The organism is Rheinheimera sp. EpRS3 (assembly GCF_001513785.1).
Taxonomy (GTDB): Bacteria; Pseudomonadota; Gammaproteobacteria; order Enterobacterales; family Alteromonadaceae; genus Alishewanella.
Map to the genome: position 1 here is coordinate 634,388 of NZ_LNQS01000008.1, position 57,671 is coordinate 692,058.

42 protein-coding genes, 1 tRNA gene and 1 pseudogene (2 of these 44 running past the window's edge) are annotated in these 57,671 nt (G+C 50.2%); 14 read left to right on the plus strand and 30 right to left on the minus strand.

Features of this window, described 5'->3' with window-relative positions; genetic code table 11:
- From AR688_RS11500 to pepA, 10 genes are all read right to left on the minus strand, one after another.
- Positions 1-2,180, minus strand: the 5' portion of a protein-coding gene (locus tag AR688_RS11500) for an efflux RND transporter permease subunit (protein WP_068233553.1). Its footprint begins 919 nt before the window's first position; only the first 2,180 of its 3,099 coding nucleotides appear in the window; it begins with the start codon at positions 2,178-2,180; the stop codon falls past the left edge of the window.
- Positions 2,181-2,349: 169 nt separating this feature from the next.
- A complete protein-coding gene (locus AR688_RS11505) occupies positions 2,350-4,107 on the minus strand; it encodes a TIGR03545 family protein (protein ID WP_156420284.1) in 1,758 nt (585 codons plus the stop codon).
- 10 nt (positions 4,108-4,117) lie between these two features.
- The gene (locus AR688_RS11510) at positions 4,118-4,609 is read right to left on the minus strand and encodes a TIGR03546 family protein (protein WP_068233554.1); all 492 of its coding nucleotides are present in this window, start codon (positions 4,607-4,609) and stop codon (positions 4,118-4,120) included.
- Between the two features lie 212 nt (positions 4,610-4,821).
- Positions 4,822-6,306, minus strand: a complete 1,485-nt coding sequence (locus AR688_RS11515; protein WP_197412206.1) for a Na+/H+ antiporter NhaC family protein — start codon at positions 6,304-6,306, stop codon at positions 4,822-4,824.
- A gap of 255 nt (positions 6,307-6,561) precedes the next feature.
- Positions 6,562-7,134: a LemA family protein gene (locus AR688_RS11520; RefSeq protein WP_068233555.1), complete on the minus strand. Its 573-nt coding sequence runs from the start codon at positions 7,132-7,134 to the stop codon at positions 6,562-6,564.
- Complete coding sequence (locus AR688_RS11525; protein WP_068233558.1) at positions 7,131-8,174, minus strand: hypothetical protein; 1,044 nt, start codon at positions 8,172-8,174, stop codon at positions 7,131-7,133. The genes AR688_RS11520 and AR688_RS11525 overlap by 4 nt, the downstream gene beginning before the upstream one ends.
- Before the next feature lie 135 nt (positions 8,175-8,309).
- The gene (locus AR688_RS11530; protein ID WP_068233561.1) at positions 8,310-9,536 is read right to left on the minus strand and encodes a serine hydrolase domain-containing protein; all 1,227 of its coding nucleotides are present in this window, start codon (positions 9,534-9,536) and stop codon (positions 8,310-8,312) included.
- 240 nt (positions 9,537-9,776) lie between these two features.
- Positions 9,777-12,632: a valine--tRNA ligase gene (locus tag AR688_RS11535; protein ID WP_068233564.1), complete on the minus strand. Its 2,856-nt coding sequence runs from the start codon at positions 12,630-12,632 to the stop codon at positions 9,777-9,779.
- A gap of 14 nt (positions 12,633-12,646) precedes the next feature.
- Positions 12,647-13,105 carry a DNA polymerase III subunit chi gene (locus AR688_RS11540; RefSeq protein ID WP_068233567.1) on the minus strand — a complete coding sequence of 153 codons (459 nt, stop codon included), beginning with the start codon at positions 13,103-13,105 and terminating at the stop codon, positions 12,647-12,649.
- Complete coding sequence (gene pepA / locus AR688_RS11545; protein ID WP_068233569.1) at positions 13,105-14,613, minus strand: leucyl aminopeptidase; 1,509 nt, start codon at positions 14,611-14,613, stop codon at positions 13,105-13,107. Before pepA ends, AR688_RS11540 begins: the two co-directional genes overlap by 1 nt.
- Positions 14,614-14,796: 183 nt before the next feature.
- Between pepA and lptF the strand changes: the two genes are divergently transcribed.
- Both lptF and lptG read left to right on the plus strand, forming a co-directional pair.
- Positions 14,797-15,900 carry an LPS export ABC transporter permease LptF gene (gene lptF / locus AR688_RS11550; protein ID WP_068233570.1) on the plus strand — a complete coding sequence of 368 codons (1,104 nt, stop codon included), beginning with the start codon at positions 14,797-14,799 and terminating at the stop codon, positions 15,898-15,900.
- A gap of 1 nt (position 15,901) precedes the next feature.
- Positions 15,902-16,969 (plus strand): LPS export ABC transporter permease LptG, encoded by a 1,068-nt coding sequence (gene lptG / locus AR688_RS11555; RefSeq protein WP_068233571.1) that lies wholly within the window; start codon positions 15,902-15,904, stop codon positions 16,967-16,969.
- A 115-nt stretch (positions 16,970-17,084) separates the two neighbouring features.
- On the opposite strand, the gene AR688_RS11560 is transcribed toward lptG, so the two are convergent.
- Positions 17,085-17,582 (minus strand): RDD family protein, encoded by a 498-nt coding sequence (locus AR688_RS11560; protein ID WP_068234162.1) that lies wholly within the window; start codon positions 17,580-17,582, stop codon positions 17,085-17,087.
- 160 nt (positions 17,583-17,742) lie between these two features.
- Here AR688_RS11560 and AR688_RS11565 point away from each other — a divergent pair.
- From AR688_RS11565 to AR688_RS11580, 4 genes are all read left to right on the plus strand, one after another.
- Positions 17,743-17,829, plus strand: a tRNA-Leu gene (locus AR688_RS11565).
- Positions 17,830-17,962: 133 nt separating this feature from the next.
- The gene (locus tag AR688_RS11570; RefSeq protein ID WP_156420285.1) at positions 17,963-18,724 is read left to right on the plus strand and encodes a substrate-binding periplasmic protein; all 762 of its coding nucleotides are present in this window, start codon (positions 17,963-17,965) and stop codon (positions 18,722-18,724) included.
- Positions 18,725-18,824: 100 nt separating this feature from the next.
- A complete protein-coding gene (locus AR688_RS19915) occupies positions 18,825-20,222 on the plus strand; it encodes an Mbeg1-like protein (RefSeq protein ID WP_068233572.1) in 1,398 nt (465 codons plus the stop codon).
- Positions 20,223-20,233: 11 nt separating this feature from the next.
- Positions 20,234-21,058, plus strand: a complete 825-nt coding sequence (locus AR688_RS11580; RefSeq protein ID WP_068233577.1) for an ankyrin repeat domain-containing protein — start codon at positions 20,234-20,236, stop codon at positions 21,056-21,058.
- Between the two features lie 23 nt (positions 21,059-21,081).
- On the opposite strand, the gene AR688_RS11585 is transcribed toward AR688_RS11580, so the two are convergent.
- The 5 genes from AR688_RS11585 to AR688_RS11605 form a co-directional block, all read right to left on the minus strand.
- Positions 21,082-22,119, minus strand: a complete 1,038-nt coding sequence (locus AR688_RS11585) for an ABC transporter ATP-binding protein (RefSeq protein ID WP_068233580.1) — start codon at positions 22,117-22,119, stop codon at positions 21,082-21,084.
- The gene (locus AR688_RS11590) at positions 22,119-23,759 is read right to left on the minus strand and encodes an ABC transporter permease (protein ID WP_068233583.1); all 1,641 of its coding nucleotides are present in this window, start codon (positions 23,757-23,759) and stop codon (positions 22,119-22,121) included. The genes AR688_RS11585 and AR688_RS11590 overlap by 1 nt, the downstream gene beginning before the upstream one ends.
- A gap of 38 nt (positions 23,760-23,797) precedes the next feature.
- Positions 23,798-24,820, minus strand: coding sequence for a Fe(3+) ABC transporter substrate-binding protein (locus AR688_RS11595; protein WP_068233591.1), 1,023 nt, complete (start codon positions 24,818-24,820; stop codon positions 23,798-23,800).
- Between the two features lie 154 nt (positions 24,821-24,974).
- On the minus strand, positions 24,975-26,321 hold the full coding sequence (locus tag AR688_RS11600) for a 5-methyltetrahydrofolate--homocysteine methyltransferase (RefSeq protein ID WP_068233593.1): 1,347 nt from the start codon (positions 26,319-26,321) through the stop codon (positions 24,975-24,977).
- 68 nt (positions 26,322-26,389) lie between these two features.
- Positions 26,390-28,798 carry a TonB-dependent receptor gene (locus AR688_RS11605; protein ID WP_068233594.1) on the minus strand — a complete coding sequence of 803 codons (2,409 nt, stop codon included), beginning with the start codon at positions 28,796-28,798 and terminating at the stop codon, positions 26,390-26,392.
- Between the two features lie 180 nt (positions 28,799-28,978).
- Between AR688_RS11605 and AR688_RS11610 the strand changes: the two genes are divergently transcribed.
- Both AR688_RS11610 and zigA read left to right on the plus strand, forming a co-directional pair.
- Positions 28,979-29,359: a MerC domain-containing protein gene (locus tag AR688_RS11610; protein WP_068233597.1), complete on the plus strand. Its 381-nt coding sequence runs from the start codon at positions 28,979-28,981 to the stop codon at positions 29,357-29,359.
- Complete coding sequence (gene zigA / locus AR688_RS11615; protein ID WP_068233600.1) at positions 29,346-30,566, plus strand: zinc metallochaperone GTPase ZigA; 1,221 nt, start codon at positions 29,346-29,348, stop codon at positions 30,564-30,566. Before AR688_RS11610 ends, zigA begins: the two co-directional genes overlap by 14 nt.
- A gap of 69 nt (positions 30,567-30,635) precedes the next feature.
- On the opposite strand, the gene rraB is transcribed toward zigA, so the two are convergent.
- The 11 genes and pseudogenes from rraB to nudF form a co-directional block, all read right to left on the minus strand.
- Positions 30,636-31,019 (minus strand): ribonuclease E inhibitor RraB, encoded by a 384-nt coding sequence (gene rraB, locus AR688_RS11620; RefSeq protein ID WP_068233603.1) that lies wholly within the window; start codon positions 31,017-31,019, stop codon positions 30,636-30,638.
- 160 nt (positions 31,020-31,179) lie between these two features.
- Positions 31,180-34,980: a beta-propeller fold lactonase family protein gene (locus AR688_RS20475; protein ID WP_269433699.1), complete on the minus strand. Its 3,801-nt coding sequence runs from the start codon at positions 34,978-34,980 to the stop codon at positions 31,180-31,182.
- Positions 34,981-35,124: 144 nt separating this feature from the next.
- Positions 35,125-35,520 (minus strand): annotated as a pseudogene (locus AR688_RS20720) (beta-propeller fold lactonase family protein); the annotation flags it as partial.
- Positions 35,521-36,036: 516 nt separating this feature from the next.
- The gene (locus AR688_RS11630) at positions 36,037-36,804 is read right to left on the minus strand and encodes a 1-acylglycerol-3-phosphate O-acyltransferase (protein WP_231732046.1); all 768 of its coding nucleotides are present in this window, start codon (positions 36,802-36,804) and stop codon (positions 36,037-36,039) included.
- A gap of 39 nt (positions 36,805-36,843) precedes the next feature.
- Complete coding sequence (gene parC / locus AR688_RS11635) at positions 36,844-39,132, minus strand: DNA topoisomerase IV subunit A (RefSeq protein ID WP_068233607.1); 2,289 nt, start codon at positions 39,130-39,132, stop codon at positions 36,844-36,846.
- A 3-nt stretch (positions 39,133-39,135) separates the two neighbouring features.
- Positions 39,136-40,542, minus strand: coding sequence for a tetratricopeptide repeat protein (locus AR688_RS11640; RefSeq protein WP_156420286.1), 1,407 nt, complete (start codon positions 40,540-40,542; stop codon positions 39,136-39,138).
- 31 nt (positions 40,543-40,573) lie between these two features.
- On the minus strand, positions 40,574-42,469 hold the full coding sequence (gene parE / locus AR688_RS11645; RefSeq protein ID WP_068233611.1) for a DNA topoisomerase IV subunit B: 1,896 nt from the start codon (positions 42,467-42,469) through the stop codon (positions 40,574-40,576).
- Between the two features lie 35 nt (positions 42,470-42,504).
- Entirely contained in the window at positions 42,505-43,077 is a 573-nt protein-coding gene (locus AR688_RS11650; RefSeq protein WP_068233613.1) for a YqiA/YcfP family alpha/beta fold hydrolase, read from the minus strand.
- A 2-nt stretch (positions 43,078-43,079) separates the two neighbouring features.
- Positions 43,080-43,853 carry a metallophosphoesterase family protein gene (locus AR688_RS11655; RefSeq protein ID WP_068233615.1) on the minus strand — a complete coding sequence of 258 codons (774 nt, stop codon included), beginning with the start codon at positions 43,851-43,853 and terminating at the stop codon, positions 43,080-43,082.
- Positions 43,853-44,293 (minus strand): DUF1249 domain-containing protein, encoded by a 441-nt coding sequence (locus AR688_RS11660; RefSeq protein ID WP_197412208.1) that lies wholly within the window; start codon positions 44,291-44,293, stop codon positions 43,853-43,855. Before AR688_RS11660 ends, AR688_RS11655 begins: the two co-directional genes overlap by 1 nt.
- A 1-nt stretch (position 44,294) precedes the next feature.
- Entirely contained in the window at positions 44,295-44,930 is a 636-nt protein-coding gene (gene nudF / locus AR688_RS11665; RefSeq protein WP_068233618.1) for an ADP-ribose diphosphatase, read from the minus strand.
- Between the two features lie 119 nt (positions 44,931-45,049).
- Here nudF and tolC point away from each other — a divergent pair, with 119 nt between their 5' ends.
- The 3 genes from tolC to AR688_RS11680 all read left to right on the plus strand — a co-directional run bounded on the left by tolC (position 45,050) and on the right by AR688_RS11680 (position 48,044).
- Positions 45,050-46,414 carry an outer membrane channel protein TolC gene (gene tolC / locus AR688_RS11670; RefSeq protein WP_068233621.1) on the plus strand — a complete coding sequence of 455 codons (1,365 nt, stop codon included), beginning with the start codon at positions 45,050-45,052 and terminating at the stop codon, positions 46,412-46,414.
- 106 nt (positions 46,415-46,520) lie between these two features.
- Entirely contained in the window at positions 46,521-47,453 is a 933-nt protein-coding gene (gene lpxL, locus AR688_RS11675) for an LpxL/LpxP family Kdo(2)-lipid IV(A) lauroyl/palmitoleoyl acyltransferase (RefSeq protein WP_068233622.1), read from the plus strand.
- 3 nt (positions 47,454-47,456) lie between these two features.
- Positions 47,457-48,044 (plus strand): TcpQ domain-containing protein, encoded by a 588-nt coding sequence (locus tag AR688_RS11680; RefSeq protein WP_068233623.1) that lies wholly within the window; start codon positions 47,457-47,459, stop codon positions 48,042-48,044.
- On the opposite strand, the gene glnE is transcribed toward AR688_RS11680, so the two are convergent.
- Together glnE and AR688_RS11690 are read right to left on the minus strand one after the other, a co-directional pair.
- Complete coding sequence (gene glnE / locus AR688_RS11685) at positions 48,031-50,841, minus strand: bifunctional [glutamate--ammonia ligase]-adenylyl-L-tyrosine phosphorylase/[glutamate--ammonia-ligase] adenylyltransferase (RefSeq protein WP_068233624.1); 2,811 nt, start codon at positions 50,839-50,841, stop codon at positions 48,031-48,033. The two genes, AR688_RS11680 and glnE, sit on opposite strands and share 14 nt — an antisense overlap.
- Positions 50,842-50,853: 12 nt before the next feature.
- Positions 50,854-51,756 carry a CYTH domain-containing protein gene (locus AR688_RS11690; RefSeq protein ID WP_068233626.1) on the minus strand — a complete coding sequence of 301 codons (903 nt, stop codon included), beginning with the start codon at positions 51,754-51,756 and terminating at the stop codon, positions 50,854-50,856.
- A gap of 134 nt (positions 51,757-51,890) precedes the next feature.
- Between AR688_RS11690 and AR688_RS11695 the strand changes: the two genes are divergently transcribed.
- Positions 51,891-52,490, plus strand: a complete 600-nt coding sequence (locus tag AR688_RS11695; RefSeq protein ID WP_068233629.1) for a TIGR04211 family SH3 domain-containing protein — start codon at positions 51,891-51,893, stop codon at positions 52,488-52,490.
- Between the two features lie 11 nt (positions 52,491-52,501).
- Here the strand turns inward: AR688_RS11695 and AR688_RS11700 are convergent, their stop codons facing one another.
- Positions 52,502-53,008 (minus strand): Lrp/AsnC ligand binding domain-containing protein, encoded by a 507-nt coding sequence (locus AR688_RS11700; protein ID WP_068234177.1) that lies wholly within the window; start codon positions 53,006-53,008, stop codon positions 52,502-52,504.
- Positions 53,009-53,140: 132 nt separating this feature from the next.
- Between AR688_RS11700 and putA the strand changes: the two genes are divergently transcribed.
- Positions 53,141-56,917: a bifunctional proline dehydrogenase/L-glutamate gamma-semialdehyde dehydrogenase PutA gene (gene putA, locus AR688_RS11705; RefSeq protein ID WP_068233631.1), complete on the plus strand. Its 3,777-nt coding sequence runs from the start codon at positions 53,141-53,143 to the stop codon at positions 56,915-56,917.
- Positions 56,918-57,088: 171 nt separating this feature from the next.
- Positions 57,089-57,671, plus strand: the 5' portion of a protein-coding gene (locus AR688_RS11710) for an HD-GYP domain-containing protein (protein ID WP_068233633.1). It continues 545 nt past the right edge of the window; 583 of the gene's 1,128 nt are visible here — the first part of the coding sequence; the start codon lies at positions 57,089-57,091; its stop codon lies off the right edge, out of view.

The following is a 57,671-nucleotide window of genomic DNA, read 5'->3' on the forward strand; positions in this document are numbered from 1 at the left end:
ACATAGTTAGCCACATCGGCGCGGTTCAGGCCAGCCTGGCTGATGGCTCTGTCGTTGGGTAGCAATTGCAGTTCTGGCTCAGCCATGTCGAGCGCAGGTATCGGCTGGGCACTGCCGCCGGGCAGGTGTTGCTGTACCGCTGCCACACCAATACGCGCTACCTGCAGCAGTGCCGTTAAATCCGGCCCTTGCAGGTTCAGCTCTACACTGCGGCCATCGCCACCGCCAGATACGTTAATCATTGAGCCGCGAAATAAAAATACCTGGGTATCTGGTATGCCGGCAAAAACGTCGTTACGTACTACGTCCATTAACTGCTCTACCTGAGTCGGGTCGGCCGCATAAACAAAACCACCACTGGCATTGGGGCCAAAAGTATAAAAGTTATAGCTTTTAATGCCCGGTAACTTGCCGCCACTGTAATGAGGCTCCAGCCGCTGGATCACGCGGTTAGCCAGCTCCTGCTCCAGAAAATCAATATTACCGCCCGGCGGCAGGCTGAATGAATAAAAGAAGCCGTCTGTCGGCGCCCGTGGCATAAAGTCGGTGCGCGGCATCAGCAGCAGTGTCAGCAGCACTGATCCCAGCGTCAGCCCTGTTAGCCAGCTTAAGCGCTTAACGCTGTTATTGGTCAGGCGCATAATCATCTGGCTTAAGCGCTGCCAGTACTGTGCAAATGGGTCAGTGCTGACGCTGTGGCCCAGCCAGTAGCGGCTGGCCAGCGGAATAACGGTAGTGGCGGCAATAAAGCTGCTGCATACCGCCACCGATAACGTTAGCGCCAAATCAGAAAACAGCTGGCCTTCAATGCCGGCCATAAACAGAATTGGCAGAAAAATAGCTACTGTTGTTGCAGTAGAGGCCAGCAAAGCACCACTAACCTGGGCCGCGCCGCGCAAAGCGGCCTTTTTGTCGTCCAGCCCTTCGCTTTTTAGCCGCAGAATATTTTCCTGCACTATGATGGCTGCATCCAGCACCAGGCCGACAGCAAATGCCAGCCCCGCCAGTGAAATAACATTCAGGCTGCGGCCAAGCAGCTGCAGCGCCAGCAGCGCAATAGCCAGCGACAGTGGAATACTCAGCGCAATAATGGCAGTGGCGCGCCAACCGCGCATAAATAACCACAGTAAACTCAGCGCCAGCAGCACACCTAAGCCCAGGTTACTTTTTACCAGCGCCAGCGCATTACGTATGTGAACGGAGGCATCAAAGCTTAAATCCATTACCAGGCCGACTTTCAGCAACGGTCCTTCATTCAGCTCACGCAGCGCCAGGTTAATGTCGTCAAGTAACGCCACTGTATTAGCATCGTTATTGCGCGCTATCGTAATGTAATAGGCATGAACGCCATTACGCAGCGTAAAGCCGGTACGGTCACTAAAACCGGTTGTTACGCTAGCCACATCACGCAGGTAAATTGGCCGCTCGCCACTGTAGCTGATGATCATATCCAGCAGCGATGCCGGGTTAAACTGGCCAGCAAACCGCACGGTATATTGGCGCCGGCCAACATCGGCAAAACCGCCTGAGGCATCGGTAGCGGCGCGAATTTGCGCTGCCATATTATTGATATTCAGCCCCAGCGCCGCAGCGCGGTGCGGATCAAAGGTAATACGCAGCTCTCGCGGACGCTGGCTGTTTAAATTAACCTGGCCTACCCCCTGAATACGGCTTAGCCGCGGGTAAACCACGTCTTCAATCAGTTGCTGGTACTGCGCTACATCACGCACATTGTTACCCGGTAACGGCCGGATCAACAGTGATGCGGCGTTCGGCGTATTCTGGCCACCACCGGCGACGACAGTAGGCTCAAGCGCATCAAGCGGCAGTGCCGGTGCCTGGTTCAGGTTGTTAATAACATCCAGTGTTGCCTGCTGCATGTTAGCGCCAACATCAAATGTCAGTGTAATAGAACCAAAACCACGCTGAATATTGGTTTCTACCTTGATAACGCCGCGTGTATTTTTTATGGCGTTTTCAATTGGTTCAATAATAACGGCTTCGACTTCCTGCGGTGCTGCCGAACGCCAACCGGTAAAAACAGAAATTTGTGGTTGTTCAATGTCAGGCGTGATCTGGATTGGCAGCTTTAGCAAGCTGATCACGCCAAACAATAAGATAAGCACAGCCAGCACTACAATACTGGCCGGATTTTTTAATGCCGCGCGGGTTAAATTCATATAGGGCTATTCCATGCACTGAAGTAGCAGAAATCTATCCTGAGGCAGGAAAAAAGCTATGCAGATAGGTTAAGCGGGGGCAATTTTGCGCCAGGCGGGGCGCTATTAATAAAGACTTACAGGCTGTAACAACCAGTTACAGCCTGTAGTGCCGTTTAATTAGTGGCGTTTAATTACCGCCGCCGAATTTATCCAGCAGTTTGTCTTTTAACTTATCTTTGGCCTGATCTTTTACATCCGCCATTTTAGCGCTAAGCATATTTTCAATGCTGCCGCTGATGTCGGCCACTTCACCATCTTGCTGGGTTAACAGTGCTGCCCAGTCCTGCTGGCCAGCCAGGCCGGTTTGCAGCTGGCTGTTTAGCTTTGCCTGTAACTCAGCTTGGTACGCCGCCACTTTTTGCTTGGCCTCGCCCAGCAGCGCATCGCCGAGTATTTTGTCTAACGATGAGCGGATACTTACCTCTGGCGCACTGATAAGGCCAGTGGTGGCGATATTAAGCGGAATTTGCTGTTGCTGGTTAAGTAAGTTGGCCAGTTGCTGCAGGTACTTATTGCCGGTGCTGTTAAAGTTAGCGGCGTTTAATACCACGCTGGCTTGCTGGGTTATTTGGTTATCGGTCAGGTTTAACTTACCGCTGGAGCTGATTAAACCGGCGGCCAGATCCAGTGAGGTATCGCCTTTACCTAAGGTGAGCGGTTGCAGGTTTAAGCCGTCCAGTTGCCAGTTAAGGTTAGTCACCATTTGCTGCAGCACAGCAAAATCGCCGCTTAGCTTAAACGCTGCCAGTTGTGGCAGTTGTTTTACATCCAGTGAAAACTTGGTGGCGCTGTTAATCAGCGCATGCTGGGCGGTAATATCCTGCAGCGCTATGGTGGCCTCGCCGCCGCCAATCAGCCAGTTAACCCTGGCAGTTTTTACCCAGAAATCCGGATAAGGCTGGCCCGGTAACGGCAGAATACGGTTCGGTAACACCACTTCAGGTTCAGCTGTTTCACTACCCTGCCCTGCTGATATGCCACCTTCCGGTATATAAGGCTTGGCCAGTTCATACACCGTTTGTAGCTGCGCTACGCGCTCGCCCCAGACATCGCCGAGCAAAATCTGGCTGATACCGGCCAGGCCGCCATCGCTCAGGTTAGCCAGCTGCTGCACTTTAGCGTAATCGGCCAAGCTCGCGGCTTTTAGCTCTTCTACCGCGCGCTGCAGGCTGTCTTTACTCTGCGTTAATTGCTGCTTTACCTGCTCTACTTTGGCTTTTTCGCTGTTAAGTTTGTCTTTTAACTGCTGTAGCTGCTGGGCTTTTGCGGCTAAATCGGCAGCGTTGCTGATTTTACTGTCGGTTAAGGCTTTAATATCAGTTTGGTACTGCGCCAGCGAGTCTTTAGTAGGCAGCTGGGTTTTCAGTGTTTTTAGTTGCTGCTGCTCAGTAGCCGCCAGTTGTTTTAGTGCTTCGGCTTTGGCCGGGGTTTGCAGGTTGGCACGGGCGATAAGCTCATCGGCGTCTGGCAGGTCTACCTGCAGCAGCTCGGCTATATCAACTTTTTCACCTTCAACGCCAGGCACGCGGTAAACCTCGCCTTCGCTGCTACGCTCGGCGCCATACTGCAGGCCATCGACTGTCAGCTCATCAATAACGTAATAGCCTAACAGCGCCGGCCACACTTCCAGTGCGGCGCGGGCATGGCCAAAACTTAAACTGTTGTGGGTGGGCTTAGCGGCGTCGGTTATTTGCAGGTCATTAATACGCAGCGCCAACGGCGCCAGCTCAAGCGATACCTTGCTGATATTGACCTCAGCACCGACAACTTTTTCCAGGCTGTATACCATACCCAGGCGAATCGCCGGGCCGGCGACCAGATAAACCAACGCCAGCAGAGCGGCAAAGAAAACAATAAACACTAACCAACCGGATTTACGGATCATGCTCAGCTCCTTAATTCAATTTTTCGTACAGCGCAAACAGCTTGCTGGCTTTTAACATTTGGGTGAGCTTCCATTTTTCGACACTGCTCATCACACGGCTGCGGTATTGCATCACCAGCACTTTGCTGAGCCAGGCTACCGGCACTACTAACACGGCACCCAGCACAAAAGCGCCCAGCGTTAGGGTGTGATGTAAATGCAGCAGTTGCAGCGTTTCGGTATTGGCCAGTAGTTTAAGCAGGGTGTCGTTTTGCGCGTACTGCCAGGTCAGGTTTTCCAGCGGAGTAGCAAACAGCAGCATTAAGCCTTCGGTTAGGCCCCATACCACAATAAAAGTAGACAGGTTAATGGTTAGCAGACACACAATAAGCACGATAAGCAGTGTCAGTAAACCCAGCGGCAATATGCCGGCAAACAGGCCCAGCGCAATGGCCCAGCCAATTTGCCAGGGCGAGGCTTGTGAGTTCAGTACTTTTAGAATTTTAGCCAGCATGGTAAGCATAAACACTCCGGTAAACAGGCTGTATCAAGTTATGATATGAGGTTGTTATATAAGGTAACAGTGTCAGGGCATTTTGTCAGGCGTAAAAAAGTGACTAAGTGTTTAAGTGACAAAAGTGTTGAAGTGGTGCCGCTTTAATACATCAGCGATAAAAAAGGCGCTAAGCCTTTACAGCCAGCGCCCCGTATTAAACAGGCAGCTTAAACAGGCGGTTACGCCAGGGCAATGAAGCCAAAAAATGCCAGTACCGCTGCAGCAAACGCATACGGGAACTGGGTTAATGCATGGCTCATCAGGTTACAGCCCGAACCCTGTGCTGCCAGTACGGTAGAGTCACTGTAAAAGCAGGCCTGGCTGCCAAATGAGCTGGCCGATAACAGCGCACCTATTACCAACGGAATATTGGCTTCAACGGCAAACGCCAGTGGCATAACAATAGGAATAGACACCGCAAAAATACCCCAGGACGAACCGGTAGCAAACGCCAGCACTGCCATAGATAAAAACACCAGCGCCGGTAGCATTTGGGCACTCATATAAGGCGCCAGGTTATCAATAATAAACTGTGGCAGGCCTAACTGATCGCAGACATCTTTAAAAACAAAAGCGGCGATAACGGTGCAAATAGCAGGCAACATGGTTTTAAAACCATGGATCATTACGTCCATCATTTCAGAAATATTCATCAGGCGCTGCACTAAATACAGCGGTAATGTCAGCAGGAAAGTCATTAACAGGCCTTTCCATACGTCAATTTCAAACCAGATGGTAAAACCAACCAGCATAATCATTGGCAGCAAAAAGTTATGTAACTTGCCGGTTTTGCGGTTGCTTTGCTCAAACTCTTCATCAAACGACTGCACGGCAAAATCATCAGCCGAGTGGGTATCCTGTGCGGTAGTGGCCGAATGAGGCGCATCTTCTGCCGCGATCAATGATTGCTGTGCTGCCAGCTCGGCTTTTTTCATCGGGCCAAATAGCGGCACTACGCCAAGAATAACCAGAATAACCATAATCATCGCCAGCCAGGCGTACAACATATAAGGAATGGCAGAAATATAGGTTTGAATACCGCTGGCGTCACCTGCCGGTGTTACATCATTAGCGACCAGCAAACCGCCGAAGAACACCGCCCAGGTTGAAATGGGAATAAGCACACAAATGGGTGCGGCGGTAGAGTCGACAATATAGGCCAGCATCTCGCGTGATACTTTGTATTTGTCGGTAATGCGCTTCATGGTTTCACCCACTGTCAGCGCATTTAAGTAGTCATCAACAAAAATAACAATACCCAAAAAGCAGGTCATCAGCATGGAAGACTTACGCCCGGTAGCCACACGCTGCGCGGCGCGGCCAAAAGCAAAAGCCCCGCCAGTGTGCACCAGCAAAGCGATAAGTGAGCCAAAACCACCACACACCAGAATTAACCAGCCAATGGTTTCGTCCTGCATTACCCGCAGTGAAGTGTCGGCCATATTGCCTAAAGCACCTGCGGGCGATAGCAGCAACATACCGGCAATTGCCCCCATGATCAGCGCCAATATCGGCCGTTTCAGCCAGATAGCAATAGCCAGCACTACAACAGGGGGTATTAAACTTATGATGGAAGGTTCGATAGTGATAACGTCGGCGGCCGCTTCGGCCGCCGCAGCAACAGGTTCGGCGAGGCTCTCAACCAGGGTATCTGCTGACATCATTTATTATTCTCAAAGTTAACTCCGGCTAGCCGGATAAAAGTTAAGTGAACCGTTGCAGCAGATAACCAAACTCAACGGAGCGTTTGCTTGCTATATCAGCCGTGCTGCGCTGAAAAAGTGAGCGCTAAACATCAGACTTTACTGCATAAATACGCAGTGCAAGCGTATAGTCAGCCAGTTGCCGAAATACCGCGCAATCATAGCAAAAAAATTTCTTCTGGCAATCGGATCTTTGTGCAGCTTTGCCCGCTGTGGTTACTGTTTCTTCAAGCTATATTCAAAGCCCTGTTCTGCTTCTGAATCGGTAAAGGTCTGGATTTTTTGTTTGCGGTTAAACTGCTGGTTAACCAGCGAGTTGGGAAAGGTTTCAATACCGTTATTAAAATCTTCCACGTTTTGGTTAAAAATACGGATAGCCGCGCCGATATTTTCCTGCTGATTGCTGATTTCCCGCATTAGATTATTAAAGCTTTCGGATGCTTTCAGCTCAGGATAGTTTTCTACCGCTACCTGTAAGCCTTTAATAAGATTCGTGGTTTTCTGTTCAGCTTGTGCCAGGCCGGCAGTGTCTACGTTATCTGCTGACAGGCTGTGTAAGGCGCTGCGCAACTCAGTGATCTGTGTCATTACCCCCGCTTCGTATAACTGATATTGCTCGGTCAGTTGTTCCAGTGCCGGGATAATTTTGTTTTTCTGCCGTTCCTGCGTAATAACATTGGCCCAGGCCCGCTCTACCGCGTTAAGGCGGGTAATAATGCCGTTGTAAATGACGATAATAATAATCGCCAGTAAAGCAGCAATAACGGCAACAGTAATAAAAGTGGTCATAGTCTGGCATCCTGTAAAGAAATAGCTGCATGATTGGCAAGATGATGAATAAAATGCAACGCCTGATGCAATTTGTCCAGCGGTGTGTGGGCTGCAATTTCCTGGCGGAATAGCTCGGGCTGCTGCAACGAGTATTGCCGCTTGGCCAGCAGCAGGTTGTTGTCATTAAATGACAGACATAAACCGGCATCGGGCTGCAGTTCAACATTAGGCCGTTGTAATATCGGATACAGATCTTCAAAAGCAACCACTACTGCAGGTTTCATCAGCCGGGCTGCCTGCATTTCATCTGTACTTTGCACCCGGTAGTGATTATTAAAACGGTTAGATGCCGGACGATAAGTGGCCGGTAGTTTGTGATCCGGCGCATGGCTGTAAACTAATACAGCCGGGCTTTTAAACTGCGGAACACAGATACCATAGCGGTGATAGTGGTCGTATACCGTTCTGGTACGGATACGGGTTCCGCCTTTACCGTCACTTTCGGTATAGGTTTCTCTGCGTTTATCCACATAATGAAAATGATAAAAATAGTAGCTGAAACTGCTGTTATCGCTTGCTGAATGTCCCTGATAAAGCTGCTCTATTTTCCGGCTGTAATTGCCCCGTTTAAATTCTAAAAAGGCCGCCAGTAGCTGATTGGCCACATCTTTTGCTGCCAGTGGTTTAATCTGGTTATCGAACAAGACGTTTTTAGTAAAAATATCATTGGATAACCGGCTTACACTGCGGTTACGCGACAGGGCAAACAATAACAGCCCGGCCGCGGCAGTCATTAACAAGGCAAAACCCGTCCAGCCCGATGGCCGGATATACAGATAATACTGATGCTGAAAAAGCAGTAACAAAGCGCCGGCCAGCGCCAATACTGCCGCCAGAGCGTATTGCAGCCGGTTACGGTACACCAGTGGCGCATTAAAACGCGCGGCCAGTTCCGTGATCTCCAGCAAGTCCTGCACGGTGGTAGCAGTACGGCTGCGCTGTGTCAGCTCAGCCATTAACTGTTTTAATCTGCTGTTATGTGTTGCCGCAACGGCCATAAGCATTCCGTCTATCTGTTTTACGCTACCGGCACTATAACAGAAATAAAAACCGGAACAATATCAAGGTATTGATTCAGCTTTAACGGCATATTGCTTTTAAAAACTGCTGTTTATTCTGCACGCGTTGAGAACCTACAGCTGAACTAACTTTGTGGCAATCTGCTTCATGGCAGCAGCTGCTTTGTCGTCCACGCCTCGGTTCATCAGGATAATAAAGCCATCTTTGCTACTGCGGTCAAAATAAAGCGCGGTAAAGACACCTAAGTCTGAACCCATATGGCCTGTTAAGCCCATTTCGTTGTCTCGCCAGAAAAAACGTTGATTAGCAGAAACTGACTCTGGCAGTTGTAAGCTAAACATTTCGTTATACATTGTGTCCGACAATAAAGGACGACCAGCACTATCCTGATTGTTCAGTATGGCAACCAGAAACTGACTCAGTTCGCTGATGCTACTGCGAACACCTCCGTTCGGGTATTGTGGATTACCGAAATGCGGGTAAGGTTTGAAGCTTTTGTACTTTGCAGGCGGATCAATATAACGGCCAATCAGGTAGTTTAGGCTTGGCGACTCCGTATCAGCGCAAAGAAACAAATAAGGTACACATTGTTCTACTTCATAAGGTACTGCCACAGTTTCCAGAGCCACATCATGCAGCAACCAGCTGGTATGGGGCATTGCCAAAGCCGGAAACAAATTATCTTTGCTGTACTGTGCAAGCGACATGCTTGTTGTTGCTTCGACCAGATAGCCGGCAAGCCCCGCAGCCAAATTACTGTACTGGCGTTTTTCACCGGGTAACTGCAGCAAAAAGTGTTCACCTTGCCGGTAATTATCGCCATCAGCTGACAGCAGGCTGGTTAGATGTTGCCCTAAGGAGATATCTGGATCCCGATTTTCTGCATAACTGTTGATGTCATAAAAATCTGCAATGCCAGATGAATGGCTGGCCAGATGGCGCAAGGTTATTTTTTCGTCAGCAGTATGGGGATTATCGACCCTGAATGGCAGATAGTTATTAATATCTTGCGCTAAATCGAGCTTACCCTGATCCACCAGTTGCAACAGCACAAGGCCCATAATGGGTTTACTGATCGATGCCAGATTAAATAAGGTGCCTTTGGTTACCGGCGCGCCGGTTTCAATATTGGCTTTGCCATAAGTTTGCAGCAATACTGTCTGACCGTTTTTAATCCGCGCAATCGCAAGGCCGGGTATAGCAGCCTCTTCCATCAGAGCAGGCAAGTACAGCTCCAGCTCAGCTATATTCTGGCTAACGTTTTGCTGCTTTGGCAGTACAAACCATAGTGCGGCTATGGCAAAGAACAGCACTAAAACAAATCCACAGAATTTTTTCATTCACATCAATCCTTTAGTTATAGAAATTAGGGATTTGCAAATAATACGCCATAGCGATAATTCATATAACGCTTTGAAATTAATCTGGTTTATATTTTTATATTGGTGAGATAAGCAGCGACTTTCACTATCAGTTAGTGAAAATGCATACAATGCAGGCTGATTTCACCTGCTGGCAATACAACGCGAATAAAAAAGGCGGCCATCAGGCCGCCTTAGCACTACACAAACTCGCTTGGTTTAAAGCGCAGCAATCTCGGCTTGTTGGGCTTGCAGCTTAATCACGGCCTGCTCCAGCTCGGCTTGCTTGGCGCGCTCTTTCTCCAATACCGCTTCCGGGGCTTTGGCAACAAAACCTTCGTTGCTAAGCTTGCCTGCTACGCGGGCCAGTTCCTGCTGGGTTTTCTCCAGCTGCTTGGCAATGCGGCTTAACTCAGCGTCTTTATCAATTAAACCGGCCATCGGAATGAGTAAATCCATGCTGCCGATTAACTGCGTGGCACAGGTTGGCGCTGGCGCATCAGCTGACAGTACAGTGATTTGCTCCAGCTTGGCCAGGTTCATCAGGAAGCTCTCATTTTCGCTTAAGCGGCGCTGCTCTTCGCTGTTTACATTGCGCAGTAATATGCTCAGCGGCTTACCAGGCGCAATATTCATCTCACCGCGCACGTTACGAATGGCAGTGATCACCGCTTTTAACCATTCCAAATCAGCAGTGGCGGTAGCATCAACCAGGCTGTCATCCACTTGCGGGTAAGCTTGCAACATAATGCTGTCCGCTGTGACGTTGGCTAATGGTTTTACCGACTGCCAAATGGTTTCGGTAATAAACGGCATTATCGGGTGCATTAAGCGCAGCAGGCTTTCCAGCACGGTAACTAAGGTATGCCGCGTGGCGCGTTGCTGGGCTTCATTGCCTTTAAACAGCACCGGTTTGGTCAGCTCTAAATACCAGTCACAGAACTGGTTCCAGGTAAATTCGTACAACGCAGTGGCGGCTAAATCAAAGCGGTAGGTATCAAAATACTGCCGCACTTGCTTAACGGTTTGCTGGTACTGCGCCAATATCCACTTATCGGCCAGCGATAACTGCATATCACCGCCGTTAAAGCCACAGTCCTGGCCTTCGGTGTTCATCAGCACATAGCGGCTGGCGTTCCACAGTTTATTGCAGAAGTTACGGTAGCCCTCTAAACGCTTCATATCCCAGTTAATATCACGGCCGGTAGATGCCAGCGCCGCTAAGGTAAAGCGCAGCGCGTCGGTACCGCTGGCGCTGATACCTTCAGGGAATTGCTTGCGGGTGCGCTCGGCAATTTTCTCGGCATCTTTGGGCTGCATCATATTACTGGTGCGTTTGGCCAGTAACTCGTCCAGCGTAATGCCGTCGATCATATCCAGCGGATCAACCACGTTGCCCTTGGATTTCGACATCTTATCGCCGTTTTCATCGCGGATAAGCCCGGTAACATAGACGGTTTTAAACGGTACCTGCGGCTTACCGTCTTTATCTTTAATAAAGTGCATGGTCATCATGATCATTCTGGCCACCCAGAAGAAAATAATGTCAAAGCCGGTAACCAGCACATTGGTAGGGTGGAAGGTGCGCAGCGCTTCGGTATCGTCCGGCCAACCCAGGGTAGAGAAAGTCCACAGCGCCGAGCTGAACCAGGTATCTAGTACATCATCATCCTGCTTTAGCGTAACGCTGTCGGCTAACTGGTGCTTAGCGCGCACTTCAGCTTCATTGCGGCCAACATAGACTTTACCGTTTTGGTCATACCAGGCCGGAATACGGTGGCCCCACCATAGCTGGCGCGAGATACACCAGTCCTGAATATCGCGCATCCAGCTGTAATACATGTTTTCGTATTGCTTGGGCACAAATTCAATCTGGCCGCTTTCTACCGCTTCAGTCGCGGTTTTCGCCAGTGGTGCAACCCGCACATACCACTGATCAGTTAGCAGCGGTTCAATTACCACGCCGCTACGGTCACCGTAAGGCAGGGTGTTGTTATGATCTTCTACTTTTTCCAGCAAACCAGCGGCGTCAAAGGCAGCGACTATAGCTTTGCGCGCGGCATAGCGGTCCAGCCCCTGATACTCTGTAGGAATAACACCAACCAGCGCCGGGTTTAACTCGCCATTGCAGTGGAAGCCTTCACCTTCGCTGCGGATAGTGGCATCCGGTGTCATCACGTTAATCATTGGCAGCTGGTGGCGCTTGCCCACTTCGTAGTCGTTAAAATCGTGTGCCGGGGTAATTTTGACGCAGCCGGTGCCTTTTTCCATATCGGCGTGCTCATCGGCAACGATAGGAATGCGGCGGTTTACCAATGGCAGCAGGATTTCTTTGCCAATCAGTGCCTGATAACGCTCATCTTCCGGGTTTACCGCTACGCCGGTATCACCGAGCATGGTTTCCGGCCGTGTAGTCGCCACGACCAGGTAATTTTTACCATCGGCCGTTACAGCGCCGTCGGCCAGCGGATAGCGCAAGTGCCACATCTGGCCTTTTTGCTCTTTGTTTTCTACTTCCAGATCAGAGATGGCGGTGTGCAGTTTCGGATCCCAGTTTACCAGGCGTTTGCCGCGGTAAATCAGCTCGTCGTCATACAGGCGCACGAACACTTCCTGTACCGCGTTGGATAAGCCTTCATCCATGGTAAAGCGTTCGCGCTGCCAGTCTACCGAGTTACCTAAACGGCGCATTTGCGAAGTAATAGTGCCGCCGGACTCTTCCTTCCACTGCCAGACTTTTTCAATAAACGCATCGCGGCCCAGTTGGTGACGGCCAGGTAAGCCTTCTGCCGCCAGTTTACGCTCTACCACCATTTGGGTAGCAATACCGGCGTGGTCGGTACCTACCTGCCACAGGGTATTTTTACCCTGCATGCGCTGGTAACGGGTAAGGGCGTCCATAATGGTTTGCTGAAAGGCATGGCCCATATGCAGGCTGCCGGTAACATTTGGCGGCGGGATCATAATGCAGTAGTTACCGTTGCTCTCATCGCCGTGTGGCGCAAAGTAGCCTTTAGCCTGCCAGGCGTTATACATCGCCTGCTCTATTTCACTGGGATTAAATGTCTTTTCCATGATAGTACCTGTGCTCAGGGGGCATTAACGGTTTGCGGGTTAACGCCCAACTGACGATATTGCTTAAAACGCTCCCGCGCCTGCGCTTTTAATTGCTCGGCGGCGGGAACAAATTCGATGATTTGGCTGAAGCGGTTGGCAAAAGCCGGGATCTCAGTGGCTAAATTAATCAGCACCTGGCGGTTTTGCCGTGGCGCCTGCCAGCTTATTTCTACCGGTGCGCCGTATTTAGGGCCTTCGCCGCTTAAGTTATGCGGCACAAAACGTTCTGCATCAAACTGCCACAGCAATTCGTCAAACGCTTCGGCCTGTTGCTGGTCGGCAGTATAAACGAAAACCCGCTGCTTGGCGCGGTACAGATCGGCACAAAGCTGGCAGGCTAAAGCAAAATGAGCTGGCGTGGTGCTCAGCTCATTTTGTATCGCTTGATCTTCTGCCGGCATGTCGTTTAGCAGATAAAAGCTAACTTGCATTAATGATCCTGCTGCTGGCCAACCCGGTTAATTAAAAACTGCGTTAGCAAAGGCACTGGCCGGCCGGTGCTACCTTTATCTTTGCCGCCACTGCGCCAGGCGGTACCGGCAATATCCAGGTGCGCCCAGTTATATTTGCGGGTAAAGCGCGATAAAAAGCAGGCGGCAGTAATAGTACCGGCGGCGCGGCCACCTAAGTTACTGAAATCGGCAAAGGGGCTTTCCAGTTGGTCCTGATAATCATCCCACAGCGGCAGGCGCCAGGCACGATCACCACTTTGCTCTGACGCATTTAAAATTTCATGCGCCAACGGGTTATGGTTACTCAGTAAGCCGGTAGCATGTTTACCCAGCGCGATAACGCAGGCGCCGGTTAACGTAGCAACGTCTATTACCAGCTCGGGGTCAAAACGCTCAACATAGGTTAACGCATCGCACAACACTAAGCGGCCTTCAGCATCGGTGTTTAATACTTCCACCGTTTGGCCCGACATAGTGGTTAAAATATCACCCGGCCGGTAGGCGTTAGCATCCGGCATGTTCTCGGCGCCAGCCAGTACCGCAACAATATTAATTGGCAGGTTTAAATTGACTACTGCATGCATGGTGCCCAGCACAGAGGCGGCGCCACACATATCGTATTTCATTTCGTCCATACCATCGCCCGGCTTTAAGCTGATACCGCCGGAGTCGAAAGTTAAGCCTTTACCTACCAGTACTACCGGCGCGCTGTCGTTACCGGCGCCGTTGTACTTGATCACTGCCATGCGCGGGCCGTTGACTGAACCTCGGCCAACCGCCAGGTAAGAATTCATACCATGCGCGGCCAGCTCTTCCGGGCCTAACACATCAACACTGATTTTGGCTGAGCTTTCGGCCAGCAACAGCGCCTGATCGGCCAGATATTGCGGCGTGCAGATATTCGGCGGCATATTGCCAACGTCTTTACACTGCTTAATACCGGCAGCGATGGCTAAGCCATGCTCTACCGCTTTTTCGCCAATGGTCAGGTCGCGCCGGGTGGGGACATTAAATACAATTTTGCGCAGTGGGCGGCGGGTTTCATCTTTTTTGCTTTTTAAGCGGTCAAATACGTACAGGCAGTCTTGCGTGGTTTCTACCGCATGGCGCACTTTCCAGTAGGTGTCGCGGCCTTTTACGTGCAATTCAGACAAAAAGCATACCGCTTCCATTGAACCGGTTTCGTTTAAGGTGCTGATGGTTTTGGCAATAATCTGCCGGTACTGGCGCTCGTCCAGCTCACGCTCTTTGCCGCAGCCTACCAATAATACACGTTCGCTCAGTACGTTAGGCACATGGTGCAGTAACAACATCTGGCCGGGCTTGCCTTCCAAATCACCACGGCGCAGCAAGTTGCTGATATATCCTTCACTGATTTTATCCAGTTGTTCTGCTACGGCGGAAAGACGGCGCGGCTCGTACACGCCAACCACAATGCATGCACTGCGTTGTTTTTCCGGACTTCCGCTTTTTACGCTGAACTCCATACTAACTCCTGATTCTAATAGACTGTGCTAACATAACCTGCACATATATGGCCGAATTCTACCGTGAATTTATAAAAAAGCTCGGTTTTCTAAGCCGTTTGGTCGATAATAATTGCTATAAATATCAAGTTTACTGAAAAATCGCCAGGGTTCCAGCAAAAAGGCAGGTTTTTAGGGGGCGTTTTGATCATTTTTCGTTACCTGTTAGCTGAGGTATTTAAGTCACAGCTGGCGGTATTTGTCATTCTGATGACCATTATCATTAGCCAGCGCTTTGTCAAAATTCTGGCCGATGCATCTGAAGGTGAACTTCCCGGGCAACTGGTTATGAGTATAGTTGCGCTGAAATTACCGCAACTGGCCGTTATCATTCTACCGCTTAGTGCCTTTGTTGGTATTTTGGTGGCTTATGGCCGCGTATATGCCGACAGTGAAATGACAGTGCTACACTCCACCGGCGTTAGCGAATGGTATGTTACCCGCCTTACGTTATTACTTTCTCTGATGCTGGCGGTAGTGGCAGGCAGTATTACTTTATACCTTAGCCCCTGGGCAACCGAGCAGGAATACCGCCTGCTGGAAAAAGCCGATGCCAATGCCGGGTTAATTTCTTTGGTTCCGGGGCGGTTTCAGCATACCTCAAACGAAAATGCGGTGATTTTTGTCCAGAGTATCAGCCGTGATAATGGCGAGTTACAAAAAGTGTTTGTGGCACAAAATAATGCCCGCGAAGACCAGGGTGGCCACTCTATCGTGTATGCCATGTCGGGTAATGTTAAGGAAGATATTAGTGGCGCCCAGATGATGCAGCTTGAACAAGGCCGCCGCTATGCCGGTGATGTTAAGTCTCCCGCCTTTGAAATTACCGAGTTTGGCCGTTACCAGATCCAGATCCGTGAGCAGGAAGTAGAGCAACGCCGGCGTAAGCTTGGCAGCCTGCCCACTGCCGAACTTTATGGCATGGACAGCAACGAAGCGATCGCCGAATGGCACTGGCGTATTGCCATACCGTTATCTATTCCGTTACTGGCGTTAATCGCCGTGCCGTTAAGCCGGGTTAATCCACGTCAGGGTAAGTTTGGCCGCTTATTGCCCGCCTTGTTACTGTATTTGGGCTATTACTCGTTACTCATTATTGCCCGCTCTGCTCTGGAAGACGGCAAAATTCCGCCAGCGCTGGGTATGTGGTGGTTGCACCTGAGTGCCTTACTGGTGGGAGTGGTATTAATTATGCGCCATCGTGCCAGCGCACAACGTTTTCAGGCCTGGTTAGCGGGTAGAACTTAACATGCTGAAAATTCTTGATATCTATATCGGCCGCACCATTTTAACTACCTCAATGCTAACGTTAAGTGTATTGCTGGTTATTTCGGCCATGTTTAAGTTTATCGATCAGATGCGCTCAATAGGCCGGGGTTACTACGATATGGTGCACGCCGCCCTGTTTACGCTGTTCAGCGTGCCCGGCGACTTAGTCACCTTTTTCCCAATGGCGGCACTAATAGGTGGTTTAATTGGGCTTGGTATGCTGGCCAGCAATAGCGAGCTGGTGGTTATGCAGGCCTCTGGTTTGTCGCGCTTTAATATTATCAGCTCGGTAATGAAAACCTCTGTCATCATGATGCTTATTGTTATGGCGGTTGCCGAATGGGGAGCCCCGGTAAGCGATCGTGCGGCACGCGAGCTCCGCACCAAAGCGATTTCAGACGGTAACCTGTTCGCTGCGCAGCAGGGAATATGGGCCAAAGACGGCGATCAGTTCGTTAATATCGGCAAAGTTGATGATTTAGGCAACCTGACTGATGTGATTATTTATCAGTTTGATACCGATCTGAAACTGGTGTCTATTGTCAGTGCAGATAGCGCGATATACCGCAATGATGCCTGGCAGCTACAACAAGTCGTACGGCAGGATTTTACTGACGACAGAATATTAAAACAGTTATCCGCACAGCAAAGCTGGCGCTCATCATTAACACCCGACAAACTGGGCGTGGTGACCATAAAACCGGAAATGTTGTCACTAACCGGTCTGAAAGATTACGTAGACTACCTGCAACAAAATTCACAGGAATCCAGCCGTTATGAGCTGGCATTCTGGCGTAAAGCACTGCAACCGCTGACAATAATCGCCATGCTGTTAATGGCACTGTCGTTTATTTTCGGCCCGTTAAGAAGCGTAACCATGGCAGCAAGAGTATTGATGGGTATTCTTACCGGCTTTGCCTTTTATATGAGCAACGAAGTATTCGGCCCGGTAGCTTTGGTGTATCAGCTACCGCCACTGGCAGGTGCCATGGTGCCCAGCCTGCTGTTTATTGGGCTATCGGTGTATTTTATGCGGAAGAAAGTCTGACGCGCAGAAATAAACCAGATTGTGCTAAGCCAACCGTTGAAGGCATGGATGCCTGAATCGAGCCTATAGGGACATATTTACGGCGTGTTGGCGTGTACAATCTGGTTGTTATGTTTTACCTCGCTGCCTTATGCAGGTTTAGCTGTTTGCTTTGCTCTTTTGTCAGCACGACTACCTGGGTATTACTAAGCTGATCCTGCAACGCCAGGCCCTTACCCCAGCGCAGCCAAAGCCAGAAATTACCCAGCCCAAACAACGCAGTAACTGCACGCACTAACGCCTGTTTAAAACTGATAGCATCACCATCCTGCTGCACCAGAAACAAACGCCAGGCCCGCATCCCCAGAGTTTGGCCGCCTTTGTACCAGAAATACAGATAAAACCAGAAAAACCAGAATACAGAGTACAACTGAAACCAAATTTTATGTTGGGTAATAAAATCAGCATGGTCGGTATAATTAGCCAGTGAAATAACACCGACACTGTTTAACAGTGCCACCAGCAGCAAAGCCAGTGCCATGGCCGCCATCCACAGTGCAGCCAGAATTAACCAGTCATACATAATAGCCGCCAGACGGCGAATTAAACCCGCACGGGGTGCATTAGCAAACATAACGTCGTCCGATAATAAAAACCGCGCAAGTGTAACATGCAGCAACGCTTTTTCGAAGCTGCTGCAATTTTGTGCAACTAAGCCGCTGCGGCATAAATTCGCTTGCGCATCGCCATTCGCATCGTATAATGCAGGCGTTTACCTCAAAATATCCCTCAGTGCCTGGGTGGCGAAATCGGTAGACGCAGCGGATTCAAAATCCGCCGGGGGAAACTCCGTGTCGGTTCGAGTCCGACCCTAGGCACCAAATAAATCAGTCGTTTAGCCAACTTTATACACTGTTCAGTTCAGTTTTCATATAAAGTGCTGTGCAATTTCTGTTAGCATTTTTATCACCTTGTGCCACACTTATTTACTCATATTTGTACCGTAGGTGCCTAATGAACCGCTTTTATATTGCGTTACTGCTTTTGGTTACCGTATTAAGTTCCCCCTTGCCTGCACAGACTGACGCCTTGCTGTTATCGAGCAGCAATTATTACCCACATTATGCCGCAGACTTACCGCAGCAAGGCGCCGTAAGCGAAATTATTCGCCAGGCATTTTTACTGCAGGGTATCGATATTGACATTGCTTTTATGCCTTTTGCCCGCGCTTACCGTGAAAGCCAGCAGGCCAATTATATTGGCCTGGTAGCAGCATGGTATGACGATGAACGCGCCGAGCACTTTTATTACTCCCAGCCTTTATATGCTAACCAAATAGTCTTTTTTAAACGCAAGGGTATGGCAATAAATTACCGTGATTATGCCGACTTAGCGCAACAGAAATTACGAATGGCTGTGGTACAGGGCTATTTGCAAGTGCCCGGTTTGCAGGAAAGTGGCCTTGCTATCACTCAGGTAGCAACTGACGAGCAGGCGTTTCAAATGCTGGCGCGCGGCCGGGTAGATTTAGTGCCGGCAGACAAACTCAACGGTCTGTACTTAGTTGACGAAAAATTACCGCAATACGCCGGGCAACTAGACTGGATGACGCCAGCACTCGAACAGCGGCCAATGTACCTGCTGTTATCGAAAAAAGATCCGCGCTCAGAAGCGCTGATACAACGTTTTAATACCGGCCTGCAGCAGTTACGCCAGTCGGGCCAATATCAACAAATTATGGATAATCTACTCCCTTCGCCTGACAGCAAAAAATAAACTTTGATTGACATTTTTGCATCAATTTGGAACAATTTGCCACTTGTAAATTTATTGTTGATGCAAATCCGTTGTTTTAACAGCGAATTAAGGTGGCAGGATGCTGGACAACCAATACAGCGGCGTAATACTGGAAGATAAATGGGGTAATACCTATTTATGTAGCAGCAGTTTATTGGCCTACTCAGATTTAGGACAGGATTATCTGTGGCGGGTACAGGACAGTATATACGGCAGCTATTTTCTGCATGACTTAGAACCACACTGGGACTTGCGCCAAATCTGGGCAGAAATGTATCAGCACGCCAGACCTTGGGAGCATAACTTAACCAAATACACCGACTTTCAGCTGCGTGACAGCCTGCTTAGTATGTTTGCCGAACGCGAAATGTGGATATGGCAACTTACCGAAGGCTGGAGTAAACCTCCAACAGACAACGGTATAGGCGACGGAGGCTTAGCCCCGGCAGCAAGCAGCAATAGCAGCGCAGCACAGACAGGCAAAGCCAATAAACCGGGCGGTGGTGTTGCAGCGGGAGAATCAACTGCAGCGAAGATTGCCAGCCATAGCCCTGCAGCCTTACCGCTGGCTGAGCTAAATGAAGTTCAGGCCCGCCAGTTGCGCTATCAACAACGGCAATTATTATTGAGCAACACTGAAGGCATTCCATCGCTACAACAGGCTCACGAGAGACTCAGCCTTAATAACGACAATATTTTGCGCGCAGAAGCTGCACAGTACGTTTACAAAGTGGATGAGTTTAATCGCGGTGCTTTGGATGTATTACCAAAAGCACCACCTGGCCTTGTAATTATCAACCCGGAAGAGATTGGTTTGACTCAAGCCGATTTTACCAATACACAAACCGGATTCGGGGCAGCCTTGTTTAAGTCGGAGATCAACGGTGAAACCATGCTGACTTACCGGGGTACAAATAACGCCGTCACCGGGAAAGAGGACTGGTTAACTAACCTTAAGCAAGGTAGTGGGCTGGAAACCGAACAGTATAATCAGGCGATGGATTTAGCCCGTGGAATACGACAAACTATTGGGAATGACTTCTCAATCGTCGGTCACTCATTGGGGGGAGGTCTGGCTTCTTCAGGAGTGGCTGTAACCGGACAACCAGGATACACCTTTAATTCGGCAGGATTACACCCCAGTACTGCCGGCCGACAAAATGGTCTCTCTTTAGCTGAGGTGTCCAAGCTTATTACTACGCAAGCGGTAAAAGGCGAGGTATTAACTATGGCACAAAGTTTGGGTACAAAAGCCGTATTGGCCGGAGCTGCAACAGCGATGGGCGGCCCGATAGCAGGCATGCTTACAGCCATTGGATTAGCTGCCTTTAGTGCACTGCCTAAAGCGAGCGGTACTATGTTAGATTTACCCAGCGTAGAGGGCGGCAACCCCATCACACGCCACGGCATGGATCAGGTGGTTGAAGGTATTGAAGCGCAAAAAAATGAAGATATTCAAACGCTCGGCGGTATTTAAAAAGGCTTATTATGGCTAGTTTGAAAATATTATTGTCAGCCGGACGCAAGCTGCTCCCCGTTTTAATGATTATGCTTGTTGGCCTGCTTAGCAGCTGCAAGTCAGAAGGAAAGGATATGAAAGCCGAACTATTTTTCACTGCTGAGATGGTTAATTTGCTGCACGCAATTCAACGCAAAAATGAAATAACAGCAAAGTTACTTATAGAACAGGGTGTTAATCTAAATGTGCACGGTGATGAAGGCATTACCCCTCTGTTATGGCTAATTATGCAGAAAGACGCTGCAGCAGTTGAGCTTGCACTGCAATTGGGCGCCGATGCTAACTTTCCGGCTATGGTTAAAATTAACCGTGAAGGCCCAAAACCTGCCCAGCCGCTGGCCATTCTGGCCGGTGACGGTGACAACAAGTTATTTAGTATGTTGTTAAAATACGGCGCTGATCCTGACTCAAGAGATGAATCCACCGGTCGCCCGGCAATATTTAACATTGTAGGACACGACAACTGGGAGCAGTTTCAGCTTTTGCTAAAAGCCGGCGCAGACATCAATGCACGGGATAACACCAACCGTAATGCCGCATTGTATGCGGCCACCTTACTGAAATATGATTTCGTCGTTAAACTGCTTGAACTTGGCATCGACTTCAATGAGCCCAACAAAGGCGGCGTTACTCTCGCTCACGCTATAGAGACTATATTTGAAGATCACCGCAGAAATTCAAACTTTAAAATAAGCGAAAACGTATATACAGCTAAAAAAATGCTTGAAACAAAAGGCGTTACCTTTCCACCACCAACTCCCAAAGAAGTTAAAGCGCAGCAGGGCATAAAGTGACTGCTGCTAAGTTTGAAGCCTCCTTAACTGCGCGGAAATAATACCAGGTGATCTAAATCAAGCCGGATGCCAATTTGCTCGCCAATAGCGTGGTTATGGTGGCTTAGTGCTAAGCATTGCACCGGCTCGCCACTTTGCAGTTTTAGCTGATACATAATGTGCGAACCACGAAAGGCTTTATCTGTTACCTGCGCAGTAATACCGCTGCTGTCATCATGCACTATGTCATCCGGCCGTATCAGCACGTCTACTTTATCACCCGGCTGTGCTGTGCTGGCATAACGCTGACGAAACAGCCCCAAGCTGGTTTGCACCTGCTGCGAGTCGAGCATAGTACCTGGCAGCAACACGCCACGGCCGATAAAATCAGCAACAAAGCGGTTTTGTGGCTTGTGGTATAGCTCATACGGCGTGGCCCACTGTTGCAGACGGCCATGTTCCATTACCCCTATCATATCGGCCATCGCAAAGGCTTCATTTTGATCATGCGTTACCATTACGGCAGTAATGTGCAGCTGTTGCAAAATCTGCCGAATTTCACGGGCCAGGCCTTCACGTAGCTCGGTGTCCAGGCTGGAAAAAGGCTCATCCAGCAGTAACACCTTTGGCTCAGGAGCCAATGCCCGGGCAAGTGCTACCCGCTGTTGCTGGCCACCGGATAACTGATGAATATAACGCTGGCCCAAATCAGGTAAACCAACCAGTTGTAGCAACTGTTTTACCTTGGCTGCTTTTAGCGCCTTTGACGTTTTCAGTAAACCAAAGCTGATATTGTCTGCCACGCTAAGATGAGGAAATAACGCAAAATCCTGAAATACCATACCCACATGGCGCTGCTCTGGCGCCAGTTGCACGGTTTCACTGCTAACCGCTTGCTGCTGCAATCTGATACTGCCTGCAGTCACAGGTTCAAAGCCGGCAATAGCGCGTAATAAGGTGGTTTTACCACAACCTGAAGGACCCACTAAGCAGCCTATCTGGCCCTGAGCCAATGACAGGCTAATGTCTTTCACCACAGTATGACCAGCGTAAGCTACCGCAACCTGTTGCAAATCCAGCATTAAAGTTTTCCTTTTAAACTTGAATCTACTGAGCGCGCCAGCAGGATCACCGGTAATAAACTTACCAGCACAATCGCCAGGGCCGGTAGTGCTGCATCCGCTAAACGCTCGTCTGATGCCAGCTCATAAGTACGCACTGCCAGCGTATTAAAGTTAAATGGCCGTAGAATAAGGGTAGCGGGCAGCTCTTTTAATACATCAACAAACACCAGCAATAATGCCGCCAGCACACTGGAGCGCAGCAGCGGTACATGCACCTTTTGCAATACCTGTAGCGGTGTATGGCCTAACGAGCGCGCAGCGTTGTCCATACTGGGTTTAATCCGCTCCAACCCGGCTTCAACGCTGTGCAGTGACACCGCTAAAAAGCGCACACTGTAAGCCAGCAATAACGCAAATAAGGTACCGGAAAAAATAAGCCCGGTGCGGATGCCAAACCATTGCTCGGCCAGTAAATCGATACGGCCATCCAGATACGCCAGCGGTAACATTACGCCAATGGCGATAACGGTACCGGGCACCGCATAACCCAGTGCAGCTACACGCACCGGCGCCTGCACCAGTGCATCAGCGCGCAGCCGCTTGCCATAAGCAAACAACAAGGCCAGCAGTACAGAAATAACCGCCGCCATAGCCGCCAGTGAAAAACTGTTCCATACCAGTTGGCCAAACTGCGGCGTCAGGGTTTGCTGATAATTGCTCAGTGCCCAGCTCACCAGTTGCACAGCCGGAATAACAAAGCCAAATAATACTGGCAGTAAGCATAACAGCAGCAGGAAGAATTGCCGCCCGGCACCAATTTGACGCCTTGAAACGCTGTTACTGCGCTGGCCCTGATGATAATAACGGATTTTACGCCGCGACCAGCGTTCCAGCAGCAGCAACAATAAAACAAAGCCGGTTAGCATAGCAGCCAGCTGGGCGGCAGCGACCTGATTACCCATACCAAACCAGGTACGGAAAATACCGGTGGTAAAGGTAGTAACGCCAAAATACTGCACGGTGCCATAATCGGCAAAGGCTTCCATCATCGCCAGTGCGGTACCGGTTAAAATAGCCGGGCGCGCCAGCGGTAAGGCCACTTTCCAGAAGTGCTGACGCGGTGTTAGCCCCAGGGTACGGCTGGCCTCAAACAAGGAAGCCGATTGCTCACGAAAGGCACTGCGCGCCAGCATATACACATAAGGATACAGCACCAGCGACAACATAATAATGGCGCCACTGAGCGAGCGTATTTGCGGAAACCAGTAATCGCCGTAGCGCCAGTCGAACTGAACCCGCAGCGCAGTTTGTAACGGGCCGGCAAAATCCAGCATGCCGGTGTAGGTGTAAGCAATAATATAGGCAGGCATGGCCAGCGGCAGCAGTAACAGCCACTCCAGCACACGCCGGCCGGCAAACTGATATTGGGTGATAATCCAGGCAGATGCCGTGCCCAGCAGCAAAGCACCAAAGCCTGTGCCACCGGCCAGCAGTAAAGAGTTTATTACGTAGTCGGCCAGCACGGTCTGGCGTAAATGCTGCCAGACCTCGGGTTGCGGGTTAAAAGCACTGGCAAAAATAACCAGTACCGGCAGTGCCAGCACTAAGGCTGGCAGCAATACCGACAAACGCCAGATATCACGCCAACCTGCTTTCATCCGGCGGTTACCACATTACAACTAATTGAATTCAAAAATTATTTCCAGCCAGCGCGATCCATTACACGAATGGCCTCGGCGTTTAATTCCCCTAATTTGTCCAATTGTAACTGGTCTGCTTTAAATTCACCAAAACCTTGTAAAATAGCGCTGGCTTTAACACCCTGGCGTACCGGGTATTCGTGGTTTGCTTCGGCATACCACTGCTGCGATTCTGCTGTTGTCATATATTCCAGCAATTTAACGGCTTGCGCTTTGTTTGGCGCATATTTGGCCACACCGGCACCGGAAATATTCACATGAGCCCCACGGCCATCCTGATTTGGCCAGAATACTTTTACTTTTTCTGCGGCAGCTTTTTCTGCCGGATCGGCCAGCATACCGCCTAAGTAGTAAGTGTTGGCAATAGCAATATCACATACGCCTGCAGCTGCGGCTTTAATCTGATCACGATCACCACCTTTTGGTGGCATAGCAAAGTTAGCGACCAGGCCTTTAGCCCAGCTTTCTGCCACAGCCGCGCCGTCATGGGCAATTAAGCTGGCTGTCATTGACTGGTTGTAAATATTGTCAGACGAACGGATACAAATACGGCCTTTCCATTTCGGGTCGGCTAAATCTTCATAAGTAGACAGTTGCTCCGGCTTTACTTTGCCAGGTACATACATAATGGGCCGGGCACGCATAGTCAGGCCATACCATAGACCGGTAGGGTCACGCAGCGCCTGTGGGATCGCACTGCTTAATACCTCAGACTGCACGCTTTGTAACACGCCCTGCTGCTTGGCGCGGTGTAAACGGCCAACATCAGTGCTAATCAGCACATCTGCCGGGCTGTTGCGGCCTTCGCTGGCCATGCGGCTAATCAGTTCATCCGGTTTACCGGTGATCAGGTTTACTTTAATGCCGGTATCGGCGGTAAATTTATCCAGCAGCGGCTTAATTAGCTCTTCCTGCCGGGCTGAATAGATATTGACTTCAGCAGCCTGCGCCGCTGCCATATTCATTAATGCGCTGGCGATACCTGCGCCAAGTAAAGTTAATGCGTAAGCTGGTTTCATACTGCCACTCCCAAAAAGTGTTGAGGTAGAAAAGACAAGCTATATAAGCATAAATACGAATTATTCTCAATGAGATAAGGGGCAGACTGACAAAAAAGGCCGTTAAATTTGCATTAACGGCCTTTGCTATAACGCTAACTAACGCCTGCCGGTGTTAATGGTCATGCGCTTCGGCTGGCTCAGCGATCCCCAGCCATACCAGCTTATGTGGCATAAAGTTAAGCTGTTTGGTTGCGATAACCTCAGCATCAGCGGTATCTACGCTCAGCAGTGTCTGGTCGATAGGGTTAATAACATACACTTTGTCGTCGCTGGCAGAAATGGCCAGCTCAAACCGGCTGCCTTCAGGCATGGTGGCGATATCTGCGGTGGTTAGCTGCACTTTGGCAACAAACTCAAAGGCGGCTTCGTCTGTGCCTTCATGCTCATGTCCGTGATAGTTCAGAATAGTTAAATAACCCAAACTATCCAGCAGCACAAACTTGCTGCCGTGGTCGGCAAAGCCATAACCGGTCAGTGTAGCACCGTCTGTTGCCTGCCAGTCTATCAGGTCCATTTCGCCGTCATGGGCATGAATAGCAAAAGCACTGGTACCGGCAAAACCAACAAAGTGTTCAGCATGCATGTCGCCCACTAAGGTGCCTATGCGCATGGTGCCGGTAATATCAGCAGTATTAGCCAGCTTGCTGGCAGTAAAGGTGGTATCCTCCTGCTCTATCAGCAACACGCCGTCGGTACAGCCAAAGCTGATAAAGTGCTCGTTTTGTGCACTGCCATGTAAGCCAGGGCATAGTTCGTCAAATACCAGTTCTTCATGGTAATGATCGCCATGTTGCTCGTATACCGCTACCTTGTCAGGTAAGGTGGTGGCACTGTTGGCATCGCGTACTGTGGATAACAGGTAATCGCCGCGCGGCTGGGCTGCGCCGTGCATATTCAGGCTGTAGTTTAATACCGGATAGCCGTTGCTGTCGGTAGTAATATCCGCATCGCTAATTACAGATACCGCAGCGGGTGTGCTACTGGCGGCATCACCATCAAAAAACACCGCCAGTTGGCTGTCGTTGGTCGTAATATGCGTCGGACGGCTGTCGCTTAAAACAAAGCTGACTAGCTCAGGATCTTCCTGATAGGGATGCAGGTGATCAACATGATCTTCCTGGTATAAACCACCGTCGATAAATTCTACCCGATCTGTGGTGCGCTGTATCGCCAGCGCATAACGGTGTGCAGGCGATGCGGCCAGTGCTGACGGAATATCGGCCACCGCAAAGCTATCCAGCAAGCTGCCGTCACTTAGCTCGTACACAGACAGCAGGTTTGAATCTTTGGCAGAAATAACCATCCGGCCAGCTGCGCTGACGTCATCGTGGTCATGATCATGATCGTCTTCTACCGGAATTGGCTCTTTTTCAACGATATTGGTTGTGCTGTCACCACAGGCACTGAGTAAAGAAGCGCCGATCAGCAAGGCTGCCAGGCTTAATTTAGTTTGTAACATTACCACTCCTTGTTATAAGTAAAAGGTGCAGCAGGCCAGGAACCAGAGTTAACCTGCTGCACAAAAAATCAAAAACTACCGCGTATACCTAAAGCCACCGAGCGGCCAGGCAACGGCGTTAAATCTTTTAAGAATGAGGTGTGTACCCGGGCATCTTCGTCAGTCAGGTTCTGGCCTTTGATATAGGCGGTTAACTGCTGTGGCCCCAGATCAAAGCGGTAGCTGACACTGGCGTCCAGCAGGGTGTAACCTGCTGTGGCTTGCTCCAGCTCAGACACTTTGTCTTGTTTAAAGTAACGGGTAGCGCGCAGATCAGCGCTCAGTGCATCCAGCTCATAGGCCAGCTCTGCTGCCAGCCGCAGTGGCGGCGTGCGTGGTAAATCGCCGCCGCCCTGCAGGCGGGCGCGGATATAATCGCCCTGCAGGGTTAACTTGAACGGGTCATTAATCTGCCAGCTAAACTGGGCCTCCAGGCCATGTAAAGTGACATCGGCAGCGGTAAACAGATACACCGGCAGCTCAGCATCGTGGCTGCCGCCGTGATCATCGTCACCATGGTCATGGCTGTGGCCTGACTCGGCAAACAAGCCGGTATTTTGCTGGTAATAGTAGTTGTCTATACGGTTGTAAAAAGCATTCAGCACAAAGCCGGTATTACCACTGAATTTACGCAGTGTAATATCCAGGTTGTTCGCCACTTCCATTTCGATTGGCTGGGTGTTCAGCACAAACTCGTCGTCATCCAGCACAAACAGTGCCCCTACTTCATAAGAAGCAGTGCCGATATGTGCGCCAAACGATAATAATTCTGACGCTGAAGGTGCACGCTGTGAGCGTGATACAGACAGGCCAAGGTTATAGCCTTCAGTAAAATCCCACACTGTGCCGGCCGATACACTGTAAGGCATAAAACGCTGGCTGACATCAAACACCCGGATAAATCCGGCTTCATCGCCATGATCATGGCCGTGGTCATCTCCATCATGGCTATGGGCGCCGATATCCGGCAGCAGTACGTCGGCAGCGTCAATTGTTACGCGTTCAACACGTGCGCCGATTTGCACTAACCAGGGGCCGAAATGCCGTTCTTCCATCCAGCCCAGTGCCAGCATCTGGGTTTCTGATGGCGGGGTAAACGCCTCTTCGCCTACAGCTTCAAAATCGCTGAATTTATAATGCAGGCTCAGGCCACCGCGCCAGTCCTGATAAGGCCGGTGCAGTATTTCCAGCCGCGCTTCGTGGCTTTGATTCTGAAAAGTGGTGCCGACAACGCCGGCTTCAATTTCGCTGTGTTCATAGTCTGTATACGCCAGACGGGTGTTTACCGCACGAATAAGGCCAGATGAGAAATTCAGCTCACTGAGCAACTGATAACGGTTTTGCGTTAAATCAGCATAAACCTGCTCTTCGTCAGCGTGATCGTGGCCTTCTTCTTCATGGTCTTCCTCTTCATGACCGCCATGCGAATGGCCCGGAATACCGTACTCGCGATCTAAACGGCCGTAAGAAACACCCACATAGCCGTTGTCCAGCAAATAACTGCCACCCAGCGTAAAACCTTTAGCGGTAGCGGCACTGCTGGCTACCCGGCCTTTTACCGCATCGTCATCCGGTTGTGCTTCTGCAAAGCCCGGAATGCTGTAATCGTCGCTGTCGCGCCAGAAACCGTCAACATAAAGACCAATATTATCAACGCCGCTAACCAGCGAGCCTGCGGCCAGCTTTTCGTTATTAACGGACTCACGCTGCGCCATCCATTCGGCGCGGGTGCTGTTATCGGTAGGAATACGCTCATCTACCACGTTAACCACACCGCCAATAGCACCGCTGCCGTAAAACAACGTCGCCGGGCCACGCAACACTTCAATCTGGGTGGCGGTGCTGGCTTCGGCCGCTACACTGTGGTCGGGGCCAACGCGTGAAGCGTCACCTGCGTCTAAACCGTTTTGGGTAATTAATACCCGCGGGCCGTCCAGGCCACGGATAATCGGGCTGCTGGCAACGCCACCATAAAAATTAGAATGCACGCCGACTTCGTTTTTCAGTGTATCGCCCAGAGTTGCGGCCTGGCGCATTTTCAGAGCATCACCGGCCAGTACACTAACCGGTAAGGCTGATTCGGTGGCAGAAGCATGAAACGGGCTGGCTTTTACATCTATTACTTCTATTGTACTGTTAAGCAGCACCAGGCTGACATCACTTAACCCCTGCTGCGGCACAGTGAAATGGAAATTACGGTGTGCATAGCGCGGCGCTTCAATATGCAGCTCTGCGTCCTGCATTAATAATTGGCTTACACTAAAGCGGCCTGCCTCATCCGTTACCGCATGCTGGTTTTCGCCCACCACCGTGACTTTAGCACCAGCCACTGGCTTGCCAGCGCTGTCGGTTACCACACCGGAAATAGACTCAGCACTTACCTGGCCGGATAACAGGCTGCCAGCCACCAGACAGGCCAATATGGTTTTCTTAAACATCTTATTCCCCATAAATACACACGCATCGCTGCTGCAACAACCCGCCGCAGCATTTGACGGCTTAATTGTTATGTTATAACATAATTCAACTTTTGTGATGTTATAACATTATTTACCATCAATGCAATGCTCGCGGGCAAATAACATCACTTCGCCAAAACGACTTACCAGAGGAAGCTTATGAAAGATCTTATTGCCGCCGCCTTATCGGGCTTGTGCGTGGTGCACTGTATCGCCACGCCACTGTTACTGGCGCTGGCGCTGGGCAGCTCGGGCTTACTGCTGGGTGTATTTAGTTCAGAATGGTTTCATTACCTGATGCTACTGCCTATCAGCGCCATGCTGGCATGGAGCCTGCCGGGTGGCTGGTGCATCCACCGCCGTAAAGCCCCTTTTGCCCTCGGGCTTGGCGGCTTTTTACTACTGATTGCCTCATTGTTTGCCGGTCACGATGCCGAAGCGGCACTGGCTGTTATTGGCGGCTTACTGTTGATTGGTGCGCATTTGTATAACAGAAAACTGCTACATAACCTGCAGGTGGCTGAACATGCAGCACACTAATTTAGTAGCAGATAAGCGCTTACCGGTTACCGTGTTATCCGGCTTTTTAGGTGCCGGCAAAACTACCTTACTCAACCATATATTGCATAACCGCGACGGCTTGCGCGTAGCCGTTATCGTTAACGATATGAGCGACGTGAATATTGATGCCAGAGAGCTAAATACTGATGTCAGCTTAAACCGCGCTGAAGAAAAACTGGTAGAAATGAGCAACGGCTGCATTTGCTGCACCTTGCGCGAAGACTTGCTGTTAGAAGTGGGCAAACTGGCTAAAGCCGGCCGCTTTGACTATTTACTGATTGAATCGACAGGTATTTCTGAACCGCTGCCGATTGCTGAAACATTCACCTTTGAGCATGAAGACGGCCAGAGCCTTGCCGACATTGCCCGGCTGGACACACTGGTAACAGTGGTTGATGCGGTTAACTTTATGGCCGACTTTGAAGCCGCCCAGGATTTAGCCGAGCGAGGCGAAAGCCTGGGCGAAGACGATGAGCGCAGCGTAGCCGATTTACTGATTGAGCAGGTCGAGTTTTGCGATGTGTTAGTGATTAGCAAAACCGATCTGATCACAGAATTACAGTTGCAACGTCTTAAAGCCATTTTGCGCAGTTTAAACAGCCGTGCCCGTATTATTAAGGCGCAACAGGGTAAGGTCGACCCGGCACAAATCCTTAACACCGGGCTGTTTAACTTTGAGCAGGCACAACAAGCCCCTGGCTGGTTGCAGCAGCTACGTGGCGAGCATACACCCGAAACTGAAGAATACGGCATCAGCAGCTTTGCTTTTACTGCCCGCAAACCGTTTCATCCCCAGCGGTTTTACGCCTTTTTACACCAGAACTGGCCCAGTGGCCGTTTGCTACGCTCAAAAGGTTATTTTTGGCTGGCCAGTACACCAGAATACGCCTGGCTGTGGCATCAGGCCGGCGGTATCGCCCGTTATAATATGGCCGGGCTATTCTGGCAGGCCGTGCCGGCAGAGCAGTGGCCACAAGAACCTGAGCTGCAACAGGCTATTATACAAAGCTGGGCCGAACCCTATGGCGACCGGCGACAGGAACTGGTGTTTATCGGCCAGCAACTGGACAAAGCCGCCATACTGGCCCAGCTTGAAGCTTGCCTGCTAACCGATGATGAGCTGGCATTAGGCGAGCTGCAATGGCAAAAATTACCCTGCCCCTTTATCACAGAAGAGCATGCATAAGTACGCTACTCGCTGATTGATAAAAAGCAAAAAGCCGCTTTGCAGCGGCTTTTTGGTGATGTGCAAAGATTACTCTTCGTCATCCAGTTCCATTTCGTCTTCGTCACCTTCAAAATAGGTGCCCCAGCCGTCGTACTCAACTTTATGCTTTTTCGCCAACTCTTCCAGTTTAATAGCATCAACAACAATGCTGTCAGCATCCAGTGACTGCTCGCGAATAGCATCAAATACCCAGGCATTGCCACCGTCTTCAAACTCTACTTCTTCAGCGTCGGTAACTTCGTAACCAAGCTTAAACAGCTCTACCGCCAGCTTTTCCAGCTTGGCGAAGTCTTTGTCATAAAAATGGTGTTCAATAGTGTAAAGCGCATACGGATCGCTGCCGTCTTCTAACAAAGCGGCGATAGTGTCTTCGGTAAATTCCTGCCAGTTTGTTTCTGTGAATGTATGCATAAAAGTTCCTGCTCAATTACTGATTTATCTTAATGATAACCGGTTAACTGGCAACTTAAAACGAAATCTGGTCTCGTCAACGACATTAGCGCATAGGTCCCTTCCCTCTGCAGTTACCTACAGAGGAAAAGGTATAATGTTGCTGAACAGACGATAAAGTTTAGAACTTGTACTGCAGGCCAATTTGCGCCGTGTAAGTGCGGTAAGGGTTAGTATCATAGTGGCTAATGCCTGCTTTTAACTGCCACTGCTCACTTAATACGATACCGGTAGAAAGCTCTACCACCAGCACATTATCACTGTTATTGAACCTGTAACTTGTGTCATCAACATCAAATGTATTGCGGGTATCCATGTGCCATAACCCCACCCGCAATGCCGGGATCACCCGATCTTTATATACCCATGGTTGCCATACCACACTGCCTTCAACGCCCTCTCCCGATAAGGGTATAATGGTGTTCAGCGTGCTAAGTTCACTTTGAGCAGTAAGGTTACCGAACGCGGTATCAACTGAACCCAAATCTAACCAGGCCAGCTCAACAGACCACGTATCAGATATGGCATAACCACCATACCAGCGCATACCTGACCGTCGTTTATTATCTATTGTCGTTGTGCTGTCAGGGTTATTCACCTGAACGGCAGATGAGACCTCTGCCTGTTTTACATCAGTGCGCACTGCCATGGCATCGGCTCCAACATAAAAACCGTTAGCCGATGCGACACACGGCAACAACAATACCGCAGTTGCTGCACGGCGACGCCATGCTACCAGCAGTGCCAGTAAACCGGCAAACACCGCCCCCATTGCCCCACCTGAACGCGCTTTTACATCCTTACCCGGTACCTCGGGCTCAGGTTCAGGCTCTGGTTCAACCGCATTTAATACAGCCAGTACACCTGGATCCCGGACAACACCGTTACTCTGAGCGTCATTGTCATTCGGGCCACCATCTTTTATGGTCAGCCTGATACAACCGTGCCCCACTGTCAGCCCTTGTTGCCATACATCTGACGACACCGCAGGGCACGAGCCATTTATATCAACAGCCGCGCTATCAATACTGTTGGCGGCATCAACAACAAAACCCTGCCACTGTCCGTTAATAAATTTACGCCACACTGCATTTGCAGGTATTTTTTGCTCTTGCGGCAAAGCAATCACAACTGGCACTGACTCTCCAGGCACGGCCAGCGCCCTTATATCGAAGTTAGACACCACACCTAAATGGGTGTACGCACTGTCTTCATCCAACTCGCCACTCACTGCTGCGCCAAACTGCATACTTGCCCAGGATTCCGCCAAAGACCACTCGCCCAGTGTTAACTGGTATAAATCGCCAACTTCAATATAGCCATTTTGCGCCGCTACCTGGCACTGCTCTGCCCGGACGTTATCGCCCATTGGACATATAGGCAAACGCTGTGGCTTATTCGTGAAGGGGTTGGCCGACTCAGGTAAACCGGTTTTTGTATAACAATCACCCAGATCACAGTGGCTAATAAGTTGCAACGTTAAAACATAACTTCCTTCCTGCCCATCACTATTACTGGCAGTAACACTGATATCATGCACACCGGTAGCCATATTCGCTGGTGTAAATACCAATACATCCCCTTCAGCAGCAATATCAAGGCTCTCACTAGACCAGCTAAACGTTTCTGCCACGCCATTTAATACTGTGACTGACACCGTAACGTCACTGTTATCCTGGCTTATCACTACCGTTTCTTCACTCTGCTGGCTTGCCGACACTTGCAGGGCAAGCGCAACCGGCTCATTTTGCAGTTGTAACTGGTGCTGCGCCGGCGTTCCTGCCAGTGCATTCTGTACTTCATCCAGTGATAAAGTGGTTTCTGCAGATACCGCCACAACATACTTGTATTGGCGCAGGTCGGTTGCTGTCAGACTGATAGTTTTTGCTTCAGCGCCGTCGCCGCTTAATCTCACCGTTACCGGATAAAACGCCGGTTCATCACTCAGCCATATTCTGACAGTAGCTGCACTACCCGCAGTCACCGGCTGTGCGCCACCAGCGAAAGCCAGATAGGGTAAGATAGCTAATTCAACGTCAATGCGCTCACCTGACACCACGTCCTGCAATGTCAGCACATACTGGCCAGTACGCTCTGCGATAAACTGGTATTTTCCATCCTCTGTTATATGCAGTAGTGCTTCCACCTCTGCTAAAGCGAGTTCAGTTGCAATATCAGCACGGGTAACGGTTGCAGCAATCAGCTCTTTCTCTCCAGCTCCGCCGGTAATGGCAAACTCAACCACACTGCCTGAGCTCACTGGCGCACTAACATCGCCCTCAATATTACTTGCCGGGTAAACGCTGATCTGCACATCACAGCTTGCAGTAATCGTAGCGGTAACAATGTTATTACCTGAAAGCGCCGCACCGCAGCTGCCACCAATATTGACGATGGCATCCTCTTCCGTCAGCGTTAAACCGAATGTAGCTGTTTTACCATGTTCAACCTGTTGAGACGCCGGACTGATAGCGCCTTCACCTGTTAACTGCGCAGTGACCTGATACTGATTGACTACCCACTGTGCAGTTACTGTCGTATTCGCTGCAGGCATCATCGCTGGTACTGCCGGTGTCCAGCCTGCAAAGGTATAGCCTGCACGTGTTGGCGCTGCCGATGTATTAACTGCCGCACCAAAGTTTGCGCTAACAGGCGCTACGGCTGAACCGCCTGCAGTGTCAAAGGTAATGGTGTAGCTGTTAATACTATATTGAGCCTGAACTGTTAGAGCTGACGTAATATTTTCAAATGGAACATTCCACCCGGTAAAAGAGTAGCCTGTACGGGTGGGCGAGGATGGGGCCACTGCAGCAGCGCCTGCGTTCACCTGTTGCGTACTCAACACAGTGTTATCCCAATCAACAAAAGCCACCGTAAAAAGAGTAGACTGCTCAGCAGTGACAGTGACCACAATAGAGGAAGCCGCGCTGCTATTGTCGCCATCAGAAACAACAATGCTAATGGTACGCTCAGATGTATCACCAGTGTTTAACGTCGGATCTGCACCAGCCTGGTAAGTAAGGCTTCTTAGCACAGTTTGATAATCCGCAAGGGTAGCTACACCGCTAAGAGACAACACACCTGTAGAGGCATCATACGAAGCAAAAATACCAGCAACAGTTTGTACTGCAAGAGTATCCGTTGTAATAAAACCGGAGGAAATAGAAACCTGCGCTGACACAAGATCCAGACTATCAGAATCCAAAACTGCGAGCTGATTATCCAAAACTACAGCGGCCCCTGAAACAACTGCTGACTGGCTGGTTACAGACAAGCTGACTGCCGGTGTTGGTAGTGAGAAAACAACCAGACTAGCACTGTTTTGTGCAGCTACATATAAATGGCGGTTTAAAGGGTCTGTCGACATACCAGAGGGGGCGCTAAAATTTGTTACGTCATTGACAGCGTTAATAACCACACTGTCAAAGGTCAACAATCCTGTTGTTGAGTCACGTAAAAATGCGGTCAGGGAGCTGGAGTTGATTGCACTGACCAGCACATATTTGCCATCCGGGCTTATTGCCAGGCTACGAGCGCCTTGCATATTGGCAATACCATCAGCGCCATGAGTGACCTTGGCAAGGTAAGTTAATTCACCTGAGGCGCTATCAACGCTAAAAATTGCGACTGAAGATTCTCCCTGCCCTGTGACATAAAGGTGCTTACCATCCGGAGAAAGCTTTGTTGATGAAGCGGCTTGTAAGCCATCGACACCGGCAACATTATCTGTATAGACAGAGACCAGAGTTAGAGCTCCGGTCGTCGTATCCCGACTAAATAAAGAAACGGCGTTATCTGTCGTTGAAGTGACATAGACAAAATTGCCATCCGCGCTGGAAGCGATATTTTTGATTGGGCTGCCTGTTGGGCTGAATACCTGGCCTAAGGCATTGCCATCCACGTTATCAGCGTAGTCAGCCAATCGAGAGATAGAACCTGTGTCTGCGTTACTATTAAAAACAACAAGACCACTTGGAGAGCCACCAATACCATAAACGGCTTTAGCATCCGGACTTGTGCTTACGGAAACAAAACCTCCGGTTGGGCTACCACCCAACCTGTTTGTCTCGGTCAATTCACCTGTAGTAATGTCTCTGGCAAGCGCTATAACAACACTTCCAGTAGGCGAAGCCACATACACATTTTTGTTGTCGGCACTTACATCCACACTAAATGCGGCAGAAAGCCCTGTTTTAGTGCTTCTGTAGGTCAATTGGCCTGTTTCCGGGTTACGCTCAAATACGCTGACTGCAGAAGACTGATAGGACGCGGTGTAAACAAATTTACCGTCCGGGCTGACAGCCACATCACTGATACCTTGCAACCCTGTAACACCATTGACACTATGAGTGTAAACCTCTTGGTAAGTCACCGCATCAGCAAATGATTGAGCAACGCCCAAAATTAAATTCAGCAATATTGCTAAAGTAAAAACTTTAAAAAACTTCTGCAACCAATTCATCCTCGCCCCCAACAACCTGATGGCTATTATAATTATTAATCTTCACATCAAATGACATACTAAAATGTAATTATATATCATCAACTACTTATTTTTCGCCAGTATACCTTACATTTATTGCTCCAAGATTAGTTTGCGTCTATCCGCACAAAAACAACGCGTCAACAGTAGTACTGGCTCCTAAAATAATGATTAGAAAAATCTTGCACTTTCTGATGCACCCATAACCTCATTCGAGGGCGCTTAGTGTTTAAATTACCAGCAAATTTAAGGAAAACAAAGGATAGCAAAATATAAATACGCCGAATGCATTTAATAACATAAATAAAGGCAAACGGCGCCCTAAACTAAATGTAATATTGTGCAATACTCCGCGAAGTTTATAGACTAGAATCAACAGATTAAAGGGCAGTTTAGTAGTAGAATTGCATCAGAGCATTGTGGTGTTTGCTTATAAAGCTACAACAGGGATAACTGATAGCGTTAGCCCCGCTGCTTGATATATTTCGAAAACCGCTACGGGCGTTCTCTGGTTAACTCAGCGTCCAGTTGCTGAATTTTTGCTAGCATCTGCTGGTGGGTATTTTCGGCAAACTGGCGGATATTCAGTTGCTCTTTTGGCAGCTCTACCGGCGCCATCAGCTCTATAATCACTTTGCCGTTGTTCCAGCGGTTTAGCTTAAACTGGCCGTGGGTGCTGCTCATACATACCGGCACCAACGGCACCTTTGCTTCCAGCGCGATATGAAAGGCGCCGGTTTTAAATGGCAATAAGCCGCGGCCATAGCTGCGCGTGCCTTCCGGGAACATCCACACCGAGATATTATCGCGGCTGATACGCTCGGCAGCACCGAGCATCGCGCCCAGCGCACGGCTTTTATTTTGCCGGTCGATAAGAATATTACCGCTAAGCCAGTACAACTGGCCAAAAAACGGCATGTACTTCAGGCTTTTTTTACCAATAGTAACAGTGCGTGGCTGCACACCATTACTGATGGTAAATAAATCCAGGTTATTCTGGTGGTTAGCAATATAAACATAGGGCTTGGTGGGGTCGATAGCGCTATGGCGGCGTACTTCTACGCTGATGCCGAAAATACGCGACACCCAACCGTACCAATGGGAAAAAATATAGACATTATTCGGGTGAAATGGCCGCACCAGACAAATCAGCAAACCCGCAACTGTACTGATAATAAAAAACAGCACCAATAAAATTAACCTTACTACCGCTATCACTGCTATCTCCGCTTTGCCACCAAGGGTGGCTGTTGTCGCTGGCACAAAAAGGGCGCCATAAAAAAGGCGCCCAGTATAGCGGCTTTAGTCGGTACTGCTGGTTTGATCACTGCTGATATCAGCGCCGGGGTTAACCAGCACTTCATCAATGCGCTGCAAGCCTCGCGGTAATTTATTACCACGCCGGCCACGCTCACCATGGTAATGCGCTAAATCGTCTGCTTTTAACCCCAATTTACGCTTACCGGCCACTAAGGTTACGCTGCCATCTGCCGGCACTATTGCCAGTTGGCAAACATACTCTTCACGGCTGGCGGCACGGGCAGAGGGTATCGACATCAACTTGTTGCCTTTACCTTTACTTAATTTAGGTAAGTCGGCTACCGGGAACACCAGCATACGGCCTTCGTTAGAGATACACAGCACCAAATCAGTTTCAGGTTGTTTTACCACTAACGGCGGCAGCACTTTGGCCCCCACCGGCAAACTTAATACCGCTTTACCGGCTTTATTACGGCTGAGTAAATCACTGTATTCGGCGACAAAACCATAGCCGGCATCAGAGGCCAGTAATAACGCCTGTTTTTCCTCACCCAGCAACACATGATCAAAACTCTCGCCTGCCACTACAGCAAAGCGGCCACTTAATGGCTCGCCCTGGCCACGGGCAGAGGGCAGCTCGTGCGCTTCGGTGGCAAAACTACGGCCAGATGAGTCTATAAATACCGCCAGCTGATTTGAACGGCCACTGGCCAACGCTTTAAAGGCATCACCGGCTTTGTAACTTAACGCATTGCCATCGACATCGTGGCCTTTGGCGCAGCGCACCCAGCCTTTTTCCGACAACACTACGGTAACCGGCTCACTGGGCAGCAGCTCTTTTTCGCTTAATGCTTTGGCTTCGCCGCGCATAACTATCGGGCTGCGCCGCTCATCACCGTATTTTTCAGCATCGGCTAACAGCTCATCGCGAATCAGTTTGGTCAGCTTTTTCTCAGAGCCTAAAATGCCTTGTAGTTTGTCACGCTCTTTGGCCAGCTCATCCTGCTCGCCACGGATTTTCATTTCTTCCAGTTTAGCCAAATGGCGTAACTTCAGCTCTAAAATGGCTTCGGCCTGGCGTTCAGTTACGCCAAAAAAGGCGATCAGTTCGGCTTTAGGATCATCAAAGGTGCGGATAATACGGATCACATCATCAATATTTAAGAAGGCAATTAATAAACCTTCCAATACGTGCATGCGATCCAGCACTTTATCCAGCCGGTACTGCAAACGCCGGCGCACGGTGTCACGGCGGAATGTTAACCATTCAGTCAGAATTTCCAGCAGGTTTTTTACCCGTGGTCGCTGGTCCAGGCCAAGAATATTAATATTAACCCGGTAGCTTTTTTCCAGATCAGTGGTAGCGAACAGATGCTGCATTAGCTGCTCAACATCAATGCGGTTTGAGCGCGGTACTATCACAATGCGGGTCGGGTTTTCATGATCCGACTCATCGCGCAAGTCGCTGACCATTGGCAGTTTTTTCGCCTGCATCTGCGCGGCTATCTGTTCCAGCACCTTAGAGCCGGACGTTTGATGCGGCAATGCGGTAATAACAATATCGCCATCTTCCTGGCTGTATACGGCACGCATTTTTACGCTACCACGGCCGGTTTCATAAATGGCTGCCAGCTCATGCGCCGGGCTGATAATTTCGGCATCGGTCGGGTAGTCCGGGCCTTTTACATATTGCATTAAATCGGTCACGCTGCTTTGCGGGTTATCCAACAGGGCCGCACAGGCATGCGCCACTTCACGCGCATTATGTGGCGGTATGTCAGTAGCCATACCCACAGCAATACCGGTAATGCCGTTAAGTAATATGTGCGGCAAGCGCGCCGGTAATACTTTTGGCTCTTCCAGCGTGCCGTCAAAGTTGGGCAGCCAGTCGGTTGTGCCGGCGCCCAGCTCAGACAAAAGTACTTCCGAGAAGCGCGATAATTTGGCTTCGGTGTAACGCATAGCCGCAAAAGATTTCGGATCGTCCGGTGCACCCCAGTTACCCTGACCATCTACCAGCGGGTAACGGTAAGAAAACGGCTGCGCCATTAACACCATGGCTTCGTAACAAGCGCTGTCGCCATGCGGGTGAAACTTACCCAAGACGTCACCGACCGTACGGGCCGATTTTTTATATTTGGCCAGATGCGATAAACCCAGCTCAGACATAGCATAAATAATACGCCGCTGTACCGGTTTTAGCCCATCACCAATATGCGGCAGCGCCCGGTCCATAATGACGTACATAGAGTAATTTAAGTAGGCTTCTTCGGTAAAACGACGCAGTGGTAACTGCTCAATACCATCATGTGAAATTACGGTTTCTGTCATAGCTTATCCTGTCTGCTCCGGGGCATTGTTGCCTGCAGAGCGGTTTTTCGCTTTATGCCGGTTTAGTTGCCACAGCAATAAAATCAGTAGTATTACGGTTGAACAGCCCAGAATACTGAGCCACAGCAGTTGTACCTGGCGCTCGCGCTCAGCCTGGCTTATCCGCAGCGCTTTTAGTTCATTGTCCTGCACCAGCAAGCGGTTGCGTTGCTGCTGTTGCTCGTGATCAAAACTAAGCCGCATCTGCTCTATCGCCAGCTCGTTTTCTTTGTTGCGCACATCCTGAAACAGTAAAACAAAATCGTGCAGCTGCCGGTAAGCCCGGTCAAACTGGCCCTGCTCGGCCTGCAGCTCGGCTTTTAGGTACATAATGCTAAGCCGGATTGGGCTGTCATCTTCAACCCCTTCGCCGTTAAGGCTTTGCTCAGATAACATTAACTGCTGCATAGCCAGCGAACTTTGCTTTAATTTTTGATAAATAAGCGCTTTTTCGTAGTAGTGGGTAGACAAGTGTGCGGTGGATTGCAACTGCGGCAGATATTCCTCTGCTTTGGCAATATAGCTTAACGCCGCATCACCACTATTACTCTGGCTACTGGTGATCGCCAGACCAAGATAAGCATGATACAAATTAACCATGTCTTGCGACTGCTGGCTTTTTTGCAGCATTTTATTGTAGTTTTGTAGTGATAACTCGTATTGCTCTAAAAAACCGTAGGTACGGGCCAGATTAAACAACACGGTGATTTGATTTTTCTGCCAGCCCAGCTGTTCATATAATGCCAGCGCGGTTTCCAGTAACGCTATACCGTCTTTCTCATAAGCCAGCGAAGCATAAAGCAACCCCAGTTCGGCGTTAACCTCAGCCAGCACCTCTGTATCGTCCAGCCGCTGCGCACGCTGATAGGTATCTTTTAACAATGCCAGCGCCTGCTGATTCTGATTCCGGTTGCTAAACACCGCAGCCTGGTTAATCTGGCCGAGTAAAATCAGCCTTTCATCATCCAGCAAGGTTGCCAGTGCTATACCCTGCTCGTAATGCTGCAAAGCACTAACGTCGTCGGCCTGCATTTCTCTGGCAAAACCCAGCGCATATAACAGCTCTACTTTCGACAGTGATTGCAACTCGCCTAACAACGCCAGCCCCTGCTCTGCCGCTTGTTGCTGTTCCTGATGCCGCCCCAGGGCAGCAAACAGTGCGGCTTGTTCGGCGTACCACTGTGCCTGCAGCGGCTCTGGCAAACCTTGCAAATCGGCTTGGTGCTGCTGCAGTAACGCCAGCATCTGCTCTGGCTGTTGCCGTTTCTGCTCAACAACTTGCTGCAGCCAGGCAGGGAGCTGTGCACCATACAAGCCCTGACTAAACAACAGAGCACTGCCAAGAAATATTACTGTAATGTGTTTTGTCACCGTTATAGCGCCTTATTATTGTTACAGCAGCCTACACAGTAATGGCGGCTTTATCGCCTTTTAATTCCAACCAGTCGCGCCGATCTGTAGCGCGTTTTTTCGCCAGCAACATATCCATCAGCTCCATCGTTTGTGCCACATCATCTATAGTAAGCTGCACTAAACGCCGGGTATTCGGGTCCATGGTGGTTTCACGCAACTGCAACGGGTTCATTTCACCCAAACCTTTAAAGCGCTGAACGTTAACCTTGCCACGCTTTTTCTCGGCTTCTATCCGATCCAACACGCCATTTTTCTCATCTTCGTCCAGCGCATAATACACATCTTTGCCGATATCAATACGGTAAAGCGGTGGCATGGCGACATAAACGTGACCTGCCGCTACCAGGCTGCTGAAGTGGCGCATAAACAAGGCGCATAATAGGGTGGCAATGTGTAAACCGTCTGAGTCGGCGTCGGCTAAAATACAAATTTTGCCGTACCTTAGCGCGGTTAAATCGGCACTGTCCGGGTCCATGCCTATAGCAACAGAGATATCATGAACTTCCTGCGATGCCAGGATCTGGCCCGATTCTACTTCCCAGGTATTAAGAATTTTACCACGTAGCGGCATGACCGCCTGAAACTGCCGATCGCGTGCTTGCTTGGCACTACCACCGGCCGAGTCACCCTCTACCAGAAACAACTCGGTACGGTTAAGATCCTGTGCGGAGCAATCTGCCAGCTTGCCGGGTAAGGCCGGGCCAGAAGTAATCTTTTTGCGCACCACCTTTTTTGCCGCTTTTAGCCGCTTTTGCGCGTTGTTAATACAAAAATCGGCCAGGCTCTCGGCAATATCAGTGTGCTCGTTCAGCCATAAGCTAAAGGCATCTTTAACAATACCCGATACAAAAGCCACCGACTGGCGCGACGACAAACGCTCTTTGGTTTGGCCTGCAAACTGTGGGTCTTGCATTTTCAGCGACAAAATGTAGGCACAACGATCCCAGATATCTTCCGGCGACAGCTTAATACCGCGCGGCAACAGGTTACGAAACTCGCAAAACTCGCGCAACGCTTCAAGCAAGCCCTGGCGTAAACCGTTAACATGGGTGCCGCCCTGGGCTGTAGGAATAAGGTTTACATAGCTTTCGGTTACCAGCTCGCCACCTTCAGGCAACCACAACATCGCCCACTCCACCGCTTCGGTGCTGGCACTAAAACTGCCGGTAAACGGCTGCTCTGGCAGACAGATATAGTCTTTTACCGATTCGGCCAGATAATCTTTAATACCGTTCTGATAACACCACTGATATTGCTGCTGGTTTACTTTGTCATCAAAGCTCACCGTTAAACCAGGGCATAATACCGCCTTTGCTTTTAGCACATGCAGCATGCGGCTGACGGAAAACTTTGGCGAGTCAAAGTAAGAAGGTGTGGGCCAAAACCGCACCCGGCTGCCGGTGTTACGCTTACCTACAGTACCGGTAATGCTGAGCTCGGATACTTTATTACCATGCTCAAACGCCATTTCATAAATATTGCCATCACGACGCACAGTCACGTCTACCCGGCTGGACAATGCATTAACTACTGAAATACCTACACCGTGTAAACCACCGGAGAATTGATAGTTCTTATTGGAGAATTTACCACCGGCATGCAGGCGGCAGAAAATCAGCTCTACGCCGGTAACGCCTTCTTCCGGGTGAATATCCACCGGCATACCACGGCCGTTATCTATTACTTCCAGCGACTGATCGTCATGCAGTATCACCTGCACGGTATCGGCATGGCCTGCCAATGCTTCGTCGACACTGTTATCAATAACTTCCTGGCCAAGATGATTAGGCCGGGTGGTGTCGGTATACATTCCGGGGCGACGCTGCACGGGTTCAAGCCCGGTCAGCACTTCAATCGAATCGGCGTTGTACTGTTGTGATGTCATAGTCTCGGTCACTGGCTGATAGGATTAAGCGCGTTTTACGCGAGTTGGCAAAAATTGGCAATAGTCGTAAGCTGCGCGGCATAGCCGACATAACTGTGATCGCCACCTTCGCTCAGTTTTATTTCGGCGCCCTGATAGTAATCAAGCGCTAAGCGGTAATCTAACACTTCATCACCGCTTTGCAACAGCACCAGGTAATTCTGCGGTTGCTGTAACGTCACCGGCATTAATTGCTCCAGTGCGGCCATATGTGCCGTTGTTACATCATAATGCTGCTGCAGTACCGGATGATAATAGCGACCCAAATGCTGATTTAATACAGTGTGCGGTGCCACCGCCGGGTTAATCAGGCAGGCGCGGCAATGAATTTGCTCGGCAACGCAGGTAGCCAGAAAGCCCCCCAACGAACTGCCAATTAACGCCACATCACGCTGCTGACCAATATGTTGCTGAATAAGCGCCAGTGCGGCTGCTGGTTCATAGGGTAAATCCAGCGCGCTAAAATCGGTGTGCGGGTAATGCTGCTGAAAAAATGCTTTAGTCTGTACCGCTTTATCTGACAAGGAAGAGCTGGCAAAACCATGTAAATACACTACTTTTTTGTTCATTTTTACGTCTTCGCGGTTAAATCCAGTTGGCGGAACTGCCAGCGTACATCGCCTGTAGCAGAAAAAAACCAGTCACACCACTGTGGCCCGCCATTTACGGTTTGCCAGTCGGGCGTTGGTAAAAACTGCACTGAGCTGGCCGGACAGCCAACAATATCAATATCATGCTCACGGCGCTGATAAGCATAGTGCGCATGGCCATGGGCAATGCCTCTAATACGTGGCTGTGCCGCTATGGCCTGCCACAAACCGGTTTGATCTAACTGGCCGTGTTTATCAATAAAGCAGTTAAGCGGCCGCGGGTGATGATGACAAAATAGCCAAAGCGCCTGCGCACTACTTTGCTGGCATTGCTCTGCCAGCCAAAGCTGCTGCTCGGGTGGAAAAACACCGGCCGGAGTCGGCCCCTTGGTATTAAGCATCAGCAACTGCCACTGCGCCAGTTGCAGGCTGCGCTCGGGCCGAAACGGTGCTTGCTGGCATAATGCATCCAGTGCCGCTATGTCATCATGATTGCCAGGCAAACAAAACACCGGGCAACTTAGTGGCGCCAGCAGTTGAGCCAGCAGTTGATAAGATGCGGCGCTGTGATCCTGAGTAAGGTCGCCGGTTAGCAGCACGGCATCGGGTTGTTCTGCTATCAGTGTATCGACAATAGCTGCCAGATGCACGGCAGGTTGTATTTGCTGATAGGTATCATCAAAGGCTGCCAGCAAATGGCAGTCGCTAAGCTGAGCAATATGGTATGCAGATTTCGGGCTAAAGCGGTACTGCATCAGGCGAACGCTAACTCGCGGTTTATATAGCCCTGACCGGCACATAGCTTTAACCAGTCGCGCAGCAGCAGGTTAATCTGGCGTTTTTCGTCCGGTAGCAGCATATCCAGATTAGGATAATCGTAACGGGCTTTAAAACCACTGATCTGCTGACAGGCCAGCACTTCGGCTACCCGCGCATCATGGTAAAGCCGCACCACAAAGCTGGGGCGAAAGTAAAACTCGCGCTCATCTGTCAGCTCAATGTGCAATGTGGTGGTAAAGCGCGCCACTTCCGTCACGCTTATGCGGTAACTATGCTGCTCTGATACCTGAATTACCGTAGCCTGGCCAGTTTTTGCATCCTCAGCCAGATAGCGGTTCAACTGGGCGTAGTTGCGTTCGCACAGTGCCAGAAAATCCGGTAATTTTGGTACATATTTCTGGCGTTTAAACCACACACTAGCCTCCCCAGGCTTGTTTTACTTTGTCCAGATTAAGTGCCAGCCATTGCAGCGCAATGACACTGGCAGCATTATCAATTTTTTGCTCAGCCAACAGTTGCATTGCTACGGTGCGCGGCACCACATGCACTTTAATATCTTCATGCTCTTCTGCCAGGCCAAAAACACCCGCTTGTACCGGCTGCGTAATGCGGCCTAAAAACAATTGAATACGTTCGGTAGTACCACCCGGGCTGGATAAGTAGCTAAGCATAGGCCAAAGTTCGTCAATTGTTAACCCTGCTTCTTCCTGGGCTTCACGTTTTGCTACCTGCTCGGCACTCTCGCCGGGCTCAATCATACCGGCAACCGCCTCCAGCAGCCAGGGGCTGTGGCTACTGGCTGCAGCACCGGCACGAATTTGCTCAATTAATACCAACTCATCCGTTTGGGCATTGTAAGGCAACACCACAACGGCATGGCCGCGCTCAAATATTTCACGCACAATAGGCCCGCTCCAGCTGCCATTAAACAACTTGTGACGTAAGGTGTAACGTTCTAAGCGGAAGAAACCCTGAAAAACCGTGGTTTTGTCGAGAATCTCCAGATCCTGATGGCCAAATGAAGGATACTGGCCAGAGTTGAATTTAGACATGACTGCACTCACATTCTGTTACACTCTTGCGTGTAACTTTACGGTTTAATGATTACTTAGTTTACAGTAACAGAGTATTATTCGTGCAGTTTCCTTTTAGTTGGCCAGGATTGGTAAAAATGAAAAAAACCTTAATAAGCACCTTGTTAGCCTCCACTTTCGGTTTGTTCAGCCTGCATATCGCTGCAGCGGACCTGCAGGAAATTTATCAGTTAGCCACGCAAAAAGACCCGCAGCTATTAAAAGCGGTAGCAACCCGCGATGCCGCACGCGAAGCAATCGATGTCACTAAAGCCAATTTGCTGCCGCAGGTAAATCTGACTGCAGGCTACAATCGGAATTGGACAGAGAACACTGACTTTGATACTGAATCTAATACCTTAATCGTTTTTGATAGAGAAACGAAAGGCTGGAATGCCGAAGTGGGTTTACAACAGTCGCTGTTTGACTGGACCAACTGGAAAAACCTGAACACCGCCGAAAAGCGCGCGTTGCAAAGCCAGACTAATCTGGATGCAGCATCACAAGAGCTGATAGTACGGGTGTCTCAAGCCTATTTTAATGTACTAAAGGCACTTGATGATTTAGGTTTTGCCGAGGCAGAAAAACGTTCTATCGAGCGCCAACTGGAACAAACTAAGCAGCGTTTTGCCGTTGGGTTAACCGCGATTACGGATGTACATGAAGCCCAGGCGCAGTTTGACAGCGCAGTAGCACGTGAAATTACCGCACAAAATGGACTGGAAACCGCCCGCGAAGTGTTGCGCGAAATTACCGGCCAGTATCACCCCGAACTGGCAACACTGAATACCGATAAATTTTCTACCCAGTCGCCTTCTCCGGCTACTGCTGATGCCTGGGTAAAATTGGCCGAAGAAAAAAACCTGGCCTTAAAAGCCAATAAATTGGCGTTGGAAATTGCAGAAAATGATATTGAGATCGCCAGCGCCGGGCACTATCCGACATTGGGCTTAACCGGAGCGTACAGCACCAACGACAATGAAAGCAAAAATACTATTTCCGGCGTCTCAACTACCACAAACCTCCCCCGGCTGGACACCAAAACTATTGGCCTGAACCTGCGCGTGCCGTTGTACAGCGGTGGTGGCACTACTGCACAAACTGAAGTTGCCCGGGCTAACTATGTTGCCGCCGGGCAGGATCTGGAACTGAGCTACCGCACCGCGGTGCGTCAGGTACGCAGCTCCTTTAATGACATTAATGCCAATATTGCCACCATTCGCGCACTGGAGCAGGCGGTAATCTCAGCAGAAAGTGCATTAAACGCTACTGAAGCTGGTTTCGAAGTTGGTACCCGTACTATTGTTGATGTACTGCAAAGTACCCGTAACCTGTTTGAAGCGCGCCGTAACCTATCAGGCGCACGCTACAACTATGTCATTGCTATCCTTACATTAAAGCAAGCAGCGGGTAACCTGTCAGAACAAGATCTGCAAGGTATTAACCAGGCTCTTACTAACTAATCTGATCCAGGTTCACCGCACCTGCGGTGAACCTCTTACCAATTTCCACTGTTCCCTCCGTCATTTTTCGTTACAATAGCGCATTATTTTTTGTTGAGGATACGGCGTGGTTCAGGCCCCCAAATTTAACTGGCGTTTTTTACTACCGCAGTACTGGCTTATCTGGTCAGGTGCAGCCTTGTTATGGCTGCTTAGCTGGTTACCTTACCGGCTGTTAATGGTTTTGGGTTCAGGCTTTGGCCGCGTGATGTATAAAGTGCTGAAATCCCGCCGTAAGGTGGCACTGCGCAATATTGAATTGTGCTTCCCTCAGATGCCTGCAAGTGAGCAACAAGCACTGGTAAAACAAAATTTTACTGAAACCGGCCGAGCTCTGTTTGATACTGTTATTGGCTGGTGGTGGCCACAGTGGCGGATCCGCCGCATTGCCCACTTTAAGGGTTACGAGCATATCGCTGCCGCGCGGGCTGAAGGTAAAGGCGTGCTATTACTTGCCCCCCATGTACTGCACCTGGAAGGTGTATGCCGGGCTTTTGGCCTGACCCACCCCAGTATTGGTTTTTACCGGCCCCATAATAACCCCTTGCTGGATTACCTGACGTACCACGGCCGTAGCAAAAGCAATAAATACATGATAGGCAAACGTGATGTAAAAGGCCTGATCCGGGCGCTGAATCAGGGTGAAGTGTGCTTTTACCTGCCGGATCAAGACTATGGCCGCACCAAGGCCGAATTTGTGCCGTTTTTTGCCGTTAAAGAGACGGCATCAACCACCGGTACCTTACTATTTGCCAATGTCGCCAACTGTGCTGTAATACCGGTCATTACCCGTCGCCTGCCTGGCAGCCAGGGTTATGAAATAGAAGTACAACCAAAGCTGGCCCCGTTTCCAACCGGTGATGACAAAGCAGATGTGACACGGGTAAACCAATGGGTAGAGCAGGTGGTGCTGCGTGCACCTGAGCAGTATATGTGGTTACACCGGCGCTTTAAAACCCGGCCGGATCCTGACGCACCGTCATTGTATAAAGGAAGCTGAATTATGTGGTTCTGGTTTCGTAGTATAGTGTTGCTGCTGGTTTTAGGTAGCCTCGGCTATTTTTTGATGACCAAACCAGATTTCTTTATCCGTAAAGATTCTGTTAATCAGGCGGCCGACGGTTTCAGCCAGTTTTACAGTAAAATCCGTGGTTCTATTGCCGATGGCGCCAGAGAATTATCTAAATTCAAGTTAGACCTGCCCGACACCAGCGATAAATTGTCATTACAGTTACAACAACGCGCTAAAGTGGTGGTACCGGGTGTGCCTAACTGGCGCGGCCAGGTGATTGACCGCCGGTTTCGTGAAGGCGATACCGTTAAAACCAAGCTAGCCGAATATGCCAGAGCTGAGAACATAGAGTTATTCTGGACGCTGCCACGCGACTATGTGGTAAAGCAGTATTTTCAGGTCGATAGCAGCCTGATTGATACCGTGTATCAGGTAGCGCAGGCAATAGCACCGGATTTTCATTCACCGGTAATCAGCTTTTACTGCCCGCGTGAACGTGCTGCCGTTATTACCGATAAAACCAATGAGTACCTTACTGAGTACTGCATCCCTGCCAATACCAAACCTAAGACTGACTAAACAACTGCCGCCAGCTTTGCTCTACCACTTGCTTTGCCTGCGTCAGGCTGTCTTGCTCTGGCAACTTCGCCGGAGCCAGCGTCTGGCGATGGCCGGCACCACGCAGTAACTGATAAGCCTGCTGCAACTCCTGCACTTGTTGCGGTTGTAATAAACCGCAGTCTGCTGCGGCATCCAGAATGCGGATATTGTCACTGTAGCGATATAATTGCGCGTGCTCAGCGGCATACCCCAGCACCAGATACTGGCTGATAAACTCCAGGTCAACAATACCACCGGTGCTGTGTTTCGGATCTGACGTTGCCACACCATGGTGCTGGCGCAGCTTTTCACGCATCTGTAACACTTCGTCACGCAATGTAGCCAGATCGCGTGGCTGGCTTATTATCTGCTGGCGGATATGTTCAAACCGCTGACGTATCGTGGCGCTGCCATAAATGGCCCGCGCCCGCACCAGCGCCTGATGTTCCCAGGTCCAAGCCTCCTGCTGCATATACTCAGCGTAAGTTTGAATATGGATCGCCAGTAACCCTGAGTTCCCGGATGGCCGCAGCCGGGTATCTATGTCATATAACACGCCACTGTTGGTGCGGGTAGTACACAAGTGCAGCACCCGTTGTACCAGTTTTAAATAAAACTGCCGTGAATCAATAGCCCGCTCACCCGACGTAGGCTGCTGTGTATCACACTGGTGCACAAACACCAGATCCAGATCCGAACCATAGCCCAGCTCCAGCCCGCCCAATTTGCCGTAGGCAATGACAGCAAAGCCTTTATCGCCTTCAGCCAGACCTGCTGGCACACCATAACGTTCGGTCATCTGCTGCCAGGCCAGCTCTACTACCTGCGCCAGCAACACTTCAGCCAGCCAGGTCAGATGATCGCTGACTTTCATCAGCGGCAGCACGCCGCTGATATCAGCCGCAGCAATACGTAATTGCTGTGCTTGCTTGTACTGGCGTAATGTTTCCATTAACAGCTCCAGATCATCAGACGGCACCCGCAGCATATGCTGGCGCAGCCGGTCCTGATAATCAGCTTGAGTAGCAATCTGGTATAGCTGTGCCGGATCGATCAGTTCGTCCAGCAGCATGGGGTAACGCGATAAATGCTCTGCCAGCCAGCCACTCTGGGTGCATAACAACACCAGTTGCTGCAGCGCTGCGGGGTTTTCAAACAGCAGCTCAAGGTAGGCGGTGCGGGTAACAATCTGGCGAAATACACCTAATACCCGGCTTAGCACCGTTGGCGACGATTGTTGCTGTTGCAGCATATGCAGCAACAGTGGAACAAGTTTGGCCAGAAAATCGCGGCCGCGCGGGCCGACACTGCGTTTTTGGCAATCCTGTTTAAATTGCTGCAGCTGGTTAATCAGTTCGGTAGCATCGGGCGCCGTTAACCATTCCAATTGAGTAGCAAGTTCTTCTGCCGGCTGTTCACTGTCCCAGATCAGCCGGCCCAGAGTAATTTCCTGCTGCTCCAGCTCTTCGCCGTTATCAATAACCAGCTTAAATTGCTGGTGCACTCTGGCCATTGCCGTGTCAATTTGTTGTTGCAGTTGAGCCCAGTTATCTAACCCTAACGACACTAACAGCTGAGCTTGCGCCAGCTCATCTTGTGGTAAGGTTTGGGTTTGCTGATCATCAATACCCTGCAACGCCTGTTCTACAGTGCGTAGCAGCAGATAATCGTCTTGCAGCTCTGTGACCTGTTGCCAGGTTAATACGTCTTCATCTGCCAGCACCGGCAGAGCCTTTAATAAGGCCGGTTGTTGCATCGCCGGTATCCGGCCGCCGCGGATTAACTGCAGCGTTTGGACAATAAACTCAACTTCGCGGATGCCACCCACGCCCAGCTTAATATTGTTGCGTCGGTTCAGCCGGCGGTTTTCCTGCTCAATTTGCTGTTTCATCCGCCGCAGCGATTCAATAGCAGAAAAATCGATATAACGCCGGTAAATAAACGGCTTAAGCAACTGCTGCAGCTCGGTACTGTGATAGCCGTCGGGGTTAAGGATGCGGGCTTTTAACATGGCGTAGCGCTCCCATTCGCGCCCCTGCTCCTGATAATAATCTTCCATGGCGGCAAAGCTCAGCACCAGCGGGCCGCTGTCGCCAAATGGCCGCAGCCGCATATCAACCCGGTAAACAAAGCCATCGGCTGTTACCTGATGCAAAGCGGCGATCAATTTTTGCCCCAGCCGGGTAAAAAACTGCTGGTTTTCACAGCTGCGCCGCCCACCCGACGTTTCACCATTAGCCGGATAGGTAAAAATAAGATCAATATCAGACGAAAAGTTCAGCTCAGCACCACCCAGCTTCCCCATGCCCAACACCAGCAACGGCATAGCATTACCGTGTTCATCCTTTGGTGTACCCCACTGCGTGCTCAGCTGCTGATAGGCCCAGTGGTAAGCGGCATTAATTAACGTATCGGCCAGTTGTGATACTAACTGCAGGCTACGGGTAACGGTTTGCAGTTTCAGCATATCCGCAGCAAGAATGCGGCATAGCTGTGCATTACGGCAACGGCGCAGTGCGGCAAAAGCAGCGGCATCATCCAATGTCTGCTCTTCTGGCAGTGCCACCACCGGCTGCTGCAATGTTTGCAGCAGCAAAGTGCTGTCGGTCAGCTCGGCCAGCAGTGCCGGTTGTTGTTGCAAAGTTCGGCCAATAAAGCTGCTGCCACTTATTAACCGGCGCAGTACAGCCTGCGAGTCTGCACTAATATTGTCCAGCGCAAACCGGCTTAACGTCTGTTCAAGATAACTTTGCAACACCGCTTCCGTCACAGCCATAGCTCTCCCGCCTTACGCACTTTGATACAAATATTCAGACACAGCCAGTAGCAACTCATTATAACGGCGCCAGCCAAACACCTTGTCGTCCTGCAATACGGCGCTGGCCAGAGCCGCAGCTTCTGTGGAGAAGTGCTGCAGTTGTGCTTGCTCAGATAACGATAACGCCAAAGCGGCTAAAGCCTGGCTAGCCATATTAAGTGCTGTCGCCTGCTGTGTTTGGCCATAGCACGCCTCCGCCTGTTGCAGTGCACGGATTTGTGCCAGCACGGTGTTGCCAGAGTGCTGTGGTAAAACCAGCGTTTGCTGAGCGCGCAGGCCATATCCCCGTGCAGCTTTACTCTGCCAGCCGGTGCGCAGTGGCAACTGTTGTAACAAGGTTTTGGCCAGCGCAAATAACTGCAATGCATTACCTTTAATCAGCTCCAGCTCCAGCTCGGCAATGGGCTGGCTGTGGCTGCCAGCACGAATTTCACCCTGATCATACGCCAGTTCAACCTCGCTGCCATCGACACAGCGCAGCAACCAGCTCTGACGGACAAAATCAGTACGGAATAACTCTGTCAGTTGCTGCTGTAGTTGCGGTACATCAGCCTGTGCTGGCCAGATTTCTGCCGGGAAAGCATCCAGCTTTGGTACAACGCCCTCGCAGGGAACATTATATTCCGGTCGCATTTGCATAGCGCCGTGCTGGCTACCTGCTAACTTAATGGTTTGTTCATAACGCCCCTGCTTTAACCGGCTACGCAGCCCCATATCATGGCGGCGAAACCAGTTGTCGGCAGTATCAAAATAGGCATTTAATAAGGCGTTATGCTCGCTATGCTGCAGTTCTCCCAGCTGTGGAATTAACTGCACCAAACTGCGCAGCCCAGTGGCTGGCAGCAGATACTTCAGCTCAAGTTCAGTACTCATTGGTTACTCTGTACGTCGCACTGACGGCCGGGGGCCGCACAGCTGCTTTTAACCCTTGTCAATTGCAGCACAACTCCCTATCATCCAAGATATTGGCTGCAAAGCGGTTTCATTTAAATAAGCTCAGGATACCTATGTTCAGATTAATTAAAAGCACCCTGCTGGTATTATTTTCAGCCTGGTTGCTGGCTCTTTCAGCTCAAGCCAGTGCGCAAGACAGTTCTAAACCCGCCTTTATCAGTGATGCCTTATTTGTATTTTTGCATTCTGGCCCTAACAACCAGTACCGTATTATCGGCACCGTCAATGCCGGCCAAAGCGTAACCTTTTTGCAAGAAGACAGCGACACCGGCTACGCTGAAATTCAGGTTGACGGCAAAACCGGCTGGCTACCGAAAGAACACGTTACTTATACGCCGGGGCTGGTTACACAGTTGGAAAACCTCAAAGCAGAATATGCCCAGCATAACGAAACAGTGAACGCGCTGGAGCAGCAACGCGATCAGTTAAACAGCCAGCTCAACGAAGCGGTAGCCGAACGGCAAAAAGCAGTAGAGCAACTGGAGCAGGCAAACCGCGCTTACGAGCAACTGAAAGTACAGCTGGAAAACACTCAGGGCTCTATCTGGGAAAAACCAATGATTCTGGGTTCACTGATCCTGCTGGCAGGGTTAATTTTCGGCTTGCTGCTACCACTATTAATGCCTAAACGCCGCAATAGCGAGCGCTGGTAACCTATACTATTTCAGCCCGCCAACGGCGGGCTGTCTGTTGTCTTCAGTGGTAAACCACTATCACTTTTTACCTGCTCTATCACCACATAGGTATGCGTTTGCGCCACACCGGGTAAATCAACAATTAGTGATAATATGCTGCGATACGCATCCATATTGGGCAGCCGTAACTTCAGCAGATAATCAAAGCCACCAGCCACCATATGGCATTCGGCCACCTGCGGAATTTGCACTACCGCATCGCGGAATTTATCAAACACCTCACTGGTGGTTCTATCCAGCGTAACCTGAATAAAAGCGGCTGTGCCAAAACCTAACCTGGCAGCGTTTAATCTGGCACCAAAGCCATCAATATAGCCTTCTTTTTCCAGCCGCTTAACCCTGTCAATACAAGGGCTAGCGCTTAAATTAACCTTTTTGGCCAAATCAACATTAGCAATACGGCCGTCACGCTGCAGCGTATCCAGAATGCTGATATCTATCCGGTCCAGCCCTTTACTTTTTACAGGTGTACTCATGGCAGCAATTTTTCTGGTTTTAATTAACAATGGCAGAATTATATAGGGTTAAAGCAGAAAAATAACCACCCTATGCGGCAGACTTTTCACTAGAATGCCGCATTCTCAAATCTTGTCAGGAAGCTAACTGCCATGTTGTATAACGGTTCCCTGGTTGCCACCCAACCGCTGCGTCAAACTATTCGTGATTTCTATCGTGCCGATGAAGATAAAGTATTGGATTATCTGCTGCCGTTGGCCGACATTGGCGTAAATGCCCGCAGCCGGGCCTGGGAACGTGCGCGCCAGTTAGTGCTGACTATCCGCCAGGCTCAGGTAGGCAAAGGTGGCGTCGATGCGCTGCTAAACGAGTTTTCGTTATCTACCGAAGAAGGCCTGGTGCTGATGTGTCTGGCCGAAGCGCTGCTGCGTGTGCCGGATAAGACCACGGCCGACCGCCTTATCCGCGACAAATTATCACAAGGTGACTGGAGCTCGCATTTGGGCAACAGCAGTTCGTTGTTTGTTAACGCATCGGCCTGGGGCTTGCTGCTTACCGGCAAACTGGTGAACTACTCTGACGAGCAGAAAAAACAACAATTTGGCTTATTAAAACGCACCTGTGGCCGCCTTGGCGAGCCGGTGATCCGCCAGGCGGTGCGTTATGCTATGCAGATAATGGGCGCGCAGTTTGTTATGGGCACCACTATCGGCGCAGCGCTGGAACGTGCCGCAGAAATGGAAGCTAAAGGCTTTCGTTATTCTTACGATATGCTGGGCGAAGGCGCCCGCACCATGGCCGATGCTAACCGCTACTTCGACAGTTATATGCGGGCTATTGATACCATAGGTAAAGCTGCCAAAGGCCGCGGCCCGTTTAACAGCCCCGGTATCTCGGTAAAGCTGTCGGCTATACACCCGCGCTATGAATTCAGCCACCGTGACCGTGTTATTGAAGAGTTAGTGCCACGGGTAAAACAGCTGGCACTGGCGGCTAAAGCCTATGATATCGGCTTTACCATTGATGCAGAAGAAGCCGACCGGCTGGACATTTCGCTGGATATTATTGCAGCAGTATTCAGTGATCCAGCGCTGGATGGCTGGGAAGGTTTTGGCCTGGCAGTGCAGGCTTACCAAAAGCGCGGTATCCATGTCATTGAATGGCTACGCGATTTAACGGTAAAAGTTGGCCGCAAAATGATGGTACGACTGGTTAAAGGTGCCTACTGGGATACTGAAATTAAACTCAGCCAGTTAGAAGGCTTTAGCGACTTCCCGGTATTTAGCCGTAAACCCTCTACCGATGTGTCTTATCAGGCCTGTGCGAAAAAAATGCTCAGCTACCGCGACAGCATTTATCCACAATTTGCTACCCATAATGCCTACACCGTAGCCACTATTATGGAGATGACCAAAGACTACAGCGGTTTTGAATTTCAGCGCCTGCACGGCATGGGCGATGCGCTGTACGACGAAATAGTGATTAAAGACAAGATCCCGTGCCGTATTTATGCACCGGTGGGCGAGCACTCCGACTTACTGGCTTATTTAGTGCGTCGCTTGCTGGAAAACGGCGCCAACAGCTCCTTTGTTAACAACATTATTGATGAAACCATTCCGGTAGAATCGCTGCTAAGCGACGCGGTAGAAACGGTGCGCGGCTGGAAGCAAAAACGTAATCAGCAAATACCGCTGCCAGCCAACTTATACGGCAACGAGCGCAGAAACTCTAACGGCCTGGATTTAACCGATATTGATCAGCTCGAACCGGTAAAAGCAGCCATGGCGCAGTGGTTTGAATCGGTTAAACAGATCCCGGTGCAACACGACGCTGTGCCGGTAACTAATCCGGCTCAGCTGGATGAAACCATTGGCTACCTGCAATATGCCGACAAAGACAAAATGCAGCAAATACTGGCCAATGCTGAAACGGCCTTTCATCGCTGGTCAACCACCGCCATTACCGAGCGTGCCGCCCTGCTGCGCCGTATTGGCGATGCCCTCGAAACACACCGTAACGAACTGCTGGCACTTTGCGTAAAAGAAGCCGGCAAAACTCTGGGCGACAGTGTGGCGGAAGTGCGCGAAGCTATCGATTTCTGCCGTTATTACGCCGCCCGTGCTGAAGAGCTGTTTGCCCAGCCCGAGCAAGCCCGTGGTGTATTTTTATGTATCAGCCCGTGGAACTTCCCGCTGGCCATTTTCTTAGGCCAGGTTGCCGCAGCCATTGTGGTTGGTAATACCGTAGTAGCTAAACCGGCCGAACAAACCAGTTTAATTGCCGTACGTACTTTAGACATTATGCGCCAGTGCGGCATGCCAGAGCATGTAGTACAGCTGGTTATCGCGCCAGGCAGCCAGGTGGGCCAGCACATAGTGCCAGACAGTCGTATTCAGGGCGTGATGTTTACCGGCTCTACTGAAACCGGCTGCTGGATAGCACGTAAACTGGCTGAGCGTGGTGGCGAACCGGTGCCGCTGATTGCCGAAACCGGTGGCCAGAACTGTATGATCGTGGACTCAACGGCTCTGCCGGAGCAGGTAGTAGACGATGTGATTTCTTCCGGCTTCCAAAGTGCCGGTCAGCGCTGCTCTGCGCTGCGGGTGCTGTTTTTACAGGAAGATGTAGCCGATAAGATTATCACCATGCTAAAAGGTGCAATGGCAGAACTGCATGTGGGCGACCCTATGTGGCTTAGTACCGATTTAGGTCCGGTTATTGATGCCAAAGCACATGAGCGCTTAAACAGCCATGTGCAGTATTTAGCCGACAAAGCCACATTACATTATGAGTGCACTATTCCGACAGGCGATCGTCACTATTTCTTTGCGCCGCGCCTGTATGAGATCAGCGACTTAACCGTACTGGAACGCGAAGTATTTGGCCCGGTAGTGCACATTATCCGCTTTAAAGCCGACGAAGTTGATAACATTATTAACCAGATCAACGCGACCGGTTATGGCCTGACAATGGGCGTACACAGCCGAATTGAGCAATTTACTAACCGGGTTGCCCGCGATATTAAAGCCGGCAATATCTATGTAAACCGTAATATGATAGGTGCTGTTGTTGGCGTGCAACCCTTTGGTGGCCGTGGCTTATCCGGTACCGGCCCTAAAGCGGGTGGCCCGTTATATTTAACCCGGCTGGTTAAAGACAATACTGATGTCAGCTGTGCACAACTAAGCGAGCAAAAGCAACAAAGCCTGTTAAGCGAAACAACCAGTAGCGCCGTAGCTTACGCTATGCCATCAGCGGCGATGGCACAACAACAGTGGGCTTTGCTGAACATTAACCAGCGCACCTCGGTACTGCGCCAGTTTTTGGCGTCACTGGCATCTAATACCGTAGTAAACAAGCTCGAGCCAGATTTAGAACAAGTACTGACACTGGCCCAGCAAAAGCTAAAACGGGTTGAGCGTGACCTGCAAAAACCTATTGCCCTGCCCGGCCCTACCGGCGAAAGCAATATACTGGTACTGGACCCACGCGGCATTCTGGCGCTGGTACGGGATGAAACCAGCTCGTTCAGCCACTGGTTGCTCGCAATCATTACGGCGTTGGCATCAGGTAATGCCGTGGTTACTGCCGTAGAAGAAGCCGATCTGGCCGAAGCTGAAGCCTGTATTAAAGCCTTACTGCAAGCCGGTTTGCCACAGCATCTGCTGGCGGTAGTGCGGTTAGATTGTCTGACTACCTTATTGGCGCATCCTGATCTGGCGGGCGCGATGGTTGAAGTCAGCAGTGCAGTAAAACCTTTATGTGCCGCCCTGCTGGCCAGCCGTGCCGGGGCGATACTGCCGCTGATCACAGCCCCTGCCGGACAACGCTTATTGCAGCGCCTGGTTACCGAAAAAACTATTACCATCAACACCACAGCTGCTGGCGGTAATGCGTCGCTGATGACAATGGCAGACAACATCGGCTAACTGTTACAGTTTGTCACAACGATAAAGCCCGCATCTGCGGGCTTTATGCTATGTTATACCTTGTGCTATCGCGATATTATGACAAATCATCTCGTTGTTAATTTATAGTTAAGGTTAATTAAGGTAAAATAGCAGGCTGGGCTCAGGGGAAGTTTTTGGACTACACAATAGATGGCATATCAGGAAGTTAATATATCTGATTTACAACCGGGCAGTTATGTTGTGCAGGTATTACAACAGTCGGGTGATATTGTCGTCAAACATGCAGGTTGGGTTCGCACCAGACAAGCGATAGAAATATTGCGCAAGAAAGGCGTTAAAGTAGTACTGATCGATCCAGACAAAGCCATAACCACCGAAGCACCTACAGCACCTGCCGAGCCCATTACCCCAGCAGAAGAACTCCCCCCACGGGTACTATTTGCCGATGAATGGCCAAGAGCAGAAAAAACCCTGCTGCAAACCCAGCGCGTACAACGCCAAATGCTGGACGCCGTGCGTAGCGACAACAATATTGATCTGACACTGGTGCATGAAGTCAGTGCCGGGCTGGCAGAATCTATAAGCCGGAATCAGGATGTATTGCTCTGCCTTAACCGCATAGCAGAGCAAAGTGATAGTTTGTTGCAACACAGTATCAGCTGCGCTGTGTATATGGCCGCTTTTGCGCGCTATCTGAATTTACCGTCACATAAAGTGCAGTCGCTAATAACGGCGGCCTTATTACATGATATAGGTAAAGCTATCGGCCCGG

Bases quoted from the DNA above. Each gene is read 5' to 3' on its own strand.
- AR688_RS11680 (WP_068233623.1), top strand. From the start codon at position 47,457: ATGTGGTTCTGGTTTCGTAGTATAGTGTTGCTGCTGGTTTTAGGTAGC.
- AR688_RS11595 (WP_068233591.1), bottom strand. From the start codon at position 24,820: ATGAAACCAGCTTACGCATTAACTTTACTTGGCGCAGGTATCGCCAGC.
- AR688_RS11560 (WP_068234162.1), bottom strand. From the start codon at position 17,582: ATGTTTGCTAATGCACCCCGTGCGGGTTTAATTCGCCGTCTGGCGGCT.
- AR688_RS11520 (WP_068233555.1), bottom strand. From the start codon at position 7,134: ATGACCACTTTTATTACTGTTGCCGTTATTGCTGCTTTACTGGCGATT.
- lptG (WP_068233571.1), top strand. From the start codon at position 15,902: ATGCTGAAAATTCTTGATATCTATATCGGCCGCACCATTTTAACTACC.
- pepA (WP_068233569.1), bottom strand. From the start codon at position 14,613: ATGGAGTTCAGCGTAAAAAGCGGAAGTCCGGAAAAACAACGCAGTGCA.
- nudF (WP_068233618.1), bottom strand. From the start codon at position 44,930: ATGTCTAAATTCAACTCTGGCCAGTATCCTTCATTTGGCCATCAGGAT.
- parE (WP_068233611.1), bottom strand. From the start codon at position 42,469: ATGACATCACAACAGTACAACGCCGATTCGATTGAAGTGCTGACCGGG.
- AR688_RS11580 (WP_068233577.1), top strand. From the start codon at position 20,234: ATGGCTAGTTTGAAAATATTATTGTCAGCCGGACGCAAGCTGCTCCCC.
- AR688_RS11510 (WP_068233554.1), bottom strand. From the start codon at position 4,609: ATGCTTACCATGCTGGCTAAAATTCTAAAAGTACTGAACTCACAAGCC.
- AR688_RS19915 (WP_068233572.1), top strand. From the start codon at position 18,825: ATGCTGGACAACCAATACAGCGGCGTAATACTGGAAGATAAATGGGGT.
- AR688_RS11600 (WP_068233593.1), bottom strand. From the start codon at position 26,321: ATGTTACAAACTAAATTAAGCCTGGCAGCCTTGCTGATCGGCGCTTCT.
- glnE (WP_068233624.1), bottom strand. From the start codon at position 50,841: ATGGCTGTGACGGAAGCGGTGTTGCAAAGTTATCTTGAACAGACGTTA.
- AR688_RS11690 (WP_068233626.1), bottom strand. From the start codon at position 51,756: ATGAGTACTGAACTTGAGCTGAAGTATCTGCTGCCAGCCACTGGGCTG.
- AR688_RS11585 (WP_068233580.1), bottom strand. From the start codon at position 22,119: ATGCTGGATTTGCAACAGGTTGCGGTAGCTTACGCTGGTCATACTGTG.
- AR688_RS11610 (WP_068233597.1), top strand. From the start codon at position 28,979: ATGAAAGATCTTATTGCCGCCGCCTTATCGGGCTTGTGCGTGGTGCAC.
- tolC (WP_068233621.1), top strand. From the start codon at position 45,050: ATGAAAAAAACCTTAATAAGCACCTTGTTAGCCTCCACTTTCGGTTTG.
- rraB (WP_068233603.1), bottom strand. From the start codon at position 31,019: ATGCATACATTCACAGAAACAAACTGGCAGGAATTTACCGAAGACACT.
- AR688_RS11505 (WP_156420284.1), bottom strand. From the start codon at position 4,107: ATGATCCGTAAATCCGGTTGGTTAGTGTTTATTGTTTTCTTTGCCGCT.
- AR688_RS11590 (WP_068233583.1), bottom strand. From the start codon at position 23,759: ATGAAAGCAGGTTGGCGTGATATCTGGCGTTTGTCGGTATTGCTGCCA.
- AR688_RS11695 (WP_068233629.1), top strand. From the start codon at position 51,891: ATGTTCAGATTAATTAAAAGCACCCTGCTGGTATTATTTTCAGCCTGG.
- AR688_RS11525 (WP_068233558.1), bottom strand. From the start codon at position 8,174: ATGGCCGTTGCGGCAACACATAACAGCAGATTAAAACAGTTAATGGCT.
- AR688_RS11540 (WP_068233567.1), bottom strand. From the start codon at position 13,105: ATGCAAGTTAGCTTTTATCTGCTAAACGACATGCCGGCAGAAGATCAA.
- AR688_RS11650 (WP_068233613.1), bottom strand. From the start codon at position 43,077: ATGAACAAAAAAGTAGTGTATTTACATGGTTTTGCCAGCTCTTCCTTG.
- parC (WP_068233607.1), bottom strand. From the start codon at position 39,132: ATGACAGAAACCGTAATTTCACATGATGGTATTGAGCAGTTACCACTG.
- AR688_RS11605 (WP_068233594.1), bottom strand. From the start codon at position 28,798: ATGTTTAAGAAAACCATATTGGCCTGTCTGGTGGCTGGCAGCCTGTTA.
- AR688_RS11515 (WP_197412206.1), bottom strand. From the start codon at position 6,306: ATGATGTCAGCAGATACCCTGGTTGAGAGCCTCGCCGAACCTGTTGCT.
- AR688_RS11570 (WP_156420285.1), top strand. From the start codon at position 17,963: ATGAACCGCTTTTATATTGCGTTACTGCTTTTGGTTACCGTATTAAGT.
- zigA (WP_068233600.1), top strand. From the start codon at position 29,346: ATGCAGCACACTAATTTAGTAGCAGATAAGCGCTTACCGGTTACCGTG.
- AR688_RS11655 (WP_068233615.1), bottom strand. From the start codon at position 43,853: ATGCAGTACCGCTTTAGCCCGAAATCTGCATACCATATTGCTCAGCTT.
- AR688_RS11535 (WP_068233564.1), bottom strand. From the start codon at position 12,632: ATGGAAAAGACATTTAATCCCAGTGAAATAGAGCAGGCGATGTATAAC.
- putA (WP_068233631.1), top strand. From the start codon at position 53,141: ATGTTGTATAACGGTTCCCTGGTTGCCACCCAACCGCTGCGTCAAACT.
- AR688_RS11530 (WP_068233561.1), bottom strand. From the start codon at position 9,536: ATGAAAAAATTCTGTGGATTTGTTTTAGTGCTGTTCTTTGCCATAGCC.
- AR688_RS11700 (WP_068234177.1), bottom strand. From the start codon at position 53,008: ATGAGTACACCTGTAAAAAGTAAAGGGCTGGACCGGATAGATATCAGC.